This is a genomic window from Enterobacter cloacae complex sp. OE43NF, assembly GCF_023544405.1.
GTDB lineage: Bacteria > Pseudomonadota > Gammaproteobacteria > Enterobacterales > Enterobacteriaceae > Enterobacter > Enterobacter cloacae.
Genome location: NZ_JAMJFW010000013.1, coordinates 1 through 57,671 on the forward strand (window position 1 = coordinate 1; position 57,671 = coordinate 57,671).

Annotated in this window: 51 protein-coding genes; 31 read left to right on the forward strand and 20 right to left on the reverse strand. The window is 56.9% G+C overall.

What is annotated here, in order from left to right; all coding sequences use genetic code 11:
• Positions 1-332 precede the first annotated feature (332 nt).
• The 4 genes from M8370_RS08180 to M8370_RS08195 are packed head-to-tail and all read left to right on the forward strand — an operon-like array spanning position 333 to position 1,978.
• The gene (locus M8370_RS08180; protein WP_044256930.1) at positions 333-737 is read left to right on the forward strand and encodes a putative holin; all 405 of its coding nucleotides are present in this window, start codon (positions 333-335) and stop codon (positions 735-737) included.
• Positions 724-1,017: a phage holin family protein gene (locus M8370_RS08185; RefSeq protein ID WP_247194242.1), complete on the forward strand. Its 294-nt coding sequence runs from the start codon at positions 724-726 to the stop codon at positions 1,015-1,017. The genes M8370_RS08180 and M8370_RS08185 overlap by 14 nt, the downstream gene beginning before the upstream one ends.
• A 2-nt stretch (positions 1,018-1,019) precedes the next feature.
• Positions 1,020-1,499: a TIGR02594 family protein gene (locus M8370_RS08190; protein ID WP_250020747.1), complete on the forward strand. Its 480-nt coding sequence runs from the start codon at positions 1,020-1,022 to the stop codon at positions 1,497-1,499.
• The gene (locus tag M8370_RS08195; protein WP_250020748.1) at positions 1,496-1,978 is read left to right on the forward strand and encodes a DUF2514 domain-containing protein; all 483 of its coding nucleotides are present in this window, start codon (positions 1,496-1,498) and stop codon (positions 1,976-1,978) included. Before M8370_RS08190 ends, M8370_RS08195 begins: the two co-directional genes overlap by 4 nt.
• A gap of 181 nt (positions 1,979-2,159) precedes the next feature.
• Here the strand turns inward: M8370_RS08195 and M8370_RS08200 are convergent, their stop codons facing one another.
• Entirely contained in the window at positions 2,160-2,990 is an 831-nt protein-coding gene (locus M8370_RS08200; RefSeq protein ID WP_008502123.1) for a MurR/RpiR family transcriptional regulator, read from the reverse strand.
• Positions 2,991-3,282: 292 nt separating this feature from the next.
• Between M8370_RS08200 and M8370_RS08205 the strand changes: the two genes are divergently transcribed.
• The 10 genes from M8370_RS08205 to iolB all read left to right on the forward strand — a co-directional run bounded on the left by M8370_RS08205 (position 3,283) and on the right by iolB (position 16,405).
• Entirely contained in the window at positions 3,283-4,788 is a 1,506-nt protein-coding gene (locus M8370_RS08205; protein ID WP_250020749.1) for a CoA-acylating methylmalonate-semialdehyde dehydrogenase, read from the forward strand.
• Positions 4,789-4,799: 11 nt separating this feature from the next.
• On the forward strand, positions 4,800-6,725 hold the full coding sequence (iolD, locus tag M8370_RS08210; RefSeq protein WP_250020750.1) for a 3D-(3,5/4)-trihydroxycyclohexane-1,2-dione acylhydrolase (decyclizing): 1,926 nt from the start codon (positions 4,800-4,802) through the stop codon (positions 6,723-6,725).
• Between the two features lie 301 nt (positions 6,726-7,026).
• A complete protein-coding gene (gene iolG / locus M8370_RS08215; protein ID WP_013098257.1) occupies positions 7,027-8,013 on the forward strand; it encodes an inositol 2-dehydrogenase in 987 nt (328 codons plus the stop codon).
• Between the two features lie 31 nt (positions 8,014-8,044).
• Positions 8,045-8,974 carry a sugar ABC transporter substrate-binding protein gene (locus M8370_RS08220; RefSeq protein WP_013098256.1) on the forward strand — a complete coding sequence of 310 codons (930 nt, stop codon included), beginning with the start codon at positions 8,045-8,047 and terminating at the stop codon, positions 8,972-8,974.
• Positions 8,975-9,022: 48 nt separating this feature from the next.
• Complete coding sequence (locus M8370_RS08225) at positions 9,023-10,570, forward strand: sugar ABC transporter ATP-binding protein (RefSeq protein ID WP_029882255.1); 1,548 nt, start codon at positions 9,023-9,025, stop codon at positions 10,568-10,570.
• 11 nt (positions 10,571-10,581) lie between these two features.
• Positions 10,582-11,610, forward strand: a complete 1,029-nt coding sequence (locus M8370_RS08230; protein WP_013098254.1) for an ABC transporter permease — start codon at positions 10,582-10,584, stop codon at positions 11,608-11,610.
• Positions 11,611-11,618: 8 nt separating this feature from the next.
• Positions 11,619-12,752 carry a Gfo/Idh/MocA family protein gene (locus M8370_RS08235; RefSeq protein WP_023620385.1) on the forward strand — a complete coding sequence of 378 codons (1,134 nt, stop codon included), beginning with the start codon at positions 11,619-11,621 and terminating at the stop codon, positions 12,750-12,752.
• A 12-nt stretch (positions 12,753-12,764) separates the two neighbouring features.
• Entirely contained in the window at positions 12,765-14,669 is a 1,905-nt protein-coding gene (locus M8370_RS08240) for a bifunctional 5-dehydro-2-deoxygluconokinase/5-dehydro-2-deoxyphosphogluconate aldolase (protein ID WP_250020751.1), read from the forward strand.
• Positions 14,670-14,680: 11 nt separating this feature from the next.
• Entirely contained in the window at positions 14,681-15,571 is an 891-nt protein-coding gene (gene iolE, locus M8370_RS08245) for a myo-inosose-2 dehydratase (RefSeq protein ID WP_214453309.1), read from the forward strand.
• Between the two features lie 9 nt (positions 15,572-15,580).
• Positions 15,581-16,405, forward strand: coding sequence for a 5-deoxy-glucuronate isomerase (gene iolB, locus M8370_RS08250; protein WP_161669588.1), 825 nt, complete (start codon positions 15,581-15,583; stop codon positions 16,403-16,405).
• A gap of 89 nt (positions 16,406-16,494) precedes the next feature.
• On the opposite strand, the gene M8370_RS08255 is transcribed toward iolB, so the two are convergent.
• The gene (locus tag M8370_RS08255; RefSeq protein WP_250020752.1) at positions 16,495-17,238 is read right to left on the reverse strand and encodes an alpha/beta fold hydrolase; all 744 of its coding nucleotides are present in this window, start codon (positions 17,236-17,238) and stop codon (positions 16,495-16,497) included.
• 11 nt (positions 17,239-17,249) lie between these two features.
• A complete protein-coding gene (locus M8370_RS08260; RefSeq protein WP_250020753.1) occupies positions 17,250-17,711 on the reverse strand; it encodes a DUF6130 family protein in 462 nt (153 codons plus the stop codon).
• Positions 17,712-17,923: 212 nt separating this feature from the next.
• Here M8370_RS08260 and M8370_RS08265 point away from each other — a divergent pair, with 212 nt between their 5' ends.
• A complete protein-coding gene (locus M8370_RS08265) occupies positions 17,924-18,649 on the forward strand; it encodes an SDR family oxidoreductase (protein WP_013098247.1) in 726 nt (241 codons plus the stop codon).
• A gap of 31 nt (positions 18,650-18,680) precedes the next feature.
• Here the strand turns inward: M8370_RS08265 and M8370_RS08270 are convergent, their stop codons facing one another.
• Positions 18,681-18,851, reverse strand: coding sequence for a YfgG family protein (locus tag M8370_RS08270; RefSeq protein WP_038420351.1), 171 nt, complete (start codon positions 18,849-18,851; stop codon positions 18,681-18,683).
• Between the two features lie 369 nt (positions 18,852-19,220).
• Here M8370_RS08270 and M8370_RS08275 point away from each other — a divergent pair, with 369 nt between their 5' ends.
• Entirely contained in the window at positions 19,221-21,461 is a 2,241-nt protein-coding gene (locus tag M8370_RS08275; RefSeq protein ID WP_250020754.1) for a bifunctional diguanylate cyclase/phosphodiesterase, read from the forward strand.
• A gap of 4 nt (positions 21,462-21,465) precedes the next feature.
• On the opposite strand, the gene ppx is transcribed toward M8370_RS08275, so the two are convergent.
• From ppx to purM, 4 genes are all read right to left on the reverse strand, one after another.
• On the reverse strand, positions 21,466-23,004 hold the full coding sequence (gene ppx, locus M8370_RS08280) for an exopolyphosphatase (RefSeq protein ID WP_014832869.1): 1,539 nt from the start codon (positions 23,002-23,004) through the stop codon (positions 21,466-21,468).
• 3 nt (positions 23,005-23,007) lie between these two features.
• Positions 23,008-25,068: a polyphosphate kinase 1 gene (gene ppk1, locus M8370_RS08285; protein WP_250020755.1), complete on the reverse strand. Its 2,061-nt coding sequence runs from the start codon at positions 25,066-25,068 to the stop codon at positions 23,008-23,010.
• 206 nt (positions 25,069-25,274) lie between these two features.
• Positions 25,275-25,916 (reverse strand): phosphoribosylglycinamide formyltransferase, encoded by a 642-nt coding sequence (gene purN / locus M8370_RS08290; RefSeq protein ID WP_250020756.1) that lies wholly within the window; start codon positions 25,914-25,916, stop codon positions 25,275-25,277.
• Positions 25,913-26,950 (reverse strand): phosphoribosylformylglycinamidine cyclo-ligase, encoded by a 1,038-nt coding sequence (purM, locus tag M8370_RS08295; protein WP_250020757.1) that lies wholly within the window; start codon positions 26,948-26,950, stop codon positions 25,913-25,915. Before purM ends, purN begins: the two co-directional genes overlap by 4 nt.
• Positions 26,951-27,197: 247 nt before the next feature.
• On the opposite strand from purM, the gene bglK reads away from it, so the two are divergent.
• From bglK to M8370_RS08320, 5 genes are all read left to right on the forward strand, one after another.
• Positions 27,198-28,091 (forward strand): beta-glucoside kinase BglK, encoded by an 894-nt coding sequence (gene bglK, locus M8370_RS08300; RefSeq protein WP_040022951.1) that lies wholly within the window; start codon positions 27,198-27,200, stop codon positions 28,089-28,091.
• Positions 28,092-28,101: 10 nt separating this feature from the next.
• Complete coding sequence (locus M8370_RS08305; RefSeq protein WP_013098239.1) at positions 28,102-29,532, forward strand: 6-phospho-beta-glucosidase; 1,431 nt, start codon at positions 28,102-28,104, stop codon at positions 29,530-29,532.
• A gap of 227 nt (positions 29,533-29,759) precedes the next feature.
• Positions 29,760-30,386, forward strand: a complete 627-nt coding sequence (gene upp / locus M8370_RS08310; RefSeq protein WP_003860560.1) for a uracil phosphoribosyltransferase — start codon at positions 29,760-29,762, stop codon at positions 30,384-30,386.
• A gap of 86 nt (positions 30,387-30,472) precedes the next feature.
• Positions 30,473-31,762 carry a uracil permease gene (gene uraA / locus M8370_RS08315; RefSeq protein ID WP_013098238.1) on the forward strand — a complete coding sequence of 430 codons (1,290 nt, stop codon included), beginning with the start codon at positions 30,473-30,475 and terminating at the stop codon, positions 31,760-31,762.
• A gap of 95 nt (positions 31,763-31,857) precedes the next feature.
• Positions 31,858-32,559 carry a DnaA inactivator Hda gene (locus M8370_RS08320; protein WP_211944493.1) on the forward strand — a complete coding sequence of 234 codons (702 nt, stop codon included), beginning with the start codon at positions 31,858-31,860 and terminating at the stop codon, positions 32,557-32,559.
• Between the two features lie 77 nt (positions 32,560-32,636).
• Here M8370_RS08320 and M8370_RS08325 read toward each other — a convergent pair whose 3' ends face one another.
• Genes M8370_RS08325 through celB form a run of 3 tightly spaced genes read right to left on the reverse strand, consistent with a single transcriptional unit; the run spans position 32,637 to position 36,337 of the window.
• Positions 32,637-34,058: a leucyl aminopeptidase family protein gene (locus M8370_RS08325; protein WP_250020772.1), complete on the reverse strand. Its 1,422-nt coding sequence runs from the start codon at positions 34,056-34,058 to the stop codon at positions 32,637-32,639.
• 2 nt (positions 34,059-34,060) lie between these two features.
• A complete protein-coding gene (locus tag M8370_RS08330; RefSeq protein WP_250020758.1) occupies positions 34,061-35,014 on the reverse strand; it encodes a glycosylasparaginase in 954 nt (317 codons plus the stop codon).
• 3 nt (positions 35,015-35,017) lie between these two features.
• Positions 35,018-36,337, reverse strand: a complete 1,320-nt coding sequence (celB, locus tag M8370_RS08335; RefSeq protein WP_020689980.1) for a PTS cellobiose transporter subunit IIC — start codon at positions 36,335-36,337, stop codon at positions 35,018-35,020.
• Between the two features lie 147 nt (positions 36,338-36,484).
• On the opposite strand from celB, the gene M8370_RS08340 reads away from it, so the two are divergent.
• Positions 36,485-37,309: an XRE family transcriptional regulator gene (locus tag M8370_RS08340; protein WP_219249513.1), complete on the forward strand. Its 825-nt coding sequence runs from the start codon at positions 36,485-36,487 to the stop codon at positions 37,307-37,309.
• On the opposite strand, the gene arsC is transcribed toward M8370_RS08340, so the two are convergent.
• Positions 37,306-37,662 (reverse strand): arsenate reductase (glutaredoxin), encoded by a 357-nt coding sequence (gene arsC, locus M8370_RS08345; protein ID WP_013098232.1) that lies wholly within the window; start codon positions 37,660-37,662, stop codon positions 37,306-37,308. The genes M8370_RS08340 and arsC overlap by 4 nt on opposite strands.
• Before the next feature lie 13 nt (positions 37,663-37,675).
• Positions 37,676-39,139, reverse strand: a complete 1,464-nt coding sequence (gene bepA / locus M8370_RS08350; RefSeq protein ID WP_013098231.1) for a beta-barrel assembly-enhancing protease — start codon at positions 39,137-39,139, stop codon at positions 37,676-37,678.
• Between the two features lie 221 nt (positions 39,140-39,360).
• Between bepA and M8370_RS08355 the strand changes: the two genes are divergently transcribed.
• Positions 39,361-40,425, forward strand: coding sequence for an AI-2E family transporter (locus tag M8370_RS08355; protein ID WP_013098230.1), 1,065 nt, complete (start codon positions 39,361-39,363; stop codon positions 40,423-40,425).
• A gap of 129 nt (positions 40,426-40,554) precedes the next feature.
• Here the strand turns inward: M8370_RS08355 and bcp are convergent, their stop codons facing one another.
• Positions 40,555-41,025 (reverse strand): thioredoxin-dependent thiol peroxidase, encoded by a 471-nt coding sequence (gene bcp / locus M8370_RS08360; protein ID WP_013098229.1) that lies wholly within the window; start codon positions 41,023-41,025, stop codon positions 40,555-40,557.
• Positions 41,025-41,594 carry a glycine cleavage system transcriptional repressor gene (locus tag M8370_RS08365; protein WP_250020759.1) on the reverse strand — a complete coding sequence of 190 codons (570 nt, stop codon included), beginning with the start codon at positions 41,592-41,594 and terminating at the stop codon, positions 41,025-41,027. Before M8370_RS08365 ends, bcp begins: the two co-directional genes overlap by 1 nt.
• A 145-nt stretch (positions 41,595-41,739) precedes the next feature.
• On the opposite strand from M8370_RS08365, the gene dapA reads away from it, so the two are divergent.
• The 6 genes from dapA to ypfH all read left to right on the forward strand — a co-directional run bounded on the left by dapA (position 41,740) and on the right by ypfH (position 48,223).
• On the forward strand, positions 41,740-42,618 hold the full coding sequence (gene dapA, locus M8370_RS08370) for a 4-hydroxy-tetrahydrodipicolinate synthase (protein ID WP_013098227.1): 879 nt from the start codon (positions 41,740-41,742) through the stop codon (positions 42,616-42,618).
• 16 nt (positions 42,619-42,634) lie between these two features.
• A complete protein-coding gene (gene bamC, locus M8370_RS08375; RefSeq protein WP_013098226.1) occupies positions 42,635-43,669 on the forward strand; it encodes an outer membrane protein assembly factor BamC in 1,035 nt (344 codons plus the stop codon).
• Between the two features lie 109 nt (positions 43,670-43,778).
• Positions 43,779-44,492 (forward strand): phosphoribosylaminoimidazolesuccinocarboxamide synthase, encoded by a 714-nt coding sequence (gene purC / locus M8370_RS08380; RefSeq protein ID WP_008501631.1) that lies wholly within the window; start codon positions 43,779-43,781, stop codon positions 44,490-44,492.
• 119 nt (positions 44,493-44,611) lie between these two features.
• Positions 44,612-45,481 carry a KPN_02809 family neutral zinc metallopeptidase gene (ypfJ, locus tag M8370_RS08385; RefSeq protein ID WP_250020760.1) on the forward strand — a complete coding sequence of 290 codons (870 nt, stop codon included), beginning with the start codon at positions 44,612-44,614 and terminating at the stop codon, positions 45,479-45,481.
• A complete protein-coding gene (locus M8370_RS08390; RefSeq protein WP_250020761.1) occupies positions 45,481-47,454 on the forward strand; it encodes a tRNA(Met) cytidine acetyltransferase TmcA in 1,974 nt (657 codons plus the stop codon). The genes ypfJ and M8370_RS08390 overlap by 1 nt, the downstream gene beginning before the upstream one ends.
• A gap of 73 nt (positions 47,455-47,527) precedes the next feature.
• Positions 47,528-48,223: an esterase gene (gene ypfH, locus M8370_RS08395; protein WP_013098223.1), complete on the forward strand. Its 696-nt coding sequence runs from the start codon at positions 47,528-47,530 to the stop codon at positions 48,221-48,223.
• A gap of 91 nt (positions 48,224-48,314) precedes the next feature.
• Here ypfH and M8370_RS08400 read toward each other — a convergent pair whose 3' ends face one another.
• Genes M8370_RS08400 through M8370_RS08410 form a run of 3 tightly spaced genes read right to left on the reverse strand, consistent with a single transcriptional unit; the run spans position 48,315 to position 50,025 of the window.
• Complete coding sequence (locus tag M8370_RS08400) at positions 48,315-48,512, reverse strand: YpfN family protein (RefSeq protein WP_013098222.1); 198 nt, start codon at positions 48,510-48,512, stop codon at positions 48,315-48,317.
• A 24-nt stretch (positions 48,513-48,536) separates the two neighbouring features.
• Positions 48,537-49,664, reverse strand: a complete 1,128-nt coding sequence (dapE, locus tag M8370_RS08405; protein WP_013098221.1) for a succinyl-diaminopimelate desuccinylase — start codon at positions 49,662-49,664, stop codon at positions 48,537-48,539.
• 10 nt (positions 49,665-49,674) lie between these two features.
• Positions 49,675-50,025: an ArsC family reductase gene (locus M8370_RS08410; RefSeq protein WP_020689972.1), complete on the reverse strand. Its 351-nt coding sequence runs from the start codon at positions 50,023-50,025 to the stop codon at positions 49,675-49,677.
• Between the two features lie 387 nt (positions 50,026-50,412).
• Here M8370_RS08410 and ypfM point away from each other — a divergent pair, with 387 nt between their 5' ends.
• Positions 50,413-50,472, forward strand: coding sequence for a protein YpfM (gene ypfM / locus M8370_RS08415; protein WP_015572204.1), 60 nt, complete (start codon positions 50,413-50,415; stop codon positions 50,470-50,472).
• 109 nt (positions 50,473-50,581) lie between these two features.
• Here the strand turns inward: ypfM and acrD are convergent, their stop codons facing one another.
• Complete coding sequence (gene acrD / locus M8370_RS08420) at positions 50,582-53,695, reverse strand: multidrug efflux RND transporter permease AcrD (protein WP_029882269.1); 3,114 nt, start codon at positions 53,693-53,695, stop codon at positions 50,582-50,584.
• A 146-nt stretch (positions 53,696-53,841) separates the two neighbouring features.
• Positions 53,842-55,530, reverse strand: coding sequence for a nitrate/nitrite two-component system sensor histidine kinase NarQ (gene narQ / locus M8370_RS08425; protein ID WP_250020762.1), 1,689 nt, complete (start codon positions 55,528-55,530; stop codon positions 53,842-53,844).
• A 152-nt stretch (positions 55,531-55,682) separates the two neighbouring features.
• On the opposite strand from narQ, the gene aegA reads away from it, so the two are divergent.
• The gene (gene aegA, locus M8370_RS08430) at positions 55,683-57,659 is read left to right on the forward strand and encodes a formate-dependent uric acid utilization protein AegA (RefSeq protein ID WP_284038867.1); all 1,977 of its coding nucleotides are present in this window, start codon (positions 55,683-55,685) and stop codon (positions 57,657-57,659) included.
• Positions 57,660-57,671: the final 12 nt, after the last annotated feature.

The following is a 57,671-nucleotide window of genomic DNA, read 5'->3' on the forward strand; positions in this document are numbered from 1 at the left end:
AAGTGATGAGTTACGCGCATTTTGCATTACGGAAAAGCCTTCTAAACTTTGAGATTTAAGTATGTTACTTATGGTTCATGCCAAGTCAATTTAATTGGCGTAATAATTAATATTATATCAAACAAAACAACAAAAATGTGATATCTGTTACCTTTCATGCAGGCATGATAACTTAAGTAAAGTAATTATATCTTATTGATTATTATGTTTTATTGTTGTCATTAGTCAGTTGTTCAGAATAATCTTGTTAGATGTTAACCATATATGGTTTATTGTGTATGATGGACTCACCAACTAAGGGGGTTCGTTATGCACAGTAAACGGTGGTCATTATGTCAGCCGGGCTAACAAGTGAGTCATTAAATCAGTGGCTTAGTATGGGTTCGCTTGCTGCGGTAATCGCAGGTGTCCCGCCAGAGGTGGCGTTAGGTGCTCTTGCCGGTGCGGTAATTTTTGTTACCTCAGCGGTTGAATACCCGATACGCCGACGGGTGCTTCTGTCGATGCTCAGCTTCCTCTGCGGCCTTCTCTTCTACAAACCCACAGCATCAATTCTTATCGGCGTAGCCAGCCTGATCCCTACCATCACGCAGGACTCTTTCGAGAAAGGGATCGTCTTCTCTGCTGGCGCGTTCGTGTCAGCAATAGTCGCAGTTCGTATTGGCATCTGGCTCTATCACCGTTCCGACAATCCACGCGAGTTAATCCCGGGGAGAAAAGACGATGACAACTCATGAGTTGCTTTTGCTGATTGCCAATGCGGTCATCTGTTCTGGTATAGCGATCCGAGTCGGTACATTCCGCCGTAATGGGTCTCAACATCGCAGATGGGGAGGGTGGATCGCTTACTTCCTCATTGTGGCCGCTGCCAGCATTCCTGTCCGTGCCGCTTACGCTCTTTGGTATCACACGCCAATGACCGCCGATTTATCGGAGGTCATCATCAATGCTGTCATGTTTGCCGCCGTTCTGAAGACGCGCGGCAACGTCGTACAGATTTTCAAAATATCGAGGTAAACATGAACGAATTACCATGGCTTATTGAGGGTAGAAAACATATCGGGCAGATGGAGATTAAAGGCCCACGCCACAATCCGTTAATCCTCCAGTTCTGGAAGGACATTAAACGAGGTGGAATTAAAGATGATGAAACGCCCTGGTGTGCCGCTTACGTCGGGTCGATGCTTGAGCGCGTCGGAATCAAATCCACTCGCTTCGAATCTGCAAAATCCTATCTCAACTGGGGTATCGGACTTCGAGAGCCAACTTACGGATGCGTGGTGGTATTCAGTCGCGACGGCGGCGGGCATGTCGGATTTGTGGTCGGGCAGCACCAGAACGGTGACCTGATGGTCCTTGGTGGTAACCAGTCCGACGCCATCAATATTCGTGCGTTCTCGCGCTCCCGTGTAACTGGTTATCGTTGGCCTGTAAATGTTGCCAAAGACAACCGGCAATTGCCTCTGATGACCGGTTCAGTATCAGTGAGTGAGTCATGATCTGGTCACTGGTTAAAGCATACTGGAAACAGTTGCTTATTGTTGTGATGCTTGCTGCGCTGGTTGTCAGCGGTGTGGTTGCCTGGAATGTCCACGGTGACCGACAGTATGACGCCGGGTATGCGAAGGCGAAAGCAGATCAGAAAGCAGCCGACGCAAAATTGCGCTCGCTGAATGAACAGGAGAAAGCGACCAATGAACGTGAAGCGCAGCAGAGGATCGACCAGGCGCGCAATGATGCTCTTGATGCTGCCGATCGCGCTGGCAGGTTGCAGCAACAGCTCGTTGCCATCCGTGAGCGGCTCAGGCAGTATAACGCCACTGTCGGCGCTGGGGCGTCAGCCGCAGACACCGGAGTTTTGCTTGCCGACGTGCTCAGCAAATCTCTCGAGCGAAACCGACAACTGGCAGAGTACGCTGACCGGGCCGCCGAAGCCGGACGAGTCTGTGAAAAGCAGTACGATTCATTGACCAGGTGACATGGCATTTTTCATGGTACTGATTTCCAGTGACGGTATATAAAACGGTACGGTGAAAATAAGTTATGAAAAAGTTGTTATCACTCAATTGGTTATGTTCATCGTAAATAATTGAGTGGGAATAATCCCCCTCTGAGTTAACACCAAAACCCTCTGCCTGCGCAGGGGGTTTTTTATTTCCTTACTTCCCTTCACCCAACCTATACGCCAGCGCCACCACCAGCGACTGCACCAGGCACAGCGTTGCCGACTGAGATCGAAACGCATCCACCTGCGCCTCTTTCACCACAAAGCAGAGATCGCTAAATGTCGCCAGCGGGCTAATCTGGCTGTCCGTAATCACAATCTGCCGCGCGCCGACGCTGGCGGCGGTTTCGCTGACCATCACCGTCTCTTCCGCGTACGGCGAGAAGCTGATCGACACCACAATGTCGCGCGCCTTAATGCGGCTGATCTGCTCACGCAGCATGCCGCCCATGCCGTCGAGCAGAATCGGGCGGCACTCCAGGTGGCTTAAAGCATAGGTGAGATAAGCAGCGACGCTAAAGGAGCGGCGCAGTCCGGCGATGTAGATGGTGTCCGCGTCGGCCAGAAGCTGTACGGCGCGCTCCAGCATCTCCGGTTCGGCGCGGGCGGCCAACTGCTGCAGCGCCTGCGCGTTCGAGCGGGCAAACTCCTGCAGGATATCGAGCGGCGTTTCCGGCACGGCTTCGCTCTCCATTTCGCGGAACAGCCGCGCGCGATCGCTGTAGCTGGCGGTCTCCTCCACCAGGTTCATACGAAACAGCTGTTTCATCTCGTTGAAGCCGGTGAAGTCAAAGGCATTGGCAAAACGGATCAGCGTCGAGGGTGGCACATCGGCACGCTCGGCAATGACCGCAACCGTATCAAACGCCACACTGTTCGTATTATCCAGTACATAGCGGGAGACCTGCTGCAGCCTCTTGCTCAGGCTATCGTAGCGATCGCGGATTTGCTGTTGCAGTTCGTTCAGGCTGGTTGCTGTCGTCATGTTATCCCCCAAATACAGTCTTATGATTTTAAACGCAAAACCGCGTCTTTTAAATGTTGGCCATCCATCTGGCAGCAAAAATGAAACAGAAACTTCACTCATTTCATCGCCTGAAAATCCTTAATAGCGCACGCTGCGTCAGTGTTGTTGGCTGTTAACATAAAAATCCATCCTTGATCACAATAATCATCATTTATTTTATTTCAACTTAAAATGGAATATTTGTTTCATATATAGTGTTCAGTACACAGTGTTCAGGTAACAGTCACGTATCAACAGCGAGAGGTTAAGGATGGAGACGGTAGCGAATTTTATTCACGGCGAATGTGTCACCGGTTCAGGCCAGCGCGTTCAGGCGATCTTCAACCCGGCCACCGGCGAGCAGATCCGTCAGGTGGTGATGAGTACGGCACAGGAAACGGAGCAGGCGATTGCCGCCGCGCAGCAGGCGTTTCCGGCGTGGGCGCGTCATTCTCCGCTTAAGCGCGCGCGTGTGATGTTCCGCTTCAAAGCGCTGCTGGAAGAGAATATGGAACGTCTGGCCCGTCTTATCAGCGAAGAGCACGGCAAGGTCTTCTCCGACGCGGTAGGCGAGCTGACCCGTGGCCTGGAAGTGGTGGAGTTCGCCTGTGGCATTCCGCATCTGCAAAAGGGTGAACACTCTGCCAACGTGGGCACCGGTGTGGACAGCCACTCGCTGATGCAGCCGCTCGGCGTCTGCGCCGGGATCACGCCGTTTAACTTCCCGGCGATGGTGCCGATGTGGATGTTCCCGATTGCGCTGGCGACCGGCAATACCTTCGTGCTGAAACCATCAGAAAAAGATCCCTCTCTGGCGCTCGCGCTGGCAAAACTGCTGAAAGAGGCCGGCCTGCCGGACGGCGTGTTTAACGTGGTGCAGGGGGATAAAGAATCCGTTGATGTGCTATTGACCGACCCGCGCGTGCAGGCCGTGAGCTTTGTTGGCTCTACGCCGATTGCGGAATATATCTACCAGACCGCGTCCGCCCACGGCAAACGCTGTCAGGCGCTGGGTGGGGCGAAAAACCACTGCATTTTAATGCCGGATGCCGACATGGAGATGGCAACCAACGCCATTATGGGCGCGGCCTACGGCGCGGCGGGGGAACGCTGTATGGCGCTTTCAGTGGTACTGGCGGTGGGCGATAAAACCGCCGATGACCTCTGCGTCCGTCTGGAAAAACAGATTGCCGCGCTGCGCGTTGGGCCAGGGCTGGACCAGACGCCAGAAAACGAAATGGGGCCGCTTATCTCCTCCGCGCACCGCAGCAAGGTGCTGGGCTACATTGACAGCGGGGAAGCGCAGGGGGCGAATCTGCGCGTGGACGGCCGCGGCTTTAGCGTGCAGGGGCACGAGAAGGGCTATTTTGTCGGGCCGACGCTGTTCGATAACGTCACCCCGGAGATGACGATCTATAAGGAAGAAATTTTCGGCCCGGTGCTTTCTGTGGTACGTGTAGCAGATTACGCCAGCGCGGTGGATCTGATTAACCGCCATGAATATGGTAATGGTTCAGCCATTTTCACCCGCGACGGCGGCTGCGCGCGCCGCTTCTGCGAAGAGGTGCAGGCGGGCATGGTGGGGGTTAACGTGCCGATCCCGGTGCCGATGGCGTTCCACAGTTTCGGCGGCTGGAAGCGCTCGATTTTTGGTGCACTCAACGTTCACGGTAACGACGGCGTGCGTTTCTACACCCGAATGAAAACCGTCACCGCACGCTGGCCGGAAATGCAGCAGGAGACAGGCGCTGCGTTCTCCATGCCGACGCTGGGCTGACAGGAGGTTTTATGCAAACCGAACGTATGACCATGGCCCAGGCGCTGGTCCGGTTCCTTAATCAACAGTACGTCAGCATTGATGGCATTGAAACGCCCTTCGTGGAGGGCGTGGCGACCATTTTTGGTCATGGCAACGTGCTGGGCATCGGCCAGGCGCTGGAACAGGAGCCGGGCCATCTGCAGGTAATGCAGGGCTGTAATGAACAGGGCATCGCCCACATGGCGACGGGATTCGCCAAACAGCATCGCCGTCAGCGCATTTTCGCCGTGACTTCTTCCGTCGGGCCGGGAGCCGCCAATATGATCACCGCGGCGGCGACCGCCACGGCGAACCGTATTCCGCTGCTGCTGCTGCCGGGGGATATCTACGCCAGCCGCCAGCCGGACCCGGTGCTGCAGCAGATCGAGCAGTATCACGATCTCAGCATCAGCACCAACGACTGCTTCCGCCCGGTCTCCCGCTACTGGGACCGCATCAATCGCCCGGAGCAGTTAATGAGCGCCATGTTAAATGCGATGCGAACGCTCACTGACCCCGCAGATACCGGTGCGGTAACCCTTTGCTTGCCGCAGGACGTGCAGGGCGAAGCCTGGGATTACCCGCTGAGCTTCTTCGCGCGTCGCGTGCATCACATCGAGCGTCGACCGCCAGATCCGCAGCGTCTGGCGCAGGCGCAGGCGTTGATTGCGCGTAAACGCCGTCCGCTGGTGGTGTGCGGCGGCGGTGTACGCTACTCCGGTGCGCATGAGGCGTTGCGCGAATTTGTCGAAACGCTGCATCTGCCGTTTGCCGAAACCCAGGCCGGAAAAGGGGCGCTGGTAAGTGACCACCCACTTAATATGGGTGGGGTGGGCGTGACGGGCGGAATGGCCGCCAACCAGCTTGCGCCGCAGGCCGATTTAGTGATTGGCGTGGGGACACGTCTTACCGATTTTACCACCGGCTCCAAGGCGCTCTTTTCCCACCCGGACGTCGAGTTTCTGCTGCTGAACGTGGCCGAGTTTGACGCCCTGAAGCTTGACGCCACCGCGCTGATTGCCGATGCCCGGACCGGACTGCAGGCCTTAACCCACTCGCTCAGGGCGTATCGCAGCGGCTGGGGAGAGGAGATTGCGCAGGCGAAAGCCGCCTGGCACGACGAGTGCCGCCGTCTCTGGGAGCGCCAGTGGCGCCCGGACGAGGCACCGGAAGTGGCGGGCCATCTTGATGCCCAACTGACGGAATATGGCGAGACGCTCAACACCCGCCTGACCCAGACGCGGGTGCTGGGGCTGATTAATCAGCATGTTGAAGATAACGCCATCGTGGTGGGCGCAGCCGGTTCGCTGCCGGGAGATTTACAGCGCCTCTGGCAGGTCAAAACGCCTGATACCTATCATCTGGAGTACGGTTACTCCTGCATGGGTTACGAGATTGCGGCGGCGCTTGGCGCGAAGCTTGCCCGACCCGGGCAACCGGTTTACGCCATGGTGGGGGATGGCTCTTACATGATGCTGCACTCCGAGCTGCAAACCGCGGTGCAGGAGGGCATTAAGATCACCGTTCTGCTGTTTGATAACGCCAGCTTTGGCTGCATTAATAACCTGCAGATGGGACATGGAATGGGAAGCTTTGGCACGGAAAATCGCCACCGTAACCCGCAGACCGGGCAGCTTGACGGGCCGCTGGTGAAGGTCGATTTCGCGCAAAACGCGGAAAGCTACGCCTGTCGCGCGTGGCGGGTACATGATGAGCAAAGCCTGCTGGCGGCGCTGGAGGCGTCCCGCGCCCATCCAGGCCCGACGCTGCTGGACATCAAAGTGCTGCCGAAGACCATGACCCACGATTACGCCTCCTGGTGGCGAACCGGCGATGCGCAGGTAGCAGCGTCTCCTGCCGTGCGAGAAGCCGCGGCGCAGACGCAGGCGCAGGTGAAAAAAGCACGTCAGTATTAAGATTTCCCGCCGTAACGAAATTTTCATTTCATTTTTCTTTTTCCCCTCACCTTACCCTCTCCCACTGGGAGAGGGGATAGTTCGGTGCGGTTTTCCCTCCCTCTCCCTGAGGGAGAGGGCCGGGGTGAGGGGAAGATGTCCTCCCTCCCATGTTGTGAGATTGATAACAAAATTTATCTCATTCATCTCAAAAGTGTTAACCCACACTCAAAAACATAATTTTCACTATTTATAAAAATGAAATAAATGTTTTATTTAAAGGGTCGTTAGTTCACAGCATTCACCAACACCGGGAGCCGTTATGTTTAACATTGCTTTACTGGGCGCTGGCCGAATTGGCCAGGTACATGCAGCTAACATCGCCAGCCACAGCGCGACCACGCTCTGGTCCGTGGTTGACCCGAATCAGGAATTTGCCACCCGTCTCGCCACGCAGTACCAGGCCCGCCAGCAGAGCCTGATTGAGGCGATGACCGACCCTGACGTTCATGCCGTGCTGATCGCCTCGGCGACCGATACCCATGCGGACCTGATTGAAATGGCCGCCCGTCATGGCAAAGCCATCTTCTGTGAAAAACCGGTACACCTCGACCTCGCCCGCGTGCGCGACTGCCTGAAAGTAGTCAAAGAGTACGACGTGCCGCTGTTCATCGGCTTTAACCGCCGCTTTGACCCACAGTTCCGCCGCGTGAAAACCGACGCGCAGGCCGGGCGTATCGGCAAACCGGAATCGCTGCTGATCATCTCCCGCGATCCGTCTCCACCACCGGCGGAGTATGTCCGCGTCTCTGGCGGCATGTTCCGCGATATGACCATTCACGACTTTGATATGGCGCGCTTCATCATGGGTGAAGAGCCGGTGTCAGTGTATGCCCAGGGCAGTAACCTGGTGGATCCGGCGATTGGCGAGGCGGGGGACATCGACACCGCATTTATCGTTCTGAAATATGCCTCCGGCGCAATGGCGACCATCGTCAACAGCCGCCGCTCCTCTTACGGCTACGACCAGCGCCTGGAGCTGCACGGCTCTGAAGGGCTGCTCTGCGCGGGCAATATTCTTGAAAATCAGGTGCAGCACTATGGCAAACAGGGCTGCACCAGCGCGCTGCCGGAACACTTCTTCCTGCAGCGCTACAAATCCGCTTACGCCGCGGAATGGGAACACTTTGTTGCGGTATTGCGCGGCGAAGCGGTGCCTGACTGCAGCGGCGATGATGGTGAACGTGCGCTGTACCTCGCGGATAAAGCGCTGGAGTCGCTGCGTAGCCAGCGCGAGATCGTCCTCTAAACACAACCACCCTACACAGAGAGACATAATAATGAAAAAGCTGATCTTAGCCGCCCTCATCGCCATGACGTCCGGGGCCGCCCTCGCCGAAAACGAGCAAATTGTTTTCAGTACGCCAAACCTGGCGATGCCGTTTGAAGTTCACATGCAGCGCACGGCGGTGAAAGCCGCAAAAGAGATGGGCGTCAAGTTGCAGGTGCTGGACGGGCAGGGCAGTTCACCAAAACAGGTGGCTGACCTGGAAAACGCCATCACCCGCGGAGCGCAGGGGTTCATCGTCTCCCCGAACGACGTGAACGCGGTCTCCAGCGCGGTGGATGAAATTCAGGATGCGAAGCTGCCGGTGGTCACCCTTGACCGCTCCGTCGACAGTCAGAAGAAAGTGCCGCACTTTGGTGCCAATAACTACAAAGGCGGCCAGGCGATTGGCGACTTCGTGAAAAGCAAATTCCCCGACGGGGCAGAGATCATTCTGCTCACCGGTCAGCCGGGCTCCTCTTCCAACATCGAACGCACCAAAGGGATCCGCGACAGCCTGAAAGCGGGTGGCGATAAATACAAGATCGTCGCCGATCAGACCGGCAACTGGATGCGTTCTGAAGGGATGCGCATTGTAGAAAGCGTTCTGCCGTCACTGCCGAAACGCCCGCAGGTGATCCTCTCTGCCAACGATGATATGGCGCTGGGGGCGATTGAAGCCCTGCAGAGCCAGGGCGTGAAGCCCGGTGAAATCCTGGTAACCGGCTTTGATGCGGTTCCTGAAGCGCTGGCTCGCGTGCGTGACGGCTGGCTGGCGGTGACTGCGGATCAGCGCCCGGGCTTTGCGGTGCAAACGGCAATGAGCCAGCTGGTGGCCAACGTGCGTGAGAAGAAAGCCATCACCGGCGCGGACTACCCGCCAACGCTTATCACCAAAGAGAACCTGCAGCAGGCTGAGCGTATCGGTGAAGCCGGTAACTAATATGTCCCGAGCCGCCTTTGGCGGCTCATCATGAGGAGGAGCAGACTGATGTCGCAACCCTTACTGAAAGTGACCGAGCTGGCGAAAAGCTTTTCCGGCGTCTGGGCGCTGAGCAATGCCCAGTTGACCGTCGGGCCAGGAGAAATCCACGCCCTGCTGGGGGAAAACGGGGCGGGAAAATCCACGCTGCTGAAGGCGCTTGCGGGCGCGCAGCCGCAAACGCGCGGGGAGATCTGGTTCAACGGCGAAACGCTGCCGGTAGATGACTCCCCGGTGGAACGACAGAACAAGGGCATTATCACCATCTATCAGGAATTTAATCTGCTGCCCAACATGACCGTCGCGGAAAACATGTTCCTTGGGCGTGAGCCGCGCAAGCGGAACCTGATCGTCGATGAAAAAGCGGTAAACCAGGAGGCGCAGGTCATTCTCGATTACCTGCAGCTGAACGTCGCGCCGACCACACCCGTTGCCCGCCTGAGCGTGGCCCAGCAGCAGATGGTCGAGATCGCGAGAGCGCTGACTCTCAACGCCAGGCTGATCATCATGGATGAACCTTCCGCCGCGCTGAGCGACAGCGAAGTAGAAAGCCTGCACCGTGTGGTGCGGGAGCTTAAAAACCGCGGGGTGAGCATTATCTATGTGACGCACCGCCTGCATGAAGTTTTCCAGCTCTGCGACCGTTTCACCGTTTTCCAGGATGGCCGTTTCACCGGCACCGGCGCGGTGGCAGAAACGAACGTAGAGCAGCTGATCCGCCTCATGGTCGGGCGCGACGTGGCGTTTAACCGCCGTCCCGCCAGCGAAACCCACCATGAGGATAAACCCATCCGTCTGGCCGTGAAGGGGCTGAGCCGCGAAAAGCCGCCGCTGGATCCGCACGGTATTGCCCTGCATGACATCAGCTTCCATGTCCACGCGGGTGAGGTGCTGGGCATCGCCGGACTGGTGGGGGCCGGACGCACCGAAGTGGCCCGCTGCCTGTTTGGCGCAGACGCGTTTACCTCTGGCAGCTTTGAGCTTGACGGCGTGCCGTACCAGCCGCGCGACCCGCTGTATGCCCTCGATCAGGGCGTGGCGCTGGTGCCGGAAGATCGCAAAAAAGAGGGGGCGGTTCTGGGGCTGTCGATTCGCGACAACCTGTCGCTCTCCTGCCTTTCGTCACTGCTGCACTGGCGCTGGTTCGTCAATACCCGCAAAGAGGACGATCTGATTGAGTCCTACCGCCAGGCGCTGCAGATCAAAATGGTCAACAGTGCGCAGGAGGTGCGCAAGCTCTCCGGCGGTAACCAGCAAAAAGTGATCCTCGCGCGCTGCATGGCGCTCAACCCACGGGTGCTGATTGTCGATGAGCCAACGCGTGGCATCGACGTGGGGACCAAATCAGAAGTGCACCAGGTGCTGTTTGACATGGCGAAAAAGGGCGTGGCGGTGATTGTGATCTCCTCCGATCTGCCTGAAGTGATGGCGGTGTCCGACCGGATCATCACCCTGAGCGAAGGCCGGGTCACCGGCGAGATCCATGGCGATGATGCTAACGAAGAGCGGCTGATGACGATGATGGCCATCAACCACAACGCCCTGAACGCGGCATAACGGAGTTTCTCATGACGCAGATGATTTCTAAAACGCAGGCCCCGGTCAAACGCGCCGGACGCATCGATCCCATCGCCTTCTTCGAGCGCTTTGGGGTCCTGATTTTCATGATCCTGCTGCTGATCTTCTTCCAGTCGCAGAACAGCAATTTTTTCTCTGAACGCAACATTTTCAACATCCTGACCGAAGTCTCCATCTACGGGATCATGGCCGTGGGGATGACCTTCGTCATCCTGACCGCCGGGATCGACCTCTCCGTCGGCTCCATTCTGGCGGTGTGCGCCATGACCGCGGCGTACGTGATTAAAGGCGACAACTTTACCACCGTCGACCCGAACGCCTGGGGCGGCATGAGCTGGCTGATAGGGCTGGGGATTTGTCTGGCGATGGGCACGGCGATTGGTTTTCTGCACGGTCTGGGCGTCACCCGCCTGCGTCTGCCGCCGTTCATCGTCACCCTCGGGGGGATGACCATCTGGCGCGGCCTGACCCTGGTGATTAACGACGGCGCGCCAATCGCCGGTTTCGATCAGGGCTACCGCTGGTGGGGACGGGGCGAGCTGCTCGGTATCTCCATTCCGATCTGGATCTTCGCCATCGTCGCCGTTGGCGGTTATCTGGCGCTGCACAAAACCCGCTGGGGGCGCTTCGTTTACGCCATCGGTGGCAACCCGGAGGCGGCGCGTCTGGCGGGTGTGAACGTGAAGCGCGTACTGGTCAGCGTCTATGTGCTGATTGGCTGTCTGGCGGGGCTGGCGGGCTTTATTCTCAGCGCGCGTCTGGGGAGCGCCGAGGCGGTGGCCGGGATCTCCTTTGAGTTGCGCGTCATTGCCTCGGTGGTGATTGGCGGCACCTCGCTGATGGGCGGCTACGGACGCATCGGCGGCACCATTATCGGCTCCATCATTATGGGCATTCTGATTAACGGCCTGGTGCTGATGAACGTCTCGGCTTACTACCAGCAGATTATCACCGGGTTAATTATCGTTCTGGCGGTGGCGTTCGACACCTACGCCAAGAGCCGTCGCGGCGCACTGTGAGGATCACGATGAAAGAGGTTCGTATTGGATTAATTGGCACCGGGTATATCGGCAAGGCGCATGCCATCGCTTATGCCCAGGCCCCTACGGTATTCAACCTGCGCGGCAAGCTGGTGCGTGAGATGGTGGCCGAGGTAAACCCGACGCTGGCGGCAGAGCGCGCGCAGGCGTTTGGCTTTAACCGTTCAACGGGAGACTGGCGGGCGCTGGTGGCCGACCCGGCCATTGATGTAGTGGATATTTGCTCGCCCAACCATCTGCATAAAGAGATGGCGCTGGAGGCGATCCGCCACGGCAAGCACGTTTACTCGGAAAAACCGCTGGCGCTGAACGCCCACGACGCGCGTGAGATGGTCGAGGCTGCGAAGCGGGCAGGGGTGAAAACCCTGGTGGGCTTCAACTACATGAAAAACCCGACGGCGCAGCTGGCGAAAGAGATTATCGCCCGCGGCGAAATAGGCGAGGTGATCCACTTCTACGGCACCCACAACGAAGACTATATGGCCGACCCGCTTTCGCCCATTCACTGGCACTGCTTCAAAGAGACTGCCGGGCTGGGGGCGCTGGGCGATCTGGCGGCGCATATCGTCAATATGGCGCAGTACCTGGTGGGGGAGATTGAGCAGGTTTGCGGCGACCTGAAGATTGTGGTCCCGGAACGTCCGGCGAAGGCCGGGTCGTCGGAGATGATTGCCGTCGAAAACGAGGATCAGGCCCACGCGATGGTACGTTTCGCGGGCGGGGCGCAGGGTGTGATTGAAACCTCCCGCGTCGCCTGCGGCCGCAAGATGGGGTTGTCATATGTGATCACCGGAACGAAAGGCGCCATCAGCTTCACTCAGGAGCGCATGGCCGAGCTGAAGCTCTATCTGCATGACGATCCGGTCAACCGTCAGGGATTCCGCACGCTGCTGGTTGGCCCGGCACACCCGGACTACGGCGCGTTCTGTATGGGCGCAGGCCACGGTATTGGCTTTAACGATCAAAAAACGGTGGAAGTACGTGACCTGGTGGATGGCATTGCCGCCGACGCACCGATGTGGCCGGACTTTGAAGAGGGGTGGAAGGTCTCGCGCGTGCTGGACGCCATCGCACTCTCACACCAGCAAGGCCGCTGGCTGAACGTGAATGACATTGTCTGAAGAGGTATCAACGTGGAAAAGCAGTTTGATGTGATATGCATGGGCCGCGTGGCGGTAGACCTCTACAGTCAGCAGATTGGTGCGCGGCTGGAGGATGTGTCGAGCTTTGCTAAATATCTCGGTGGCTCGTCCGGCAACGTGGCGTACGGCACGGCGCGGCAGGGGTTACGTTCGTCGATGCTGGCACGCGTGGGCGACGAGCATATGGGCCGGTTCCTGCGCGAAGAGCTAAATCAGGTGGGCTGTGATACCAGCCATCTGATCACCGATAAAACACGCCTCACGGCGCTGGTGCTACTCGGCATTAAAGACCGGGACACCTTTCCTCTGATTTTTTATCGCGATAACTGCGCGGATATGGCCATTACGGCCAGCGATGTGGACGAAAACTACATCGCTTCCGCACGGTGTCTTGCCATCACCGGGACTCACCTTTCTCATCCGCAGACCCGCGAGGCGGTGCTGACGGCGCTGGGCTACGCCCGTCTTCACGGCGTGCGTACGGTGCTGGACATTGATTACCGCCCGGTGCTGTGGGGGCTGACCTCCTTAGGCGACGGCGAAACGCGCTTTATCGCGGCCGATCAGGTCACCCGTGAACTTCAGGAAGTGCTGCACCTCTTCGACGTTATTGTCGGCACCGAGGAGGAGTTCCACATTGCGGGCGGCAGCACGGACACCCTGCTGGCGCTGGCGCAGGTGCGTGCCGTGAGTCAGGCCACGCTGGTCTGCAAACGCGGCGCGCTTGGCTGTTCGGTCTATACCGGTGCCATTCCGGCCCGTCTGGATGACGGCCTGACGGTGACCGGCGTGCGCGTGGAGGTGCTGAACGTCCTCGGCGCGGGCGATGCCTTTATGTCTGGCCTGCTGCGCGGCTACCTGAACGACGAGGGCTGGGAGCAGGCGTGCCGCTATGCCAACGCCTGCGGCGCGCTGGTGGTCTCGCGCCACGGCTGCGCCCCGGCGATGCCGAGCAAAATTGAGCTGGATGATTATCTCTCGCGCGCCGCGCTCGTTCCACGCCCGGATCTCGACCCGCGTCTGAACCATCTGCACCGGGTCACCACCCGTCGCCGCGAATGGCCGGAATTGTGCGTAATGGCGTTCGATCACCGCAGTCAGCTTGAAGATATGGCACTGCAGTGCGGGGCGTCGCTCAAACGTATTCCGGCGCTCAAGCAGCTGATCCTGCAGGCCAGCCGCGAGGCGGCGAGCCGTGCCGGGCTGGCAGGCAAAGCGGGCCTGCTGTGTGACGGTACGTTTGGTCAGGACGCGCTCAACGCCATTACCGGTGAAGGGTGGTGGATCGGGCGGCCCATTGAGCTGCCGGGCTCCCGTCCGCTGGAGATGGAGCACGGCAACATCGGCACCCAGCTTATCAGCTGGCCGCAGGAGCATGTGGTGAAGTGCCTGGTCTTTTTCCACCCGGAAGATGCTCACGGCCTGCGCCTGGAGCAGGAGCAGAAAATTGCCGAGGTCTACCACGCCTGCTGCCAGTCCGGGCATGAGCTGCTGCTGGAGGTGATATTGCCCGCCAGCATGCCGCGTAGCGATGAACTTTATCTGCGTGCCATCTCCCGCTTCTACAACCTGGGTATTTACCCGGACTGGTGGAAATTGCCGCCGCTGACGTCCGATGGCTGGACGGCACTGAGCGAGATTATCCGGCGTCGGGATCCGCACTGCCGTGGGGTGGTGATCCTCGGGCTGGATGCGCCTGCCGAGCAGCTGCGTGCCGGGTTTAACGCCGCGGCAGGGCACGAACTGGTGAAAGGATTTGCCGTGGGGCGCACGCTGTTTGGCGAAGCTTCCCGCGCATGGCTGAAACACGATATCGACGATGCGCAGCTGGTGGCGCGCATCCGGGACAATTACCTGCAGCTTATCGCCTGGTGGCGCGAGCGCGGACACGCATAATGGAGACGACAATGAGTGTGCAATTAGGCATTAACCCCCTGACGTGGACTAACGACGATCTGCCTTCCCTTGGTGCCGAAACGCCGCTGGAGACCTGTCTGAGCGAGGGGAAAGAGGCCGGTTTTGCCGGTTTCGAACTGGGCAACAAATTCCCGCGTGAAGCGCGCCTGCTCGGCCCCATTTTGCAGCGTCACGATCTGCAGCTGGTCTCTGGCTGGTACTCCGGCCGCCTGCTGGAGCGCAGCGTGGAAGAGGAGATTGCCGCCGTGCAGTCTCACCTGACGCTGCTACGTGAGCTGGGGGCAAAGGTGCTGGTATTTGCGGAGGTGAGCGGCTGCATTCACGGCGAGCAGCAGACGCCGGTGCATCTGCGCCCGCGCTTCCCGCAGGCACGCTGGAAAGAGTATGGCGAGAAGCTCACGGAATTTGCCCGCTACACTCAGCAGCAGGGGGTGCAGATTGCCTATCACCACCATATGGGGACGGTGATTGAGTCTGCTGACGACGTGGACAACCTGATGACCCATACCGGCGAAGAGGTCGGGTTGCTGCTGGACACCGGTCACCTGACCTTTGCCGGGGCCGATCCGCTGGCGGTGGCGCAGCGCTGGGCGTCGCGCATCAACCACGTTCACTGCAAAGATGTGCGTGCCGACGTGCTGGCAGATGTTAAAAACCGCAAAACCAGCTTCCTCGATGCGGTGCTGAGCGGCGTATTTACCGTGCCAGGCGACGGCTGCGTGGATTATCCGCCGATTATGCAACAGCTGAAAGCGCAGGATTATCACGGCTGGCTGGTGGTGGAGGCGGAGCAGGATCCTGCGATTGCCCATCCGCTGACCTATGCCCGTCTGGGGTATAACAACCTGAGCCGTCTGGCGCGCGACGCCGGGCTTATCTGAGGAGGTGACATGTCACGTCTGCTATCACGCTGGCAACAGCCGAACGATGAAGGGCGGACCCAGTCCGTCACGCCGGAACGCGCCGGGTGGGGATATGTTGGCTTTGAGGCCTATGAGTTGCAGGAGGGGCAGCAGTTGACGCTACCCGCCGTCAGCGAAGAGCGCTGTCTGGTGCTGGTGGCCGGGCGCGCCTCCATCAGCACGCCTTCCGCGCAGTTTAACGATATTGGCGAGCGGATGAGCCCGTTCGAGCGCATCAAGCCGTGGGCGGTGTACGTTACCCCGCAGGAGACGGTGCAGGTGAAGGCGCTCACGAAGCTGGAACTGGCGGTTTGTGCCGCTCCGGGTAAAGGTAGCTGGCCGACGCGGCTGATTGCACCGCAGGATATCGACGCTGAAGCGCGCGGCAAAGGCCATAACCAGCGCTATGTGCACAACATTCTGCCGGAAGACAAACCGGCTGACAGCCTGCTGGTGGTGGAGGTCTGGACCAACGAAGGCTGCACCAGCTCGTACCCGAGCCATAAGCACGACACGGATAATCCGCCCCAGGAGACGTATCTGGAGGAGACCTATTACCATCGCCTCAACCCGGAGCAGGGGTTCTGCATGCAGCGGGTCTACACTGACGACAGAACGCTGGATGAATGCATGGCGGTCTACAACCGTGACGTGGTGATGGTGCCGAAGGGCTACCACCCGGTGGCAACCATGGCGGGGTATGACAGCTACTACCTCAATGTGATGGCCGGGCCGGTGCGCAAATGGATGTTCACGTGGGAAGAGGACCACGCGTGGATTAACCGGGATTATCCCGCAGAGAGTGGGGGCTGAAGCGGCCTTTCTTGTCGGGTGGCGCTGCGCTGACCCGACCTACGAAACCGTAGGCTCGCGCAAGCACAGCGCCGCTGGCCGAATTGTCTTCAGTGCATCTGCCTCGCCTGCTCAATCGTGCGGGCAATGGCTTCCGGCTGGCTCACCATCGACACGTGGCTTGCCGCGACCTCGGTGGTGTTCGCGTGGATGGCCTTCGCCATCGCGCGTTCAAGCTCAGGATTGATCATCCGGTCGTTCTTGCTTACCACATACCAGCTCGGCTTAGTGTGCCACGCCGCGCGAGTGACCTTTTCGCCAAACGCATCGCCCTTTATTGGCCCCTGTGTGGCAGCGATGATCTGTTGTTCACCCGGTTTCACATCCGGTGCGAAGTCCTTACTGACCGACGCAGGCGGCAGGTATAAAAAGCCGTCCGCGGTTTTTGCGATACCCGCGCTCCCCGGGGGCGTCGGGTAGCTATTCGCCAGCTCTGCCGTTGACTGACCGGCGTCCGGCGCGAACGCCGCCACATACACCAGCGATTTCACCCGCGCATCGTTGCCGGCCTCGCTAATCACGGTGCCGCCCCAGGAGTGACCTACCAGTACTACGTCCCCGTGTGCGCGAGCGATGGCGCGCCGGGTGGCTGCTACATCATCTTTTAGTGAGGTCAGCGGCAGCTGGACGGCTATGACTTCGGTGTGGCGTTTCTGCAAAAGGGAAATCACCTTGTTCCAGCTGCTACCGTCGGCAAATGCGCCATGCACCAGCACCACGCTGGTTTCACTCTGCGCAAAGGCGCTGGCCGACATCGCCAGCAGACCCGCCGTCAGTATCGATAATGTTTTCATCTTCAGGCTCCTCAGAAATGGTGGACTGGCGCATGCGGCGGCACGGTGAATTCAAGGGTTTTATGGTCGAGAGGCTTATGCGTCGGGTCGGCCAGAATAATGGTCACCTTGTGTTTTCCGGCGGGCAGTCCCACCAGAATCACCGGCTCACCGCTGGTGTCCGCCCAGTGCCAGGGCGCGTCATCCACCACAACGTGAATATGGCCGATGCGCGGAGTGACTTTCAGTGCGTCGGGCCCAAAGACAGGTTCAATGCGCAGGTTTTCAACACGGTACTGAATAAAGACAGCCCCCTTACTCAGCGGGCCTGCCAGCGGCGGATCGACAATCAGCTTGGCGGGTGGCTGGGGCTGCTCAAGCGGGGCAACGGCAGCCGGACCGTTGACGTCGGCGGCGCTGAGGCCGCTCAGGGGCGCGGCGCAGACGGAAGACGTTAGCGCGAGTAAAGGAAGCAACAGATGCTGGCGAATCATTTTGGTCTCTCCTCGTGGGGTCATGTCACGAGAGACAGCAGACCATTTTTATGTATCGCGTCTGTTTGCTGATGCGGGATTTTTGTATCGATGCGTAAGCCAGATGGGGGAGATACAGTGCGATACAATTCCCCCGGGCATGACGAGAAGTTTGCTGGCATGGTGTCTTCAGGCGCATCCATCGGATGCGGAGATTTCCCGGAGAAAACATCATGAATAGTGAAAAAGTTGCGTTGATTTTCGGCGGCGCACGTGGAATTGGTGCGGCTATAGCGGCACGGCTGGCGAAGGAAGGATATCGCGTTGCCGTGACATGGGTATCACGTCCGGACCGGGCTAATGCGCTGGTCTCATCCATTACTGATGCGGGCGGGGTGGCGCTGGCGATTAACGCTGATAGCGCAGATGCAAGTGCAATTCAGGCTGCGGTTGATGCCACGATCAACCATTACGGCAGGCTGGATGTTGCCGTTGTGAACGCTGGCGTACTGCGGCTGGGCATGCTTGAGGATTATTCAGTGGACGATCTGGATGCCACGCTGTCGGTGAACGTGCGCGGCGTTTTCCTCTCTGTGCAGGCGGCAGTTAAACGAATGAGGGAAGGGGGAAGGGTGATCACCATTGGCAGCAATACCGCTGTGCGAACCGGGCATGCGGGTAGTAGCGTTTATGCGATGAGTAAAGCTGCGGTGGCAGCCATGGTGCAAAACCTGGCGCTGGATCTGGCTCCGAAGCGGATCACAATTAACAATATCCAGCCCGGCCCCATCGCCACGGATATGACGGCCGGAATGGCGGAGCAGATCACTGCACATATCCCTTTAAAACGCATTGGGCAGCCTGAGGAGATCGCATCACTTGCCGCATGGCTTGCTGGAGAAGAGTCTGGATATATGACAGGCGCGAGCCTGACGATTGACGGTGGATTCGTGCTTTAACTGCAGGGGGCAGGGAAGCCCGACATTCTGACTAGCGCACGGGGGCGTCGACCACCAGACCCGTTTGCTGCGACTGGAGTTTGTCCTGATGGTGATACCAGGCACCAATGGAGGAATAAACGAAGCGGCCAAAGAAAAACAGGAAGCTGATTAGCAATATGATGCGGGTCATTCGAGTGTTAAATCGATGTCGTTTTCGCATACGTGTGGCCTGACTCACTGTGTTTTTCCTGGACATACCCTTTTGGGCGACGCGGATATTAAGGCACAGCGGGAAGGGTGGGTCAATTCTGCGATGTGTAAATAACCGTCAACATATACATTAACCGATGTTATTAAAAATAATAATTGCATTTACGATATTGATAACACGAAGAAAATTAACCGGAAAAAAACAGAGGAAAGGAAATTTTGAATTAAATAGTTTGATTTAAGTCAACAGATTCACCGCAGTGGTATTTAAAATCCCTCCTCCATACTGTTTGCCCCGGGTGTTAGCGGGCAGCACGTACGTCAGGTCGGATGCCTGTCTTCATTTTCCCTCAGGAGAAAGGGGTTTAACCGGGCATCTATGAACACTATTGCTTTCCTGAAACAGAATAAAGACCGCTGGTGGGCGCTGCCGCTTATTTTACCGGTGGTGTTGCTGCCTGTGCTGAGCGCGGCCAATACCCTGACGCAACTGGGCGACGGCATTGTGGCACTCTATTATCTGTCGCTCTTTTTCCTGCTCACCTTAATGCTGTTTTTCGGCGTTGGGGCTATTCCCGGAATAGTGCTGTCGCTGTTTATTCGCTATTACCCGCAAGTTGGGCTGTTTGAAACCGTTGCCGGGATCTTCCATTTTATTATTCCCTTAGTGCTGAGTTGGGGCGGTTATCGCGTCTTTGCCCCCAGACGCAATATGACGGCTTACGGCGATATACGGCTGATGGCGCAGCGCATTTTCTGGCAGGTGTTATGTCCGGCAACGCTGTTTCTGGTGCTGTTTCAGTTTGCGGTTTATCTGGGCGTGTATGAGAGTCGCCAGAGCCTGGCGGGGCTGAACCCGCTTAATATTCACACGCTGATCAACTATCAGGCGCTGCTGGTCAGCGGCTTAACGGGCGTACCGCTGAGTTACCTGATAATCCGGCTGATTCGCCATCCGCGTTATTTCAGGACATTGATTTCTCAGAGCCGCGCGCAGATAGATAAAAAGGTGACGCTCATCGAGTTTCTGGTCTGGTTGATCATACTGGGCGGGCTGCTGCTGTTGCTGCTGATACCAATGAATGAGAACAGCTCTATCTTCACCACTAACTACACGCTGTCGCTCCTGATGCCGGTGATGCTCTGGGGCGCGATGCGCTTTGGTTACAGGCTGACATCCCTCATCTGGACGCCGGTCCTGCTGGTCTCTATTCACTATTTTTACCGTTATATCCCTGTGAATCAGGGCTACGACATTCAACTGGCGATCACCTCTTCCAGCTACCTGGTCTTCTCGTTTGTGGTGGTCTATATGTCGATGCTGTCGACCCGCCAGCGTGCCGTGAATAAGCGCTCCCGCAGGCTGGCGCTCCTCGACCCGGTTGTCCATATGCCTAACCTGCGGGCGTTGTTACGCGATCTGGCCCGGAACCCGTGGTCGGCGCTCTGTTTACTGCGTATTCCTGAACTGGAAGTGCTGGGCCGAAATTATGGCGTATTGCTGCGAATTTTATACAAACAGCAACTGGCACAGTGGGTTAATGGCACACTCCAGCCCAATGAGCGGGTGTATCACCTTACCGGGTATGATCTGGCAGTGCGACTCAACGCGAAATCGCACCAGCAGCGAATCGAGACCCTGGATGAGCATATCAAACAGTTCCGTTTTATCTGGGATGGCATGCCGCTACAGCCGCAAGTGGGCATGAGCTACTGCTATGTGCGCTCACCCGTCAACCATCTCTATCTGGTGCTGGGGGAGTTAGGGGTTATTGCCGATCTGTCGCTCTCAACCAACCACCCGGAAAACCTTCAGCAGCGTGGTGCTGTCCATCTGCAGCGCAGCCTGAAGGATAAAATCGCGATGATGAGCCGCCTGCAAAAGGCGCTCGATAACAACGAATTCACCCTGCTGGCGCAGCCCGTTCGCGGCCTGCGTGGCGATCGCTATCATGAAGTGCTGCTGCGGATGCCGGATGCGGACGGCGCATTACTTACTCCCGATCGGTTCCTGCCCGTCGCTCAGGAGTTTGGCCTGTCGTCGCGGGTCGATTTGTGGGTGCTGGAGCGCACGCTGCGTTTCCTGGCCGAACACCGTGACAGGCTGCCCGGCCAGCGCTTTGCCATTAATCTTGCGCCCTCAACCGTTTGTCGGGTGCAGTTCCCGCTGGAGGTGAGCCGTCTGCTGAATAAATACGCCGTGGAGGCGTGGCAGTTGATCTTCGAGGTGACCGAGTGCAGTACCTTCGGCAGCGCGGAGCAGGCGATGCATACCCTCCGGCAGCTACAAAAAATGGGCGTACGCATTGCGATAGATGATTTTGGTACCGGCTATGCAAGCTATGCGCGGCTGAAAAGCGTGGACGCAGATATCCTCAAGATTGACGGCAGCTTTATTCGCAATATCGTCAGCAACAGCCTGGATTACCAGATTGTGGCCTCTATTTGCCATTTAGCGCGAATGAAAAAGATGCTGGTGGTTGCGGAATATGTGGAGACCGAAGAGATACGTAGCGCGGTTCACGCGCTCGGTATCGACTATGTGCAGGGCTATCTGATAGGTCGGCCGGTGGCACTTGATTCACTGCTGGAGGCAGAGGCGTCCGTAGCGGACGCCTGAGCCGTTACGCCGCGACGTCGGCGCTCTCTTCTTCGATTTTGAGCAGCCAGCCGGTGACCGCTTCCCAGTACTGCTGCTCTTTTTCCAAATCCAGCAGAACCAGCGCATTCTGGCTAAACCAGTCGTGCGGGAAGCTCAGCGTCCAGTGATGGTCATCCGTTTTGAGTTTCAGCGTGGGCGGCGTGGTAGTGGCCTGACGCTGGTTATTCAGCAGCACGCCCAGACGCAGCAGCTGAATCAGCGGCAGGAACTGCTTTTTCTTGAACAGCGTGAAGCGCGGCAGATCGTCGAGCTTAATGGCTTTGCGATGATAGCGCACCAGCGTCGCCATCATGGTTTGCTGCTCCTGGTTGAAGCCCGGCAAATCGCTGTTTTGCAGAATGTAGGCGGAATGACGGTGCATGCCGCTGTGGTTAATGTTCAGCCCCACTTCGTGCAGCATCGCGGCCCATTTCAGCAGGGCGGCAAGCTGCGGATGGGCAAGCTTCGGATTCTGCTCCTGCCACTGATCGTACATCTGAACGGTCGTTTCCAGCACCCGCTTCGCCTGTTCGCGGTCGATGTTGTACTGGTTTGCCAGGCTTTGCGCGGTGCGGCTGCGAATATCCTGATGGCGGAAGCGGCCTTCCATCTCATACAGCACGCCTTCACGCAGCGCGCCGTCAGAGAGACGCAGCTCCTTAATGGCCAGCGCATCGAATACGCCGCACAGGATAGCCAGCCCCGGTACAAACACCGCTTTACGCTCGTCGGAAAGACCCGGCAGGCTTAACGCGTCGAAACTTTTATGTTTCAGCACCTCTTCGGTCAGCAACGTCAGGCGTTCGGGGGTGATAAAACCGTCTTTTTCACCCATCGCCAGCAGCACTTCATGGGCCGCTTTGATGGTGCCCGAGGCTCCCAGCGCGACGTTCCAGCCCTGGATACGGTACTGCCAGGCCAGATTTTCCAGCTTCTGAACGGCGGCCATGCGCGCCCGCTGGAAGTTTTCCCGCGAAATCGCGCCGCCCGGGAAATACATCTGCGCAAAGCTGACGCAGCCCATACGGCGGCTTTCCACCAGACGCGGTTCAAAGTCTTCGCCAATGACCAGCTCTGTGGAGCCGCCGCCGATATCAATCACTAGCTTGCGGCCTTTTTCCGGCTGCGTGTGCTCAACGCCCATAAAAATCAGACGCGCCTCTTCGTTACCGGAGATGATCTCAATCGGGTAGGGGATCACTTTTTCCGCACGCTTGAGGAATTCAGGGGCATTCAGCGCCTGGCGCAGGGTATGCGTTCCCACAATGCAGACGCTGGAGGGTGAGAAGCCCTGCAGGCGTTCGGCAAACAGCGACAGGCAGTTCAGGCCGCGCTCCATCGCCTCTTCGCTGAGCATGCTGCGTTCATCAAGACCATCTGCCAGGTGTACGCGCTGCTTCAGACGACCGATGATCTGCAGCGCGCCATCCACCTCACGGGCGATGACCATGTGGAAACTGTTAGAACCAAGGTCGACCGCGGCGAATTCCTGTGGTCGTGGGGTCTTATCATTTATCGGCATAGGTTAATCGGGTTGCTCGAGTGATTTGATATAGTCGTAAATCGCCAGTTGCGACCGCACTTTGCGGCGGTTGCCGCGCGGTACATAGCGGTTACTGAGTTCTTTGTCGATATAGCGCGCTTTCACCGTGTCGCTAAACAGAATCTCGATAATGTCGAGAATACGCTGTTTCAGGCGCGGATCCAGCAGTGGCGCTGCGACTTCAATTCGATAATCAATATTGCGCGTCATCCAATCTGCCGAAGAGAGATAGACCTGTTTATCTCCCGCATTATCGAAAATATAGACCCGATCGTGCTCCAGGTAGCGGTCGACAATGCTGATGACGCGAATATTATCGCTGATGCCTTCCAGTTCCGGGATGAGGGAGCACATGCCGCGGATCAGCAGGTTAACCGGAACGCCGGAGCTGGACGCCGCATAGAGTCTGTCCACGAGATCTTTGTCGACCAGATTGTTGAGCTTCAGCGTGATGCCGGACGACAAACCTTTCTGGGCGTTGGCAATTTCTTTGTCGATCATATCGTACAGCAGGCGGCGCGAGTTCTGCGGTGACACCAGCAGATAATCGAAGCTCACCGGGCGGTACGGGTTCTCAATAAAGTTGAACACCCGGCGCACCTCGTTGGTGATGCGCGCGTCGGCGGTCAGCAGCGAGTAGTCGGTATAAATTCGTGCGGTTTTCTCGTTAAAGTTCCCGGTACCGATGTGGGCATAGCGCACCACGTCATCACCCTCTTTACGGGAAATAAGGAACAGCTTGGCGTGAATTTTCAGCCCCGGGGCGGAGAAGATAACGTGCACACCCGCTTCCGTCAGACGGCGCGCCCAGTGGATATTGGCCTCTTCGTCGAAACGTGCCTGCAGCTCAACCACCACGGTTACTTTTTTGCCGTTGTGCGCGGCGTGGATCATCGCGTCGATGATGCGGGAGTCTTTCGCCACGCGGTAAATATTGATTTTGATTGCCAGCACGCTCGGGTCAAAGGAGGCCTGACGCAGCAGCTCCAGCACGTGTTCAAACGTGTGATACGGATAGTAGAGCAGGACGTCGCGTTCGCGGATGGCATCGAAACCGTTACGGAACTTATCGAACCAGAGATGACGCAGGCGCGGCAGTGGTTTATTCACCAGATTGGCTTTGCCGACGTTCGGGAAGCCAATAAAGTCTTTAAAGTTATGGTAACGACCGCCCGGCACGATGGAGTCATAGCGCGAGATAGTCAGCTTGTCGCGCAGCATTTCCACCATCGCGTCTGGCATATCACGCTGATAGACAAAGCGCACCGGTTCGGCCGTCAGACGCTGCTTGAGGCTGGAGGACATCAGTTCCATCAGGCTGGCTTCCATCTCGTGCACCAGGTCATATTCGGCGTCACGGGTCATCTTCATCGAGTAGGCGTTTAACGCGTCGTAATCGAAGAAGCCTTTGAAGATATCGTCCAGACAGTAGCGCAGGATGTTATCCAGCAGGATCATCGGTTTGCGTCTGCGTGGGGTTTCCGGCGGCAGGTTCACAAAACGTGGCACCTTGTCGGACGGGATCTCCAGCAGCGCGTAACGGATGGATTCACCGCGAATAATTTCCACCGCCAGGTAGGTGTAGTCATCTTTCAGGAACTGCACCAGATCGGTTTCGCGGTTGATCAGAATAGGGGTGATGTGCTGGCGCAGATACTGTTTAAAGTAGTGGCGCAGCCAGTTTTGTTGGTTAACGGAGAGCTGACGTTCGTTAATCAGGAAGATTTGATTGCGTGCCATCTCCAGCAGCAACTCGTTATAGAGGCCGTCAAATTCCTGATCGGCTTTCAACACGCGGGACTGAATTTTGCCTAACAGATGGCGAGAGTGAGAGTTTAAGCCCTGCTCTTCGCTGATGATGATCCGCCGTTTCAGCTCGGCAAAGCGAACCTTGTAGAACTCATCAAGGTTGTTGGAATAAATGCCCAAAAAACGCATGCGCTCAATAAGCGGGTTGCTTTTGTCCGCCGCTTCCTGGAGTACGCGTTCGTTGAATGCTAACCAGCTTAGCTCTTTCTCGATATATAACTTTTCCTGACCCATTACAGCTCACACTCCAGTTCAATCACAGGACGTGGTAAATCCGTCTCGTCCTTATTATGGCGAGCATTTCCACGATATGTCCAACAGTGCCAGAAAAGTATGACAGTTATTTTTTTGTTGGAGATTTTAGAAGGTTGGAGAAGGGAATATCGGGTAATGCGCTTTGTTGGTCGGGTACGCGCTGCTGCACCACCCGACAGAACAGACTACTCTTCGGCCGCGTAACCCTGCGGGGGCAGTTTCACGCCATCCAGCCAGGCAGCACCGTCGCGCATCGCCAGACGCCCGTCGACAAACCAGCTGACCACCAGTGGATAAATGGCATGTTCCTGGCTCTGCACCCGTTCGGTGATGTCGTCTTCGGTGTCGCCGTCAAAGACCGGGACTTTCGCCTGCAGGATCACCGGTCCGCCGTCCAGCTCATCGGTCACGAAATGCACCGAGGTCCCGTGCTCTTCATCGCCGTTTTCCAGCACCTGACGATGGGTGTGCAGGCCGGGATATTTCGGCAGAAGCGAAGGGTGGATATTCAGCAGACGCCCGGCGTAGTGCCCGACAAACGCCGGGCTCAGGATGCGCATATACCCCGCCAGCACCACAACGTCCGGCGCGTAGGCATCAATCTCCTGAACCAGTTCGCGGTCAAACGCTTCACGGCCGGCGAACTGACTGGCCTCCAGCGCGTGCGCGGGAATGTTTGCTTCCCGGGCGCGCTCAAGGCCGAACGCGTCGGCCTTGTTGCTGAATACTGCCCGAATGGTGCCATTGATTTTCTTCTGTTTGCAGGCGTCAATGATGGCCTGCAAATTGCTTCCGTTGCCGGAAATGAGCACCACGATTTTTTTCATTCAATGACCACACGCTGTTCGGAATCGGAAGCTTTGATAATACCGATTTTCCACGCGTTTTCACCTTTGTCCGTCAGCAGCTTAACGGCTTTATCCGCTTCGCTCGCTGGCAGGGCGATCACCATACCTACGCCACAGTTAAAGGTGCGGTACATTTCGTGAGAACTCACGTTGCCCGCGGTTTGCAGCCAGTTAAAGACCGCTGGCCACTGCCAGGACGATTCGTCGATTACCGCCTGGGTGTTGTCCGGCAGTACGCGCGGAATGTTTTCCCAGAAGCCGCCACCGGTCAGGTGGGCAATGGCGTGAACGTCCACGTTCTCAATCAGCTCCAGCACGTTTTTCACGTAGATGCGGGTCGGTGCCAGCAGATGGTCAGCCAGAGGTTTACCTTCAAGTTCGATGGTTTGTGGGTCGCAACCGCTTACTTCGAGGATTTTACGCACCAGCGAGTAGCCGTTAGAGTGCGGGCCGCTGGAGGCCAGCGCAATCAGCACATCACCATCAGCCACTTTACTGCCGTCGATAATTTCTGATTTTTCTACCACACCCACGCAGAAGCCTGCGACGTCATAATCTTCGCCGTGATACATGCCAGGCATTTCTGCGGTTTCACCGCCAACCAGCGCGCAGCCAGACTGCAGACAGCCTTCGGCAATACCGTTGATCACGCTGGCTGCGGTATCCACATCCAGTTTGCCTGTCGCGTAGTAGTCGAGGAAGAACAGCGGCTCAGCGCCTTGTACCACCAGGTCGTTTACACACATCGCGACCAGATCGATACCGATCGTGTCGTGACGTTTTAAATCCATCGCCAGGCGCAGTTTTGTGCCTACACCGTCAGTACCCGAGACCAGAACAGGTTCACGATATTTTTGCGGCAGCGCGCACAGTGCGCCGAAGCCACCCAGACCACCCATCACTTCCGGGCGGCGGGTTTTTTTCACCACACCTTTGATTCGGTCAACCAGCGCATTACCTGCGTCAATATCAACACCGGCATCTTTGTAGCTGAGAGAAGTTTTGTTGGTCACGGCTCAAGTCCCCACGCGATTGCATAGCTAGTAAGAAAAATCGGCGCAATTCTAACAGTCCAGGCAAACGTTTGCGAGCCTATTCTCGGCGCGAGGATCTTTTTTTCTGCTCCGCCCCCGGCGGCGCGCAAACTTGACTCCGTTCACGAAAATGAAACCGGTTTCGGCGATCTGCTTGCATGCGGTTTAGGGAATGAACATCATGAAATGAAACCGGTTTCAGTTTCATTTAGGAGGAATGAAGGCCATGAACATCGCCGCATTTGATATCGGTGGCACCGCGTTAAAAATGGGCATTGCGACAGCGCAGGGAGAGCTACTGCAAACGGATAAGGCCGCCATCAGGAACAGCGACGGTGACGCCATTCTTGCGCAGATGCTGAACTGGGTAACGGCCCATCCCGGGCTTAAGGGGATCGCCATCAGCGCGCCGGGGTATGTTAATCCGCATACCGGCTTTATTGAGATGGGCGGGGCCATTCGGCGCTTCGACCAGTTCGCAATGAAAGGCTGGCTTGAGGCGCATACGGGTTTACCGGTCACCGTCGAGAATGACGCTAACTGCGTGCTGCTGGCGGAGCGCTGGCAGGGCAAGGCGAAGGATATCGATAACTTTCTGGTACTGACCATCGGCACCGGGATCGGCGGGGCGATTTTCTGCAACGGCAGGCTGGTTCACGGGGCGCGTTTTCGCGCCGGAGAGTTCGGCTACATGCTCACGGAAAGGGCAGACTCAAGACGTGTTGCCCGCCACTCCATGAATGAAAACTGTACGTTACGCACGCTTCGCAAGCGCTATGCCGACTTTCACGGTCTGACGCTTGAGAGCGTCACCGGCGAGGCCATTTTTGATGGCTATGACGCAGGCGACACCGTATGCCGCCGCCTGGTGGATGATTTTCTTAACGGCATTGCGACAGGGCTCTACAACCTGGCGAATGTGTTCGACCCGCAGACCATCTTCATTGGCGGCGGTATCGCGGAGCGGCCCGGGTTTATGGATCTGCTTCGCACCCATCTTGCGTGGTTTGGCATCGCAGATATCGCCGATGTCGTCAGCCACGGCAACCGGGCCGGTCTTGTCGGCGCGGTTTACCACTTCAGACAGCAGTATCCGTCAGCAATCAGCAACATCGAATGAGGGAAAGAGTATGTCAGGATTTAAAGAAGGTTTTCTGTGGGGCGGCGCGGTGGCCGCGCACCAGCTGGAAGGTGGCTGGAAAGAGGGCGGTAAAGGCGTAAGCGTCGCCGATGTTATGACCGCTGGCGCCCACGGCGTGCCGCGTGAAATCACCGACGGCGTGCTGCCAGGAAAAAACTACCCGAACCACGAAGCCATCGATTTTTACCATCGCTATAAAGAAGACATCAAACTCTTTGCGGAGATGGGGTTCAAATGCTTCCGTACCTCCATTGCCTGGACGCGTATTTTCCCGAAAGGGGATGAGCTGGAGCCGAACGAAGCGGGCCTTCAATTCTACGATGACCTTTTCGATGAGTGCCTCAAATACGGCATCGAACCGGTTATCACCCTGTCGCATTTTGAGATGCCGTATCATCTGGTCACCGAGTACGGCGGCTGGCGCAACCGTAAGTTGATCGACTTTTTTGTCCGCTTCGCAAAAGCGGTTTTCCAGCGCTATCAGCATAAGGTGAAGTACTGGATGACCTTTAACGAGATCAACAACCAGGCTAACTTCCACGAAGATTTTGCGCCGTTTACCAACTCCGGGCTGAAGTATGCGCCGGGTGAAGACCGTGAGCCGGTGATGTTCCAGGCCGCGCACTATGAACTGGTGGCCAGCGCGCTGGCGGTAAAAGCCGGGCGCGAGATTAATCCTTCCCTGCAGATCGGCTGCATGATTGCCATGTGCCCCATTTATCCGCTGACTTGTGCGCCTGACGATATCATGATGGCGATGAACGCAATGCATCGTCGCTACTGGTTCACCGACGTTCACGTGCGTGGCAAGTATCCGCAGCATCTGCTTAACTACTTTGCGCGTCGTGGTTTCACGCTGGACATTACCGAAGAAGACAAAGCGGCGCTGACGCAGGGCTGCGTGGATTACATCGGCTTTAGCTATTACATGTCCTTTGCCACCAAAGCGACGGCGGACAACCCGGAACTGGATTACGATGAAAGCAAGAGCCTGGTCTCCAACCCGTACGTGCAGAAATCTGACTGGGGTTGGCAGATTGACCCGGTTGGCCTGCGCTACTCCCTGAACTGGTTCTGGGATCACTACCAGCTGCCGCTGTTCATCGTTGAGAACGGCTTCGGCGCGATTGACGTGCAGGAGAGCGACGGCACGGTGAACGACCAGTACCGCATTGATTATCTCTCGGCGCACATCCGCGAGATGAAAAAAGCGGTGGTGGAAGATGGCGTGGATCTGATGGGCTACACCCCGTGGGGTTGTATCGATCTCGTTTCTGCCGGCACCGGCGAGATGAAGAAACGCTACGGGTTTATCTTTGTTGATAAAGACAATGAAGGGAACGGCACGCTGAACCGCAGCAAGAAAAAGTCGTTTGACTGGTATAAGCAGGTGATTGCGAGCAACGGCGATAACCTGTAATTGTCGGGTGGCGCTTACGCTTACCCGACCTACACTACACGTAGGCCCGCGTAAGCGCAGCGCCACCGGGCAGAACCCCGCACCCAAGCCGGAGTCTCGCCTCCGGTTTTTTTGTCTCTAAATCACTTTGCTTGATATACGTCAAGCAAGATGGGTATGGCCTAATCCGAAAAAAGCGGTATAATCCCGCGATTTTTTTGCGGACGCCACCTCAGAGGAGAAAGAGAATGAAGATTGTGGAAGTGAAACACCCACTCGTTAAACACAAGTTGGGCCTGATGCGTGAGCATGACATCAGCACGAAGCGTTTTCGCGAACTGGCATCTGAAGTCGGCAGCCTGCTGACCTACGAAGCGACCTCTGACCTCGAAACGGAAAAAGTGACCATCGAAGGCTGGAACGGCCCGGTGCAGGTTGAGCAGATCAAAGGTAAGAAAATTACCGTGGTGCCAATCCTGCGTGCTGGTCTTGGCATGATGGAAGGCGTGCTGGAGCACGTACCGAGCGCGCGTATCAGCGTGGTGGGGATCTACCGTAATGAAGAAACCCTGGAGCCGGTTCCGTACTTCCAGAAGCTGGTGTCTAACATCGACGAGCGTATGGCGCTGGTGGTTGACCCGATGCTGGCGACCGGCGGCTCAATGATTGCCACCATCGACCTGCTGAAAAAAGCAGGCTGCAGCAGCATCAAAGTGCTGGTGCTGGTTGCGGCACCGGAAGGGATCGCGGCGCTGGAAAAAGCACACCCGGATGTGGAGCTGTACACCGCGTCTGTCGACCAGGGGCTCAACGAGCACGGGTACATCATCCCGGGGCTGGGCGATGCCGGCGATAAGATCTTTGGTACGAAATAATCGAATAACGATAAATAAGCCGACTTTGAAAGTCGGCTTTTTTTTGAATAAAACACACATAACTAACCATCTCAGAGGAAAACACTATGACGCGCCGTGCTATCGGGGTGAGTGAAAGACCGCCGCTTTTACAGACTATCCCGCTTAGTTTGCAGCACCTGTTCGCTATGTTTGGCGCAACCGTGCTGGTGCCAATCCTGTTTCACATTAACCCGGCTACCGTGCTGTTGTTCAATGGTATCGGGACGCTGCTGTACCTCTTTATCTGTAAAGGCAAAATCCCGGCGTATCTGGGGTCGAGCTTTGCCTTTATCTCGCCGGTGTTGCTGCTGCTGCCCCTGGGGTATGAAGTGGCGCTGGGCGGCTTTATCATGTGCGGCGTGCTGTTCTGCCTTGTCTCTTTCATTGTGAAGAAGGCCGGTACCGGCTGGCTGGACGTGATGTTCCCACCGGCGGCGATGGGGGCCATCGTTGCCGTTATCGGTCTGGAGCTGGCAGGCGTGGCGGCGAATATGGCTGGCCTGCTGCCTGCTGATGGGCAGTCGCCGGACTCTAAAACCATCATCATCTCACTGGTGACGCTGGGCGTGACGGTATTTGGCTCCGTGCTGTTCCGCGGTTTTATGGCGATTATCCCGATCCTGATCGGCGTGCTGGCGGGTTATGCACTCTCCTTCGTGATGGGTGTTGTCGATACCACGCCAATTGCTCAGGCGCACTGGTTTGCCCTGCCAACCTTCTATACGCCACGCTTTGAATGGTTTGCTATCTTCACTATTCTGCCTGCCGCGCTGGTGGTTATTGCTGAACACGTTGGCCACCTTGTGGTGACGGCGAACATCGTTAAACGTGACCTGATCCGCGACCCGGGTCTGCACCGTTCGATGTTTGCAAACGGCTTCTCGACGATCATCTCCGGTTTCTTTGGTTCCACGCCAAACACCACCTACGGTGAGAATATTGGCGTCATGGCGATCACTCGCGTTTACAGTACCTGGGTTATCGGCGGTGCGGCAATCATCGCAATCCTGCTCTCCTGCGTGGGTAAACTGGCGGCAGCGATCCAGATCATCCCGGTTCCGGTGATGGGCGGCGTGTCTCTGCTGCTGTACGGCGTAATTGGCGCATCTGGTATTCGCGTGCTGATTGAGTCCAAAGTGGACTACAGCAAAGCGCAGAACCTGATCCTGACTTCCGTTATCCTGATCATCGGCGTGAGCGGCGCGAAGGTACACATCGGCGCGGCCGAGCTGAAAGGCATGGCGCTGGCGACCATCGTTGGTGTGGGCCTGAGCCTGATTTTCAAGCTGATTTCCGTGATCCGCCCTGAAGAGGTGGTGCTGGACGCTGACGAAAGCGAAAAAGCGTCACACTGATCGTAAAACCGGGTGGACGATCCGCCCGGTTCTCTCCTGGCAGGTTCCGTGCTAAACTCCGTTCCGATTTTATGTAAGATCTGGTTGAGGTACTTCTGAACGGACCGGCACAGCTCTCTCTGCCACTCTATCTCCCTGACGACGAAACTTTCGCGAGTTTCTGGCCGGGTGATAACCCCTCTTTACTGGCTGCACTGCAGAACGTGCTGCGCCAGGATCACAGCGGATACATCTATATCTGGTCACGCGAAGGCGCGGGACGCAGTCATCTGTTGCATGCCGCCTGTGCTGAGCTTTCAGCGCGGGGGGATGCGGTAGGCTATGTACCGCTGGATAAACGTACCTGGTTTGTGCCTGACGTGCTGGAGGGAATGGAACATCTCTCCCTGGTCTGCATCGATAATATCGAATGCGTGGCGGGGGATGAGCCGTGGGAAATGGCGATCTTTAACCTCTATAACCGTATCCTGGAGTCGGGCAAAACCCGGCTGCTGATCACCGGCGATCGTCCGCCGCGCCAGCTGAATCTGGGGCTGCCGGATCTGGCCTCCCGACTCGACTGGGGGCAAATCTACAAACTGCAACCGCTGTCAGATGAAGACAAACTCCAGGCGCTTCAGCTGCGCGCCAGACTGCGCGGATTTGAACTGCCGGAAGACGTAGGGCGCTTCCTGCTCAAGCGTCTGGACAGGGAAATGCGCACGCTGTTTGATACGCTCGATCAGCTCGATCGCGCCTCCATTACCGCCCAGCGCAAGCTCACCATTCCGTTTGTGAAAGATATTCTGAAGCTTTGAGTTTTTGTGCCCGGTGGCGCTGCGCTTACCGGGCCTACGGGATCGAGTAGGCCGGGTAAGGCGCAGCCGCTACCCGGCTAGAGGTCTCCCATCAGGTGCTCAACCAGCAGCGGAATCGGCCTCCCTGAGGCCACGCTTCTGCCACCCTCACGCCACAGCGCCGTACCGCTAATATCCAGATGCGCCCACGGGATTGTCGGCGGGCAGAAGTGATGCAGCAGCCACGCCGCCGAGGCACTGATCGCCGCATTGTTGGGCGGCGTATTGCACAGATCGGCGATGGCGCTGTCGGTCTGCTTTTTCAGCCGCGCATCCAGTGGCAGGGACCACACTTCATCTCCGCTCTGTTTTCCTGCCTGCGTCAGCGCCTGGCGCAGTGGCTCGTCCTGGGTCATCAACCCGCTCAGCTCATATCCCAGCGCTTTGACCACCGCACCCGTCAGCGTTGCCATATCGATAATGTAGCGCGCCTGCGGATGGCGCTGGCTGGCCCAGGCGATAGCGTCTGCCAGCACCAGTCGGCCTTCGGCATCGGTATTGTTGATTTCAACCGTGGTGCCGTTGCAGGCTCTGGCTACCGTGCCAGGCTGCATGGCGTCCGGGCCGATGGCGTTTTCTGCCAGCGCCAGCACGCCCATGAGGCGCACGGGGAGCGCCAGCTCTGCAACGGTCAGCATCAGCCCCAGCACGTTCGCTGCCCCGCACATGTCATATTTCATGGTGTACATGCCCGCGCCATCCTTGAGCCACAGGCCGCCGGTATCAAAGGTAATGCCTTTACCAACATAGCAGCGCACCGGGCCGTCAGAAACACCGTCATAGTGAATAGCCAGCAGTCGTGGCGGGCAGGAGGCGCCTTTGCCAACGGCGTGAAGCAGCCCCAGACCCTGCTCAACGATCTGCTTTTCATCCAGCACTTCACAGTGCAGGGCAGGGAAGGCCGCGCACAATGTTTGCGCCTCCTGCACCATAAACTGCGGCGTGCAGTGGTCGGAGGGGATATCGGCCAGACGGCGTGCGGCGACCATTCCACGGCTAATGGCGAGCTGCTGGCGGAAGATAACGTCCAGCCGCGCCTGCTGTTCTGGCAGGCAGAGGGCGGTAACGTGCTCAACGCGCAAAGTGACATCGTCCGCTTTCTTCAGCTGCAGATCGCTAAGCCTGTGCGATTGATTAAAAAGAAAACGCAGGACCTGTTGCAGCACAACGTCATCCATGCGGGTGACATCCAGGACCACGTCAGTGCTGACGGGCGTGGCTAGCAGCGGACGGAGTGCCGCAAGCAATCCTTCGGTAAGGCTATCCTGCCAGAGAGCATCTGGCACCAGCGTGATGCGCGCAAAAGGCGCACAGCCAAAACGGGTGTCGGCAACGGCATCTTGCCCGCGCATTTCCGTAATCAGTGGCGTGTCCGGCAACAGCGTAGACGAGCTGCGGGCGATGAGGTGGCCGTGTGGCTTTACGTCAGAAAGGGCGGTTATCAGCTGATACGTCATCATCATTACTCCTCAATCGGTGCGCGGATCCGTGCGGCATAGGCCTGCATCCATTCATCATCCACCGCCTGATAGTGCGTTTTTTCCCGCAGGCGTTCGGCGCGAAACACGGTCAGCGGCTGGCGTGCCGTCGTCACCACAAAGGAGAACGTTTTAATGTTGGTGGCGGCGCCAAATTCACCTTTGTTATTCATGCATACCACGGAGAGATCCCCCGCGCGGCCAAAGCGCGACATCAGCCTGTCTTCCAGCTCGAACACCACGGAATCTGCCGCCTGCTGTGGAGACATCCCCTGCGCCATGCGGCGAACAATTTCGTAGCTGGTGCAGCCTTTCATCAGATCTTCGCCCACGCCCGTGGCGGTGGCGGCGCCGGTTTCACTGTCGCAGTAGAAGCCGGAGCCGATGATCGGCGAATCGCCAAGTCGGCCGCGCTTTTTCATAAACAGGCCGCTGGTGGAGGTCGCCACGCTCATGGATCCCTGTTTGTCGAGACCGATAATCCCGACCGTGTCATGGCCATCGTAGGGGCTTAAGCCTTTATCCAGCGTCTCCCGGCAGCGCTTGCGGTAGTGCTGCATGGCCCGGTCGGTGAGCATCGTTTTGTCGGCAAAACCCTGGCTCAATGCCCACTCGCGTGCGCCCTGGCCGACCAGCAGGCTATTATAGCGCTGGCGGCTTAACGCCTGCGCCACGCGTACCGGATTGGCGATATCCACCAGATTTCCCACGGCGCCAAACGCCAGTGTGTCGCCGTCCATGTAGGCGGCGTCCAGTTCCACCTCGCCATTTTCGGTTGGTAGCCCGCCGTAGCCGACCGATTTATAGAACGGGAAGTCCTCGACGGCGGCAACGGCATCCACGACCGCGGCAGCCACCGGTTTTCCTGCTGCCAGCGCAGAGGCCGACTCGGTGACGCCTTCAAGCGCCATTCGCCAGGTGGCGATAATTCCCCACATGCTTTACTCCTGTTTTGCAAGGGTGGTGTCGGTTTGCGTCACGGCGGCAATCTCCGCGGCGCGGTACTGTTTATCCACGATACGCATGAATGGCAGATACAGCATGGCGCCAATCAGCAGGTTGATAAGCTGCATGATGCTGCCGCTGAGATGCCCGGTGACGATAAAACCGCTGATAACAGGCGGCAGCGTCCAGGGGATAAACACCCCGGTGGTGACGGCGACCGCACCAATTTTCATTGCTACGTACTGCACGGTGACCAGCACCAGCGGCACCAGATTGAACGGAATGAGCATGATCGGGTTCATGATCACCGGCAGGCCGAACAGAATCGGCTCGTTGATGTTAAACACCGAGGCCCCCGCGCCCAGACGTGCCACTTCGCGCATGTTTTTACTGCGGGCGAAAATCAGCATCGCAATCACCAGCGACAGCGTGGCCCCTGCGCCGCCCATCCAGATCATGTCAAAAAACTGTTCGGTGATAATGTGCGGTGGGGTGGCGCCGGCCTGAATGGCGGCGATGTTATCGGTCTGGTTCTCCATCCACAGCGGGCGAATAATGCCGTTGATCATCGAACCGGAGTTAATGCCCACTGACCACAGAATGGTGATGCTGAAGACCGTCATCAGCGCGCCAAAATAGGAAGTGCCGTAGTGGCGAACCGGGGTTGCCACTACCTCGTAAATAAACTGATGGATGGTGTTGTAATGGGTGTTTTCAAAGCCGATGCGGATCATCAGCACCAGGATCATCACCAAGAGGGCAGGGATCAGCGCCGCGAACGACTCCTGCACCGCTGGCGGCACGCCATCCGGCATTCTGATAACCAGTTTTTTGCGCTTCAGCCAGCAGAACAGCTCCGTCCAAAGCAGAGAGCCAATCATCGCCACGAATAGCCCTTTACTGCCAATCCACTCTACCGGCATGACGGTGATGCCACCCTGTTCCGCCACTTTGATAAAAGGGGTCAGGATCAGAAAGGCGACCAGCGCCAGAATGCCGCAGGAGATACGGTCTTCGCCATAGTGTTCAGCCAGGCGATAGGCGACCAGGAAGCTAATAAACAGCGACATGGTCGAGAACACCGCGTTGAACGGGATTTCGATAATCGCGCTCCAGCTTTCCCCAAACGCCTGAGACATAAACTGCTGATAGGTTTGATTGGGAAAGGAGGAGATCACCAGCAGGATAGAGCCGACGATGATAAACGGCATGAATGAAACGTAGGCACCGCGAATGGCACCAAGATGACGCTGCTGGGCCGTTTTGGCCGCCAGCGGCATCAGTTTTGCTTCAAGAAATCCCAGAACATTGTTCATTGTGAACTCCGTACAAGATTGAGAGGTGTTGTTTATGTTATCTCTGAGGATTATCAGTGAAGCGCGGCGTGCGAAAGGTGAAATCGGTCACAAAGCAATCGCTGGTGTATTATAAATCTCATAAGATTAGTTCTGGAGTTTGTTGCGATGGAAATCAAACTGCACGCCAATGCGACCACGACGCCACGCATCCGCCGCTATCTCCAACAGTCGGATAAGAGCGACAGAGAGCTGGCTGTAGAGCTGGGCATTTCGGTCACTACCGTCAGACGCTGGCGCAATCGCGACCAGGTGTCGGATAACCATACGACGCCAAAAGTGATACACAAAGCGATGAGACAAGAGCAGGTTGCGCTGGTGAATGCCCTGCGTGACATCCTGGGTGCGCCGTTGGATGACCTGCTGCTTATGGTCAACGACGTCCTGGGGATCGCTGTTTCCCGCGCCACCCTGAACCGCTATCTCAAACCGGCCGCTGCAAAGCAAAAAGGGGCCCCCTTGCAGGGGAAAAAGGCGCTGAAAGCGGGTATTACGCCCCATACGCTGGAACTGCACCATTTGCCTTTGTCGCTGCATATGGACGACGGCGGGGAGCAGCATCTGCTTTGGGCGCGAGAGCCGGTGAGCGGCTGGTGCTATGCCCGGCTTTATGCGGGGCTGTCGCCTCAACGACTGAATACCTGGACGCAGGAGGTGCTGGCGGCGTGTCCGGCTGCTATACAATCTGTTGAGACTTTTGGTTTTGAGGCGACGCTGGCTGTTAACGACATTGCGGTGAAGGCACATCAACGTACCTGCAGTGCACTTCAGGTGATGGTGCCCTTACGCGATATTATTCCGCGGGTGAATGTGGAACCGGCGGGGGTGCTATTGATGACCTTGTGCGAGTTTTACAACCGGGGTAAAGCGCAGAAAAAGCTGGGGGAAAGTACGCCGCAGGCCTTTCTGGAAGGGCTGCGGCGCGAGGCTTAAAGAATGTCGAGCACATCTTCCGGCGGACGCCCGATGCGCGCCTTGCCGTTTGCCACCACAATCGGGCGTTCAATGAGCTTCGGGTTGTCAACCATCGCCTGCACGAGCTCAGCTTCAGTGAGACGCGGGTCGTCCAGGTTAAGTGACTTATAGAGATCCTCTTTCTGGCGCATCAACTCACGTGCACTGCCCATGCCCAGCATATGAAGGAGCTGGCGGATCGTCTGCGCGTCTGGTGGTGTCTCCAGATACAGCACCACCTCAGGCTCTACGCCGTTGGATTTCAGCAGGCTGAGGGTGTCGCGGCTCTTGGAGCAGCGAGGGTTATGGTAGATTTTTACCGCGTCAGTCATATTTTCTTCCTTTTTACATCTTTTCGTACGGCTTGAAGCGCTGCTGTAGCGCGCGCAGCTGATCGATACGCGCATCGTAACGGGCCTGTTGCAGGCTGCCAAGTTTGACCTGCGAACTGGCGCTGCTGAGCATCGAAATGGCCTGATCCAGACGCCCCACCAGGGCAAACCCTTCGGCACGTGCCGCCAGCTCCTGATCGCGGTTGCCCAGCTGGGCTTCTGCCTGAGCGAGCAGATCCCAGCCGTTTTGATCGTCTTTATTGTCGAAGGTGTAGCGGTTCAGAATGGTGGCCGCTTCACCCGGCTGGCCGCCCTGCAGATAAGCGTTCGCCAGGTTAAGCTGCAGCACCGGGTTGGTCCGCACCTCTTTGGCACCTTTCAGGCGGTTAATCGCATCGGCAGGTCTCTTCTGCCCCAGATCGATATCCGTGGAGAGGTCGAGATACCACGGGTTATTCGGGTCGGCGGCCAGCAACGGTTGCAGCGTTTTTCGCGCTTCGTCGTATTTGCTGGCTTCCATCGCCTGCAGGGCACGACCGTATTGCGCCGCGTTCTTCTCGCGCACGTTGCCTTTTGCCAGGGCATCCAGCAGGTCGCTGGTGAGCTGGTTGCGCCCGGAATTGTACATGCCCAGCGTTCTCACTTTCGCCATGTAGAAATCCTGTGAGGATTGCACCACCACCGGACGCATCTGATTGGCACGGTTACGCGCATCGGACAGACGGCTTTCCGGTAACGGGTGGGTGAGCAGAATTTCGGGTGGACGTGACGAGTAGCGTGCCTGATCGAGCAGTTTTTCCAGGAAGCTGGGCATGGCCTGTGGGTCAAAGCCCGAGCGCTGCAACACCTGGATGCCAATGCGGTCCGCTTCCTGTTCGTTTTGCTGGGTGAAACTGATCATCCCCTGGCGCGTGCCTGCCAGCGTGCCGGTTAATGCGGCCATCCCGGCCTGCGGGCTGGCCATCGCCAGCAAAATAGAGCCCAGCGCACCCACCCAGGTCAGGGGCGCGTTGCGTTTCTGGTCTTCCATCGCACGGGCCAGATGGCGCTGGGTCACGTGGGAAATTTCGTGCGCCATGACCGACGCCAGCTGGCTTTCGTTATCGGAGTAACGGAATAACGCCGAATGCAGCACCACGTTACCGCCAAAAAAGGCGAAGGCGTTGATTTCGTCGTTATTGATTAAATAGAAGTGGAAGGGGGTTTTTACCGAGTTGGCGTGCGCGACCAGGCGCATCCCCAGACCATTAATGTACTGCACCAGCAATGGGTCATTGATCAGCGGAGCACTGCCGCGCAGCTGGCGAACATAGTAATCACCCATCTGCATCTCCTGACCAATGGAGAGCGTGCTTCCTGCTGTGGTGCCCATGTCCGGCAATGAATCGGACGAATCAGCGAAAGCTGGCAACACCTGACCGACCGTTACGGCGGCAATCAGTGTCGCAACCACTGTTTTTTTCAACTGCCTGAACATAACCACTGTCCTGTATTTTGGATGTGCTAATTTGACCGATGAACCCGCATATCGTTCATCTCCACTGCCCTGCGAGTGTAGCCGTGTTGTGGCATGAAGAAAATCCCATTCATCAGGCTTTTGCGGATTGTGACAGCGATACAAAAAGCGAAAGTCTTTTTTGTGACAGTTAGATACAATTCACCTTCTGACTCCCGTCATTCGATTCAGGGAAGGGTTGTATGCTCGAAATGTTAATGCAGTGGTACCGGCGCCGGTTTAGCGACCCGGAAGCCATTGCTTTGCTGGTTATTCTGGTTGCCGGGTTCGGTATTCTGTTCTTCTTCAGCGGCCTTCTGGCACCACTGCTGGTGGCCATTGTGCTGGCCTATCTGCTGGAGTGGCCAACCGCGCGGCTGGAGAATATCGGCTGCTCCCGACGCTGGGCGACCAGCATCGTGCTGGTGCTGTTTGTTGGCATTCTGCTGTTGATGGCGTTTGTGGTCATGCCCGTCGCCTGGCAGCAGGGGATCAACCTGATCCGCGATATGCCCGGCATGTTAAATAAGCTTTCCGATTTTGCCGCCACGCTGCCGCGTCGTTATCCGGCGCTGATGGACGCGGGGATCATCGATGCGATGGCCGAAAACATGCGCGCCCGCATCATGACCATGGGCGATTCGGTGGTGAAATACTCCCTGGCGTCGCTGGTTGGGCTCCTTACGCTCGCCGTCTACCTGGTGCTGGTACCGTTGATGGTGTTCTTCCTGGTGAAGGACAAAGATCAGATGCTCAACGCCGTGCGGCGTATTCTGCCGCGTAATCGCGGGCTGGCCGGGCAGGTGTGGGAAGAGATGAACCAGCAGATCACCAACTACATTCGCGGCAAGGTGCTGGAGATGATTGTGGTTGGGGTCGCGACGTGGATTGGCTTCCTGATCTTCGGGCTTAACTACTCGCTGCTGCTGGCGGTGCTGGTGGGGCTGTCGGTCCTTATTCCGTATATTGGCGCATTTGTGGTCACCATTCCTGTTGTTGGGGTCGCGCTGTTCCAGTTTGGCCTGGGCACCGAGTTCTGGAGTTGCTTCGCGGTGTACCTGATTATTCAGGCCCTGGATGGCAACCTGCTGGTGCCAGTGCTGTTCTCAGAAGCAGTGAATCTGCATCCGCTGGTGATTATCTTATCGGTGGTGATTTTCGGCGGGCTGTGGGGATTCTGGGGCGTGTTCTTTGCTATTCCGCTGGCGACGCTGATTAAAGCCGTCGTCCATGCATGGCCGGATGTGCCAGCGGTGGAAGAGAAGTAGTTTTTGTGCGGCCTGATGCCCTTCTCTCACGGGGGGAGAGGGGGAAAACACTAAAAACGGCAACCAGGTTGCCGTTTTGCATTTATCTTGTAGGTCGGGTAAGGCGAAGCCGCCACCCGACACTCACTTTCAGGCACTTTGTTTCAGCCAGTTCAGCACCACGTCGTGGTGGTTGCTGGTTTTGAAGTCGTCAAAGACATGTTCCACTTTACCGTCAGCGTCAATCAGGAAGCTGATGCGGTGAATGCCGTCATAGGTTTTGCCCATAAACGTCTTCTCGCCCCAGACGCCGAACTGCTCACAGACCTGATGATCTTCGTCGGAAAGCAGCGTGAAGTTCAGCAGCTCTTTTTCAGCAAATCGTGACAGCTTTTCTGGCTTATCGGTGCTGATGCCCAGCACTTCCACGCCGGCTTTTTTCAACTCGTCCATGTTGTCGCGTAAGCCGCAGGCCTGCACGGTGCAGCCCGGGGTCATGGCTTTCGGGTAGAAATAGACCAGAACACGCTGTCCCTGGAAGTCGGTCAAATTTACTTGCTCACCATCCTGATCCGGTAAGCTAAATTTCGGTGCGATGTCACCGGCTTTCAGTGGGTTCATTACTCAACTCCATCCTGTTCATGCTGCGAATAATTTACGACGCTTATACTGCCTTGCGCGTGTAATTCTGTACAGAGGGCTTTGAACGCTTGCTCGATATTTGACGCATCCTGTGATGCAGGACAGTGGGCGGTGATTTGAATAAAGAGGGTAGGAACGGCACTCTCATCAGCCGGTTGTGTGCGGGAAACCAGCTCGGCAATGTTCATCTGATGGCTGTCAAACAGCGCGGTAAAACGCTCGATCAGATGAGGGGAATCAGGAACTTCAACCTGTACCCAGACGGTGGCAGGCATGGCCGGACGCGGACGCGCATTGGTGCGTTTCATCACGATCAGCAAATCCAGCTCCGCGCCTTTCAGCGGCAGGGTAGATTCGATAAGCGTGATGGCGTTCCATGTCCCGGACAGCAGCATAATAAACGTGAACTCTTCGCCCAGCATCGCCAGACGGCTGTCCTCGATATTACAGCCGCAGCTGCTAACGTGGCGGGTAATGGTATTCACGATACCCGGCCTGTCAGCACCCAGCGCAGTGATAACCAGGTAATGTTGTGATGAGGTTGTCAAACCTGTTCTTCCTTTGCTTGGTTAAGTCTTCCTAAGGAAAGCATAAAAAAAACATGCATACAACCGCCTGAGGGCCTCAGGTCGCTTGCTTTTATTACAGTTCCAAACGTACCATTGAGGCTCTTGTTCGCACAGAGGATGGCTCATGTTCACGGGAAGTATTGTCGCGCTTGTAACACCGATGGATGAAAAAGGTAATGTCTGCCGGTCAAGCATGAAGAAGCTGATTGATTACCATGTCGCCAATGGAACCTCGGCGATCGTTTCGGTAGGGACTACCGGTGAATCTGCAACGCTGAGCCACGAAGAGCACGGCGATGTGGTGATGTTGACCCTCGAACTGGCTGACGGACGTATTCCTGTCATCGCGGGAACGGGCGCGAATGCAACCGCAGAAGCGATCAGCCTGACCCAACGTTTTAACGACAGCGGCGTTGTTGGCTGTCTGACGGTCACCCCTTACTACAACCGTCCTACTCAGGAAGGTTTGTTCCAGCATTTCAAAGCCATCGCTGAACATACTGACTTGCCACAAATTCTGTATAATGTGCCGTCCCGTACTGGCTGCGATATGCTGCCGGAAACCGTTGGTCGTCTCTCGAAAGTAAAAAATATTATCGGGATTAAAGAGGCGACAGGGAACTTAAGCCGCGTTCATCAGATCAAAGAGCTGGTTTCAGACGACTTTATCCTGTTGAGCGGTGACGATGCGACCGCGCTGGACTTCATGCAGCTCGGTGGTCATGGCGTGATCTCCGTAACGTCGAACGTTGCGGCCCGCGATATGGCGGAAATGTGCAAGCTGGCGGCGGCAGGTCACTTTGATGAAGCCCGTCTCATTAATAAACGTCTGATGCCGTTGCACAATAAATTATTTGTCGAACCCAATCCGATCCCGGTGAAATGGGCATGTAAGGAGTTGGGACTTGTAGCAACCGATACGCTGCGTCTGCCAATGACACCGATTACCGACCACGGTCGTGAAATCGTCACTGCAGCGCTGAAGCATGCCGGTTTGCTGTAAAGTTTAGGGAGATTTGATGGCTTATTCAGTACAGAAGTCGCGCCTGGCGAAGGTTGCGAGTGTTTCGCTTGTTATGCTGCTCGCTGCCTGTAGTTCAGACTCGCGCTACAAGCGCCAGGTGAGCGGTGATGAATCCTATCTGGATGCGACCCCGCTTGCTGAACTTCATGCACCGGCTGGCATGATCCTGCCGATTCAGAACGGCGATTATAATATCCCCGTGACCAACGGCAGCGGCCCGGTGGGCAAAGCGCTTGATATTCGTCCGCCAGCACAGCCTCTGGCGCTGGTGAGCGGGGCGCGCACCCAGTTTACCGGTGATACCGCGTCTCTGATGGTGGAAAGCGCACGTGGCAGCACGCTGTGGCCACAGGTGGTGAGCGTCATTCAGTCGAAGAACTACACGATTGACAAGCGCGATGACGCCAGCCAGACGTTAACCACCGACTGGATCGAGTGGAACCGTCTGGATGAAGACCAGCAGTACCGTGGTCGTTATCAAGTCTCCGTTAAACCGCAGGGCTATCAGCAGGCGGTTACCGTTAAGCTGTTGAACCTGGAGCAGGCGGGCAAACCGGTGGCGGATGCTGCCTCTATGCAGCGTTACAGCACTGAAATGCTGAACGTGATTGCTGCGGGTCTGGATAAGAACGCCACAGACGCGGCTAACGCCTCACAGAACCGCAACGGCATGACGTTTGATGTCCAGAGCGGCGCGGATGATACCGGCCTGCCAATGCTGGTTGTTCGTGCGCCATTCAACCAGACCTGGCAGCGCCTGCCAGCGACGCTGGAGAAAGTGGGCATGAAGGTGACCGACAGCACGCGTTCAACTGGTAGCATAACCGCAACGTATAAGCCGCTGTCCGACAGCGCATGGCAGGAGCTGGGCGCACGCGATCCACAGCTCGCTTCCGGCGACTACAAGATTCAGGTAGGCGACCTTGATAACCGCAGTAGCCTGCAGTTTATCGATCCGAAAGGTCACACGCTGACCCAGTCGCAGAACGATGCGCTGGTCGCGGTCTTCCAGGCTGCATTCAGCAAATAAATACGAGGGCTGGTGAATCCAGCCCTTTTTATTTTCGTGCTACGCAAACGTGTGCGTGGCATAATATGCCCAGTTTTGAACACAAATCATCACACCAGGAGTAATCAAGATGCAGAAGCAAGCTGAGTTGTATCGTGGCAAAGCGAAGACCGTATACAGCACGGAAAACCCGGATCTGTTGGTGCTCGAGTTCCGCAATGATACGTCAGCAGGGGATGGCGCACGCATTGAGCAGTTCGATCGTAAAGGCATGGTGAACAACAAGTTCAACCACTTCATTATGACCAAACTGGCCGAAGCGGGTATCCCGACTCAGATGGAAGCGTTGCTGTCCGATACGGAATGTCTGGTGAAAAAACTGGATATGGTTCCGGTTGAGTGCGTCATTCGTAACCGTGCCGCGGGCTCCCTGGTGAAGCGTCTGGGCATTGAGGAAGGCATCGAGCTGAATCCACCGCTGTTCGATCTGTTCCTGAAAAACGACGCCATGCACGATCCGATGGTCAATGACTCCTACTGCGAAACCTTCGGCTGGGTGAACAAAGAGAACCTGGCGCGCATGAAAGAGCTGACCTACAAAGCCAACGACGTGCTGAAAAAACTGTTTGATGATGCTGGCCTGATCCTCGTCGACTTCAAGCTGGAGTTCGGTCTGTTCAAAGGCGAAGTGGTACTCGGCGACGAGTTCTCACCGGACGGCAGCCGTCTGTGGGACAAAGAAACGCTGGATAAAATGGATAAAGACCGTTTCCGTCAGAGCCTGGGTGGCCTGATTGAAGCGTACGAAGCAGTGGCTCACCGTTTAGGCGTTAAGCTCGACTAACTCCCTCATCGCCAAAGGATGTTCATATCCTTTGGCGTCTTACCTTTGTTTCCTATGGTAATCTTGCCGTTAACCGCCTACGATCATAGCTATTATTAATGGAATAGTTCGAGGTAGTTATGCGCTGGCAAGGGCGTCGTGAAAGTGACAATGTAGAAGACAGACGTGGTGATAGCGGTGGCGGCCCTTCCATGGGTGGCCCCGGCTTCCGTTTACCCAGCGGAAAAGGCGGAATCATTCTACTTATTGTGGTGCTGGTTGCGGGTTACTACGGGGTCGATCTCACCGGGTTAATGACCGGTCAGCCGCTGCAGCAACAGCAGCAATCTCAGCGCTCCATCAACCCAAATGAAGATGAAGCGGCCAAATTTACCTCCGTTATTCTCGCGACCACTGAAGACACGTGGAGCCAGCAGTTTGAGAAAATGGGGCGCAGCTACCAGCAGCCGAAGCTGGTGATGTACCGTGGTGCGACCCGCACCGGCTGCGGCACCGGACAGTCGGTGATGGGGCCGTTCTACTGCCCGGCAGACAGCACCGTCTATATCGATCTCTCTTTTTATGATGACATGAAACGCAAACTCGGTGCCGACGGTGATTTTGCTCAGGGCTACGTGATTGCGCATGAAGTGGGGCATCACGTGCAAAAATTGCTGGGCATTGAGCCTAAGGTTCGTCAGCTTCAGCAAAACGTCTCGCAGGCAGAGGTCAATCGCCTCTCCGTGCGTATGGAGCTGCAGGCGGACTGCTTCGCGGGCGTCTGGGGGAACAGCATGCAGAAGCAGGGCGTGCTGGAATCTGGCGACCTGGAAGAGGCGTTAAATGCCGCAGAGGCCATTGGTGACGACCGTCTCCAGCAGCAGAGCCAGGGCCGGGTTGTGCCGGACAGCTTCACTCACGGGACGTCAGAACAACGTTACACCTGGTTTAAACGCGGTTTTGACAGCGGTGACCCGGCGCAGTGCAATACCTTCGGTAAAGCCATGTAATGGTGGCGTTTGACCAACTGATTAGCCAGCTTGAGCGCACCGGCCAGCGTCGGCTGGTGGTGCTCAGCGGTGATGCGCAGTGGTCCCTGGCGCAGGCCGGGGCGCTGCGTGATACGCTTTCCGGGGATTGGGTGTGGCTGGATGAAAACCCTTCCCGGGAGATAAGCGGGCTGCTGGGGCGCGAGTTCCGGCATGCTGTTTTTGATGCCCGCGCCGGGTTTGATGTCTCAGCCTTTGCCGCCCTGAGCGGAACGCTGCGTGCCGGGAGCCTGCTGGTGCTGTTGGCTCCCCCGCTTGCGGTGTGGGCAGACACGCCCGACAGTGATTCCCTGCGCTGGAGCGACAGCGCGGAACCCATTCCCACGCCGAATTTCATTCGCCACTTTTGTCAGACGATTACCCGCGACCCCGATGCAATCGTCTGGCAGCAAAACCAGCCGTTAACCCTTCCTCCGTTTCCTGATGCTCCTGACTGGCAACCCGCTAACGGTGCACCCCAGCGCGAGCAGGCGGAGATCCTGCAGGCACTTCGTGCAATGCCGAAAGGCGTTGCGGCCGTTACCGCCCCGCGCGGGCGGGGAAAGTCGGCGCTTGCCGGCATGCTGCTGAACAGCATTGAGGGCAGAGCAGTTGTCACCGCACCGGCAAAGGGAGCAACGGAGGTCATCGCACGGTTTGCGGGTGAACATTTTCACTTTATGGCACCGGATGTGCTGCTGGCCTCCTCACACCATGCCGACTGGCTGATTGTCGATGAGGCGGCGGCCATACCCGGCCCTGTGCTGGAGAAGCTGGTTGCGCGCTTTCCACGGGTACTGTTAACCACGACGGTACAAGGGTATGAAGGAACCGGAAGAGGGTTTTTGCTTAAATTCTGCGCGCAGTTCAGCGCCCTGCAGCGTTATACCTTATCCACCCCCGTTCGCTGGGCTGCGGGATGTCCGCTTGAGCGGGTGGTCGCCAGCACGCTGCTGTTTGACGACACGCTCATCGACCAGCAGCCGAAAGGAGAGGTGCAACTGACCTCTCTGGCCCCCGACGCATGGGAGCACACGCCTGCACTCGCCGCGAGTGTCTACGAGCTGCTTTGTGCGGCTCATTACCGTACCTCGCCGCTGGATCTGCGCCGTATGATGGACGCCCCCGGTCAGCACGTTGCCGTCGCGCAAACGGACCCGGTCATTGCGGGCGCGCTGTGGCTGGTAGACGAAGGCGGGTTAAGCCCGGCGCTAAGTCGCGCAGTATGGGCGGGTTTTCGTCGACCTCGCGGCAACCTTGTCGCGCAGTCTCTGGCCGCGCATGGCGGCACGCCTCTGGCAGCAACGCTGAAAGGTCGACGGATCACGCGCATCGCTGTTCACCCTCACCGGCAACGGGAAGGGATCGGCCGGGCGCTCATCCGCGAGGCCTGCGGGGAGGATTATCTCTCGGTGAGCTTTGGCTTTACCAACGCGCTGTGGCATTTCTGGCAGCAGTGCGGCTTTGAGCTGGTACGGATGGGCAGCCACCGCGAAGCCAGCAGCGGCTGCTATACCGCAATGGCATTATTGCCGCAAAGTGAGGCGGGGCATCGTCTGTGTGAACAGGCCCGGCTGCGCCTGCATCGCGATGCGCGTGTCTTATCATTGTGGAATGGCGAAAAGATCCCGGTGGCAGATGAGTGGGAAGCTACCCTTAATAGTGACGACTGGCTGGAGCTGGCAGGCTTTGCCTTTGCACACCGGCCCTTTGCTACGTCCGTTGCCGCATTGACGCGTTTGCTGCTCGCCGTCGATCTGCCGCTTCCGGCCCTGCGCGGTAAAATTGAGGCACGAAGAGAGGACGCTGCGCTCAGTGCTGAACTGTCGCTCACCGGGCGAAAAGCGGTGCTGGCAAGATTACGCGCTGAAACGGCGCAGGCCCTTGAATGTCTTGATAAAGCACGCAGTCAGCAGCTCAAAAGCGACATTTTGCAATGGCAATTTTTTCAATGACTTCTTCAGTAAAGTGGCATGGTCATTCCCCCCGCAAGGCGTAGAATCCAGGTCATCAATTAAGGAGACCGCCATGAAACACGATCATTTTGTTGTTCAAAGCCCCGACAAACCGGCTAAACAGTTACTGCTGCTGTTTCATGGCGTTGGCGATAACGCCGTCAATATGGGAGAGATTGGTCGCTGGTTTGCACCTGTTTTTCCTGAGGCGCTGATTGTCAGTATCGGCGGCGTGGAGCCGTGTGGCCCAGACGGACGGCAGTGGTTCTCCGTTCAGGGCGTGACGGAAGAGAACCGTCAGGCGCGTATTGATGCCATTATGCCGGTCTTTATCGAAACCGTGCGTTACTGGCAGCAGCAGAGCGGCGTCGGTGCCGACGCGACCGCGCTGATTGGCTTTTCACAGGGGTCAATTATGTCGCTGGAGAGCGTGAAAGCAGAGCCGGGTCTGGCTTCGCGCGTGATTGCCTTTAACGGCCGTTTCGCGACGCTACCGACGAGCGCGACCACGCAGACAACGATCCACTTGATCCACGGTGGCGAAGACCGGGTGATTGAGCTTTCGCATGCCGTAGCTGCCCAGGAAGCCCTGATCCGGGAAGGCGGGGATGTGACGCTGGATATCGTTGACGATCTGGGTCATGCGATTGACGATCGCAGCATGCAGTTTGCGCTCGACCATCTGCGCTATACCGTACCGAAGCACTACTTTGATGAAGCGCTCAGCGGCGGTAAGCCGGACGATGATGATATTGTTGAATTTATGTGATTATTTCCCCTCACCCTAACCCTCTCCCCTAAGGGGAGAGGGAACATGGCACCCCTCGCCCCTCTGGGGAGAGGGGCTGGGGGTGAGGGGATTACTTCTTCTGGTCTTTCTTCGGCCAGTCGTCGTCGTCATCCCACTTGTCGTTAAAATCACGATGAGGCGGAAGATCCGGCTTGTTGGCGAGGAATTTTTTATGGTCAACGCGCTTAAGATCTTTAATCACGTTAAGCAATACGCCTACCAGAAACACTAACACCAGAATCCACCAGTACTTTGCAAGCCAATCCATTCGCTATTCCTCTCAGAGCGCTCGTCAGGCGACGATTTGCTCCATAATACGTTGATACATACGGGCCAGCAGTTGTAAATCCGCGGCATTTACACACTCATTGATTTTATGAATGGTCGCGTTCACTGGCCCCAGTTCGACAACCTGAGCTCCCATGCGGGCGATAAAGCGTCCGTCTGAGGTGCCACCCGTCGTCAGCAGTTGTGGCTTAATTTCATTATAGTGCTCGATGGCATTCACCACCGCATCCACCAGTTTGCCACGCTGTGTCAGGAACGGCTGGCCGGAAAGCCACCAGTCCACGGTGTAACGCAGCTGATATTTTTCCAGCAGGGCGATAACGCGCGCTTTGATCATCTCATCGGTCAGTTCGGTACTGAAACGGAAGTTAAACTGAACGAAACAATCGCCCGGGATCACGTTGTTGCTGCCGGTTCCGGCCTTCACGTTCGCAATCTGCATGCTGGTTGGCGGGAAGAACTCATTGCCTTTGTCCCACTCAATGCTCACCAGTTCACTCAGCATTGGCGCTGCGCGGTGAACTGGGTTATCGGCCAGATGCGGGTACGCCACGTGTCCCTGTACGCCATGAATGGTCAGGTTACAGGTTAACGAACCGCGGCGGCCATTTTTCACCACATCGCCCACCACCTCGGTGCTGGACGGCTCGCCGACCAGACAGTAGTCCAGACGCTCGTTGCGGGCCATCAGGGCCTCAACCACCTTGACGGTGCCGTTATGGGCGCTGGCTTCTTCATCAGAGGTAATGAGAAACGCGAGACGGTTTTTATGGTTCGGGTGCTGGGCGACAAAGCGCTCAGCCGCCACAACCATTGCCGCCAGGGAGCCTTTCATGTCTGCGGCGCCGCGGCCAAACAGCATGCCATCGCGGATGGTTGGTTCAAACGGAGGGTTGATCCAGCGGTCCGCATCACCTGCGGGAACCACGTCGGTATGCCCGGCAAAGGCCAGCGTTTCGCCCTGGCCACGCCACGCCCAGAAATTCTGGGTGTCGCCAAAATCCATCCGCTCCACGGTAAAACCGATGGCACGCAGGCGCTCAATCATTAATGCCTGACAACCTGCGTCGTCCGGGCTAAGGGAAGGACGGCGAATAAGCTGCTGAGTCAGCTCAATGACCGGGCATGACATAAACTACACCTCAACGAAAAAAGTCGGAATAAAGGGTTTCACTGAAACCCAGCAGCATAGGCTGCCCGGGCGCGCAGAGCAATGGGCGTTTGATGATTGCTGGCATTTCAAGCATCAGATTTGCTGCGCTGTTGGCATCCTTGATGCTGGCACGCAGTGATTCGTCCAGCTTGCGCCAGGTCGTGCCGCGGGTGTTCAGCAGCGCGTCCCACCCCAGTTCGTTAATGGCGGTATGCAGAAATTCTGCATCAAGCCCATCGGCACGGTAATCGTGGAAGCGGTACTCGACGTTGTTAGCTTCGAGCCAGCGACGGGCTTTTTTGATTGTGTCACAATTTTTAATGCCGTACATGACAACCATGTTGAATCCTTTTGTTCTTATGACCATTAAATGTTCAGTAAATTCGAAGATATATCCTTAAACGGAATATAACACATTCAGAAACGCTCTGGATTAACACCTCTTTTTAATTCAACTCACACCTGTACGCTGAATATTCTTTCATCATTTAAGCATAGATGTCCATCAGGTATAAATTGCCTGTAAACTCAGCGGGTAAAATAAAACTCACCCGTGCGTAGGGTTATTTCAAAATATTGCTGGCCGTCACACAAAATTTAAGGTTCTCCGTTCATATTTATCATAAATCCAGCGCGCAGACGGGGTACAATCACAGCAATCGGTTAAATTGTCTTCACAATGATGATACGTTTTCGTAGAATGCGCATAATAATAAGAGAGGTTGTTATGATTGAACGTGAACTGGGGAACTGGAAAGATTTTATCGAAGGCATGCTTCGTAAATGACATTCAGTAAGAATTGCAAGAGCACTTAAATAAGTAAAATAACCATAGTGTGAATTAATCACACAGTAAAAAGGCGGCCTACTGAGCCGCCTTTTTTATTTTCACTATCTTATTCAGGCCGTTCCTTGAGCGGGAAGCGGCGACGCACCAGCACGAAGAACAGCGGCACAAAATAAATGGCCAGGATCGTGGCTGAAATCATTCCTCCCATGACGCCTGTACCTACCGCATGCTGGCTGCTGGAGCCAGCGCCTGAGCTGGTTGCCATTGGTAACACCCCGAAGACAAACGCCAGCGAGGTCATCAGGATTGGACGTAAGCGCTGACGGCAGGCATGCAGCGTGGACGCCATCAGCTCATGGCCTTTCGCATTCATCTCATTGGCAAACTCAACAATCAGGATGGCGTTTTTCGCCGACAACCCAATCACGGTGAGCAGCCCCACCTGAAAGTAAACGTCGTTCTCCAGACCGCGCATCCAGGTGGCGAGCAGCGCGCCGATCACGCCAAGCGGCACCACCAGCATGACCGAGAACGGGACTGACCAGCTTTCATACAGCGCCGCAAGACAGAGGAAGACCACCAGCAGCGAAAGCGCGTAAAGCGCGGGAGCCTGGGCCCCGGAGAGCCGCTCCTGATAAGACATGGCCGTCCACTGCAGACCAAAGCCAGCGGGTAGCTGTTGCACCAGCTTTTCCATGGTGTCCATCGCCGTACCGGTGCTGACGCCCGGCGCGGCTTCACCGACGATCTCAACGGCGGAATAGCCGTTATAGCGCTCCAGACGCGGAGAACCGCTCTCCCAGTGCGAGGAGGCGAAGGCGGAGAACGGCACCATGCCGCCCGCATTGTTGCGGACATACCAGCGGTTAATATCGTCCGGCAGCATGCGGTATGGCGCGGCGGATTGCACATACACTTTTTTAACGCGACCGCGATCCATAAAGTCATTCACATAGCTTGAACCCCACGCCGTTTGTAGCGTGTCGTTGATGTCGTCGATAGAAACGCCCAGCGCCTGCGCCTTACGCTGATCAATATCGACCTGCAGCTGCGGGCTGTCATCCAGACCGTTGTGACGGACGCGGGTCAGACCCGGATCTTTACCGGCCAGCTCTAACAGCTTGTCGCGTGCCGCCATCAGCGCCGTGTGGCCCGCACCGGCATGGTCCTGCAACTCCATGTCAAACCCGGCAGAACTGCCGAGACCGCTGATAGCCGGTGGGCTGCTGGCAAAAACGCGAGCCTCTTTGATACGGGAGAAGGCTTTGGTCGCGCGTTCGATAATGGCAAACGAGGTGCCCGTTTTCGTATCGCGTGCGTCCCAGTCTTTCAGGCGCACAAACATACGTGCAACGTTCTGCCCGTTCCCGCCCGGGCCGGAGCCGACGGTGGAGAAGACCGACACCACGTTATCTTTCTCTTTGGTAAAGAAGTACTGCTCCACCTTCTGAACTACCTTCAGCGTTTGCTGCTGCGTTGACCCGCTCGGGAGCTGCACCGAAGTGATGAACATCCCCCGGTCTTCCTGCGGCAGGAACGAAGTCGGCAGATGCAGGAACAGCCACACCATACCGCCCAGCAGCACAACATAAATCATCATCCAGCGCAGGCTGCGGTGCAGCACCTTGCCGACGGCGGTTTCATAACGCGCGGCACTGCGGTTGAACATGCGGTTAAACCAGCCAAAGAAGCCCTTCTGACCGTGCTGCTCCCCTTTATGTAGCGGCTTGAGGAGGGTGGCGCAGAGGGCAGGCGTGAGGATCAGCGCCACCAGCACCGAGAGCACCATTGCGGAGACGATGGTGATTGAGAACTGACGATAAATGGCGCCAGTTGTGCCGCCGAAAAACGCCATCGGGATAAAGACCGCCGAGAGCACCATCGCGATGCCGACTAACGCCCCCTGAATTTGTCCCATCGATTTACGCGTGGCCTGACGCGGGGAAAGCCCTTCCTCGCTCATGATGCGCTCGACGTTTTCGACCACCACGATGGCATCGTCCACCAGCAGGCCAATCGCCAGCACCATTGCAAACATCGTCAGGGTGTTAATGCTGTAACCAAACGCGTAAAGCACCGCGAAGGTACCCAGCAACACCACCGGAACGGCAATGGTCGGGATCAGCGTTGCGCGGAAGTTTTGCAGGAACAGGTACATGACCAGGAAGACCAGCGCGATCGCTTCCAGCAGCGTTTTCACCACATCTTCAATAGAGGCTTTAACGAAGGAGGTGGTTTCGTAGGCGACTTTATATTCCAGCCCGTGGGGAAAATAGTGCGACAGCTCATCCAGACGATCCAGCACCAGCTGCGCGGTGGCCATTTCATTGGCCCCGGAGGCCAGTTTTACCCCCAGACCGGAGGCCGGGTTACCGTTAAAGCGGCTGAGATAATCATATTTCTCTGCCCCCATTTCTACTGTGGCGACATCGCCCAGGCGGACCTCTGAACCATCCTGATTTACGCGCAGGGTAATGTTGCGAAACTGCTCCGGGGTCTGAAGCAGCGACTGTGAGTTAATGGTGGCATTCAACGCTTGTTTATCGACGGAGGGCGTTCCCCCCAGTTGTCCCACCGCAATCTGGGCGTTCTGGGATTTAATGGCATCCGTCACGTCGGTTGCCGTCATCTGGAAGCTGTTCAGCTTATTCGGATCAAGCCAGATACGCATTGAATACTGAGAGCCGTAAGCATCGATATCACCGACGCCGTTAATACGGCTGAGGGGATCCTGAATATTACTGGCGACGTAGTCCGCAATGTCCTGCTTATCCATGGAGCCGTCGGTAGAGACAAACGCAATAGTCAGGATGTTGGTGTCACCGGTTTTACGTACGGTAACCCCCTGATTCTGCACCGCCTGAGGCAGTTTACGCATCGCCGACTGCAGCTGGTTTTGCACCTGCTGTACGGCTTCGTCCGGATCCGTACCGGCGGTAAAGCTCAGGGTGACGGTCGCCTGGCCCGTGGCGCTACTCTGCGAGGACATGTACATCAGGTTATCCAGACCCGTCATGTTCTGCTCGATAACCTGCGTGACGGTATTTTCCAGCGTTTGTGCTGAAGCTCCGGGGTAGTTTGCCGTGACGCGCACGTTTGGTGGTGCCAGGTCGGGATATTGCTCAACAGGAAGTGAAGTAATGGCAAGGACACCTGTCAGACACAACAGAATGGCAAGTACCCAGGCAAAAATGGGGCGATCGATAAAAAAATTCGCCATGAAAATGAGACCTCGTTTTGCTGCACGTCATTATTGTTTATTGCCCGCATCACTTTAGCGGCAAGACGAAGACCAAACGTGGAGAAATAAAGGAGATAGTGTAAATTATCATGCGCTTTTCTCTGCGCTTCACCTTTTACCGTTATTTACCTCCCGGCCCCGTTTGTCGGGAAGATCACGCTCACCAGCGTCCCCCCGTTTTGCGGCTGGGAAAAGTGCAGCGTTCCGCCAAGTCTCGCCGCCCGTTCGCGCATAATATTCAGCCCGTAATGTCCCGGCGGCTCGCTGGCTTCGCCAATCCCGATACCGTTATCGCGAATGCTGACGCTGTGGGTGCCGTCAGCAGACGTCACGCAGCTGACGGTTATCTCGCTGGCCTGGGCGTGCTTCATCGCATTCAACACCGCTTCACGCACGATCTGCAGCAAATGCACCTGTTTCTGGGCATCCAGCGCCAGCGAGGAGAGGCGGCAGTCGAGGTGCAGCTTTGCCTGCGTCTGGCTCTGTAACCCGTCCAGTGACTCCTGTAGGGCCGCGGGCAGATTGGCGTGGTTAAGCGTCAGGCGGAAGGTGGTAAGCAGTTCCCGCAATTGATGCCAGGCGTTGTTAAGCTCGCGGGAAAAGTCGGTGATAATGGTCTGCGCCGGGGCATTCTCATGTGGGATAGCGCGTTTCAGCAGCGCCAGCTGAATACGTAAATACGACAGTACCTGCGCCAGGGAATCGTGCAGCTCGCGGGCGATCGTCGCGCGTTCTTCCATCAGCAGCAACTGCTGGTAGTGCTTTTGCGCCTGGTTGAAATACAGTCCGCGTCCGAGCATTGTCGCCACGCTTTCCATCAGCGGCAGAGGAACGTGGCCCGTCTCGCTTTGCCAGCGTAATTCCCCGTACAGGGTATCCTGCATCAGCACGGGCAGCGTTTGGACAGGGCTCCCGTTTGATTCGATACCCTCACTGAGCCGCCAGTCGTCGCTGGTGCGCAACTCCAGGTAGTTCATCTGCGTGTACTCATGCACTATCTGCAAAATATGCCGGAAACAGTGGCTGTCTATCTGGCCGGTATTCAGTGCCTGAGAGCATTTAAACAGCATCTCGAGTTGCTGATGCGCCTCATTCAGATGCTGCGTTTTTTCCGCTACGGAGTGTTCAAGCGAGCGATACAGCGTATGCAGCTCGGCAGACATGTGGTTGAACGCCCGGGAAAGTTGGCCCAGTTCGTTTGGCAGCGCGGTATCCGGTGCAGGCGTATCGAATTGCCCCCGCTCAATGCGCTCGCTGGCCGCCACCAGATTATTCAGCGGTAACACCACCTGGCGGCGGATGCGTCGCAGGGTAAAGATCGTCAGGATCAGGATGCCCATCCCGCCCGCCAGGGAGATCAGAATTACCGCCCGGATTTTATGTTCGGTGTAGTGCTGAAGGGCGAGCACAAAGGCGTCAATCCGGCCGACAAAGTCTTCAATGTGGGCCTGATACCACCCGATATCGCCGCGAGCGATGTGGTTGTCCATCTCCTGCCATGCCAGATGCAGCTGCTTATAGCGCGCCTTAACATCGTCCGGCACGTACCAGCGGCTCAACTTCTGTAGCGCAGGGGCGCTCAGCGTCTGCTGCCAGCTCTCGCGATGCGCCGCCAGGGCGTCGCTGTTGCGTTGCATCTCATAGCCCAGACGGTAGCTCTGCATTCGCAGGGAACCGGCAATATTGATGGCTTCTGCATCCCGCTGGCTGCTGGCAAGCGTGAACAGTGCGACGGTGCTGGTCAGAACGGACAGCACGATAATGGAAATGAAAGCCCGGGCCAGGCTTCCGGAAACGGGTCGTTTAACGGTCACAGAACAGCTTCCTGAAAAAAATTGATCTGCCACAGGTTCACTGGAGATAGTTCGGCTTCCTGGGCATTTGTACATTGCCTGATAGCGCCGCCGTGGGTAAATACAATATTCCTATAAAGAATAAGGTTATTGAACCAAAAACAGGTGTCGTTATGAATCGTTTTATTATGGCCAACAGCCAGCAGTGTATAGGGTGCCGTGCCTGCGAAGTGGCCTGCGTGATGGCGCACAACGATGAACAACACGTGCTGAGCGAACGCCATTTTCATCCCCGCATCACTGTCCTGAAATCTGGCGCGAAGAGCACGCCTGTAACCTGCCACCATTGCGAAAATGCGCCCTGCGCGCAGAGCTGCCCTAACGGGGCCATCAGCAAATGCGATGACAGCGTACAGGTGAATCAACAAAAATGCATTGGCTGTAAAGCCTGCGTGGTTGCCTGTCCGTTCGGCACGATGGAGATCGTTGTTACGCCTCTCGAAAAGGACAACGTAAAAGCCTCGGCGCATAAATGCGATCTTTGCCACACGCGCCCACAGGGCCCGGCCTGCATCGAAAATTGTCCGGCACAGGTGCTTACCCTGGCGACGCCCGCCGTACTGAATAACCTGGCGAAAACCCGCCGCCAGCGCACCGCCCGTCAGGAGGCGCAGCTCTGGCACGGCGAGGCGGTAAGGCCAGACCTGCCGCACACCCGCCTTGAGCAGATGAGAAACACACCGCGACGCGGGGAGCCGGATAAACTCGCCGCGAGTGCACGCGTCAGCCATTTTCAGGAGATCTACCTGCCGTTTTGGGCAGAGCAGGCCGCGCGTGAGGCATCGCGCTGCCTGAAGTGCGGCGAACACAGCATTTGTGAATGGACCTGTCCGTTGCACAACCATATCCCCCAGTGGATTGAACGCGTTAAAGCGGGGGATATCGCCGGGGCGGTTGAGCTTTCACACCAGACCAACTGTTTACCTGAAATTACCGGCCGCGTCTGCCCGCAGGACCGATTATGTGAAGGCGCCTGCACCGTGCGTGATATCTCGGGCGCGGTGACCATTGGCAACATCGAGCGCTATATCTCTGACCAGGCACTGGCGATGGGTTGGAAGCCGGATCTGAGCGGCGTGACGCCGGTTGATAAACGTGTGGCGGTGATCGGCGCGGGGCCTGCGGGGCTTGCCTGTGCCGACGTGCTGGCGCGCAGCGGCGTGCGCGTCACGGTCTATGACCGGCACCCGGAGATTGGCGGCTTGCTGACGTTTGGTATCCCGGCCTTTAAGCTCGATAAATCGCTGCTCGCACGGCGCAGGGAGATATTCACGGCCATGGGGATCCAGTTCGTTCTGAACTGCGACGTCGGACAGGATGTGCCGCTGTCACAGCTGCAACGCGAATACGATGCACTGTTTATTGGTGTAGGAACCTATCGTTCCATGAAAGCGGGTATCGCACATGAAGATGCGCCCGGCGTCTATGACGCGTTACCTTTCCTGGTGGCAAACACCCGCCACGTGATGGGGCTTGAGGCAACAACCAAAGAGCCATTTATCGATACCCGGGGGCTGAACGTGGTGGTGCTCGGCGGGGGCGATACCGCCATGGACTGTGTCCGCACCGCGTTACGTCACGGTGCGGCGAAGGTAACCTGCGCCTACCGCCGGGATGAAGCCAATATGCCGGGCTCGAAAAAAGAGGTGAAGAATGCGAAGGAAGAGGGCGCCGCGTTTGAGTTTAACGTTCAGCCCGTGGAGTTAACTCTGGCACCTGACGGACAGGTCAACGGCATTCGCATGCTGCGTACCGAACTCGGCGAACCGGATGTTCAGGGCCGTCGTCGGCCGGTACCGATAGCGGGGAGCGAATTTGTGATGCCTGCGGATGCGGTGATCATGGCATTTGGTTTCAATCCACACGAGATGCCGTGGCTGCAGGCGCAGGGCGTGGAGACGGATAGCTGGGGACGAATTATCGCCTCGGTGGAGAGCCGCTATCGCTATCAGACCTCTAACCCGCAAATTTTCGCAGGCGGTGACGCCGTACGCGGCGCAGATTTAGTTGTCACCGCCATGGCGGAAGGGCGACATGCCGCGCAGGGTATCCTCGACTGGCTGGGCGTCAGCGCGTTAAAAACGCATTAAATCGGGTGGGCG

Coding starts and splice junctions, on each gene's coding strand:
- ppx (WP_014832869.1), bottom strand. CDS start 23,004: ATGCCGATAAATGATAAGACCCCACGACCACAGGAATTCGCCGCGGTC.
- M8370_RS08205 (WP_250020749.1), top strand. CDS start 3,283: ATGGAGACGGTAGCGAATTTTATTCACGGCGAATGTGTCACCGGTTCA.
- M8370_RS08305 (WP_013098239.1), top strand. CDS start 28,102: ATGTCAGGATTTAAAGAAGGTTTTCTGTGGGGCGGCGCGGTGGCCGCG.
- purC (WP_008501631.1), top strand. CDS start 43,779: ATGCAGAAGCAAGCTGAGTTGTATCGTGGCAAAGCGAAGACCGTATAC.
- arsC (WP_013098232.1), bottom strand. CDS start 37,662: ATGACTGACGCGGTAAAAATCTACCATAACCCTCGCTGCTCCAAGAGC.
- acrD (WP_029882269.1), bottom strand. CDS start 53,695: ATGGCGAATTTTTTTATCGATCGCCCCATTTTTGCCTGGGTACTTGCC.
- upp (WP_003860560.1), top strand. CDS start 29,760: ATGAAGATTGTGGAAGTGAAACACCCACTCGTTAAACACAAGTTGGGC.
- iolE (WP_214453309.1), top strand. CDS start 14,681: ATGAGTGTGCAATTAGGCATTAACCCCCTGACGTGGACTAACGACGAT.
- M8370_RS08355 (WP_013098230.1), top strand. CDS start 39,361: ATGCTCGAAATGTTAATGCAGTGGTACCGGCGCCGGTTTAGCGACCCG.
- M8370_RS08230 (WP_013098254.1), top strand. CDS start 10,582: ATGACGCAGATGATTTCTAAAACGCAGGCCCCGGTCAAACGCGCCGGA.
- M8370_RS08325 (WP_250020772.1), bottom strand. CDS start 34,058: ATGATGACGTATCAGCTGATAACCGCCCTTTCTGACGTAAAGCCACAC.
- M8370_RS08220 (WP_013098256.1), top strand. CDS start 8,045: ATGAAAAAGCTGATCTTAGCCGCCCTCATCGCCATGACGTCCGGGGCC.
- M8370_RS08340 (WP_219249513.1), top strand. CDS start 36,485: ATGGAAATCAAACTGCACGCCAATGCGACCACGACGCCACGCATCCGC.
- M8370_RS08255 (WP_250020752.1), bottom strand. CDS start 17,238: ATGAAAACATTATCGATACTGACGGCGGGTCTGCTGGCGATGTCGGCC.
- ypfJ (WP_250020760.1), top strand. CDS start 44,612: ATGCGCTGGCAAGGGCGTCGTGAAAGTGACAATGTAGAAGACAGACGT.
- bglK (WP_040022951.1), top strand. CDS start 27,198: ATGAACATCGCCGCATTTGATATCGGTGGCACCGCGTTAAAAATGGGC.
- M8370_RS08195 (WP_250020748.1), top strand. CDS start 1,496: ATGATCTGGTCACTGGTTAAAGCATACTGGAAACAGTTGCTTATTGTT.
- iolG (WP_013098257.1), top strand. CDS start 7,027: ATGTTTAACATTGCTTTACTGGGCGCTGGCCGAATTGGCCAGGTACAT.
- M8370_RS08265 (WP_013098247.1), top strand. CDS start 17,924: ATGAATAGTGAAAAAGTTGCGTTGATTTTCGGCGGCGCACGTGGAATT.
- uraA (WP_013098238.1), top strand. CDS start 30,473: ATGACGCGCCGTGCTATCGGGGTGAGTGAAAGACCGCCGCTTTTACAG.
- bamC (WP_013098226.1), top strand. CDS start 42,635: ATGGCTTATTCAGTACAGAAGTCGCGCCTGGCGAAGGTTGCGAGTGTT.
- M8370_RS08200 (WP_008502123.1), bottom strand. CDS start 2,990: ATGACGACAGCAACCAGCCTGAACGAACTGCAACAGCAAATCCGCGAT.
- M8370_RS08185 (WP_247194242.1), top strand. CDS start 724: ATGACAACTCATGAGTTGCTTTTGCTGATTGCCAATGCGGTCATCTGT.
- M8370_RS08330 (WP_250020758.1), bottom strand. CDS start 35,014: ATGTGGGGAATTATCGCCACCTGGCGAATGGCGCTTGAAGGCGTCACC.
- M8370_RS08190 (WP_250020747.1), top strand. CDS start 1,020: ATGAACGAATTACCATGGCTTATTGAGGGTAGAAAACATATCGGGCAG.
- M8370_RS08400 (WP_013098222.1), bottom strand. CDS start 48,512: ATGGATTGGCTTGCAAAGTACTGGTGGATTCTGGTGTTAGTGTTTCTG.
- ypfH (WP_013098223.1), top strand. CDS start 47,528: ATGAAACACGATCATTTTGTTGTTCAAAGCCCCGACAAACCGGCTAAA.
- M8370_RS08235 (WP_023620385.1), top strand. CDS start 11,619: ATGAAAGAGGTTCGTATTGGATTAATTGGCACCGGGTATATCGGCAAG.
- bepA (WP_013098231.1), bottom strand. CDS start 39,139: ATGTTCAGGCAGTTGAAAAAAACAGTGGTTGCGACACTGATTGCCGCC.
- dapE (WP_013098221.1), bottom strand. CDS start 49,664: ATGTCATGCCCGGTCATTGAGCTGACTCAGCAGCTTATTCGCCGTCCT.
- dapA (WP_013098227.1), top strand. CDS start 41,740: ATGTTCACGGGAAGTATTGTCGCGCTTGTAACACCGATGGATGAAAAA.
- M8370_RS08270 (WP_038420351.1), bottom strand. CDS start 18,851: ATGCGAAAACGACATCGATTTAACACTCGAATGACCCGCATCATATTG.
- purN (WP_250020756.1), bottom strand. CDS start 25,916: ATGAAAAAAATCGTGGTGCTCATTTCCGGCAACGGAAGCAATTTGCAG.
- M8370_RS08390 (WP_250020761.1), top strand. CDS start 45,481: ATGGTGGCGTTTGACCAACTGATTAGCCAGCTTGAGCGCACCGGCCAG.
- aegA (WP_284038867.1), top strand. CDS start 55,683: ATGAATCGTTTTATTATGGCCAACAGCCAGCAGTGTATAGGGTGCCGT.
- ppk1 (WP_250020755.1), bottom strand. CDS start 25,068: ATGGGTCAGGAAAAGTTATATATCGAGAAAGAGCTAAGCTGGTTAGCA.
- M8370_RS08225 (WP_029882255.1), top strand. CDS start 9,023: ATGTCGCAACCCTTACTGAAAGTGACCGAGCTGGCGAAAAGCTTTTCC.
- M8370_RS08180 (WP_044256930.1), top strand. CDS start 333: ATGTCAGCCGGGCTAACAAGTGAGTCATTAAATCAGTGGCTTAGTATG.
- celB (WP_020689980.1), bottom strand. CDS start 36,337: ATGAACAATGTTCTGGGATTTCTTGAAGCAAAACTGATGCCGCTGGCG.
- iolB (WP_161669588.1), top strand. CDS start 15,581: ATGTCACGTCTGCTATCACGCTGGCAACAGCCGAACGATGAAGGGCGG.
- bcp (WP_013098229.1), bottom strand. CDS start 41,025: ATGAACCCACTGAAAGCCGGTGACATCGCACCGAAATTTAGCTTACCG.
- iolD (WP_250020750.1), top strand. CDS start 4,800: ATGCAAACCGAACGTATGACCATGGCCCAGGCGCTGGTCCGGTTCCTT.
- M8370_RS08275 (WP_250020754.1), top strand. CDS start 19,221: ATGAACACTATTGCTTTCCTGAAACAGAATAAAGACCGCTGGTGGGCG.
- M8370_RS08410 (WP_020689972.1), bottom strand. CDS start 50,025: ATGGTTGTCATGTACGGCATTAAAAATTGTGACACAATCAAAAAAGCC.
- M8370_RS08260 (WP_250020753.1), bottom strand. CDS start 17,711: ATGATTCGCCAGCATCTGTTGCTTCCTTTACTCGCGCTAACGTCTTCC.